43 protein-coding genes are annotated in these 47,053 nt (G+C 36.0%); 32 read left to right on the top strand and 11 right to left on the bottom strand.

The genetic code is table 11. From position 1 onward, the window contains the following. Window positions 1–330: 330 nt before the first annotated feature. The 13 genes from Q0507_RS05160 to Q0507_RS05100 all read left to right on the top strand — a co-directional run bounded on the left by Q0507_RS05160 (window position 331) and on the right by Q0507_RS05100 (window position 14,737). Complete coding sequence (locus tag Q0507_RS05160; protein ID WP_298713370.1) at window positions 331–978, top strand: hypothetical protein; 648 nt, start codon at window positions 331–333, stop codon at window positions 976–978. 83 nt (window positions 979–1,061) lie between these two features. After that, the gene (locus Q0507_RS05155; protein WP_298713367.1) at window positions 1,062–1,421 is read left to right on the top strand and encodes an MmcQ/YjbR family DNA-binding protein; all 360 of its coding nucleotides are present in this window, start codon (window positions 1,062–1,064) and stop codon (window positions 1,419–1,421) included. A 338-nt stretch (window positions 1,422–1,759) separates the two neighbouring features. Then, on the top strand, window positions 1,760–2,008 hold the full coding sequence (locus tag Q0507_RS05150) for a hypothetical protein (protein WP_298713364.1): 249 nt from the start codon (window positions 1,760–1,762) through the stop codon (window positions 2,006–2,008). Between the two features lie 295 nt (window positions 2,009–2,303). Further along, window positions 2,304–2,873, top strand: coding sequence for a restriction endonuclease subunit M (locus tag Q0507_RS05145; protein WP_298713361.1), 570 nt, complete (start codon window positions 2,304–2,306; stop codon window positions 2,871–2,873). A 1-nt stretch (window position 2,874) separates the two neighbouring features. Further along, a complete protein-coding gene (locus tag Q0507_RS05140) occupies window positions 2,875–6,102 on the top strand; it encodes a type I restriction endonuclease subunit R (RefSeq protein WP_298713358.1) in 3,228 nt (1,075 codons plus the stop codon). 29 nt (window positions 6,103–6,131) lie between these two features. After that, the gene (locus tag Q0507_RS05135) at window positions 6,132–7,355 is read left to right on the top strand and encodes a restriction endonuclease subunit S (RefSeq protein ID WP_298713355.1); all 1,224 of its coding nucleotides are present in this window, start codon (window positions 6,132–6,134) and stop codon (window positions 7,353–7,355) included. Between the two features lie 226 nt (window positions 7,356–7,581). Then, window positions 7,582–7,896: a hypothetical protein gene (locus tag Q0507_RS05130; RefSeq protein ID WP_298713353.1), complete on the top strand. Its 315-nt coding sequence runs from the start codon at window positions 7,582–7,584 to the stop codon at window positions 7,894–7,896. A gap of 1 nt (window position 7,897) precedes the next feature. Beyond that, window positions 7,898–8,746, top strand: coding sequence for a hypothetical protein (locus tag Q0507_RS05125; RefSeq protein WP_298713350.1), 849 nt, complete (start codon window positions 7,898–7,900; stop codon window positions 8,744–8,746). A 15-nt stretch (window positions 8,747–8,761) separates the two neighbouring features. Next, window positions 8,762–10,363 (top strand): type I restriction-modification system subunit M, encoded by a 1,602-nt coding sequence (locus tag Q0507_RS05120; protein ID WP_298713347.1) that lies wholly within the window; start codon window positions 8,762–8,764, stop codon window positions 10,361–10,363. Window positions 10,364–10,432: 69 nt separating this feature from the next. Continuing rightward, window positions 10,433–11,377: a nucleotidyltransferase domain-containing protein gene (locus Q0507_RS05115; RefSeq protein ID WP_298713344.1), complete on the top strand. Its 945-nt coding sequence runs from the start codon at window positions 10,433–10,435 to the stop codon at window positions 11,375–11,377. Next, window positions 11,367–11,921 carry a hypothetical protein gene (locus tag Q0507_RS05110; RefSeq protein WP_298713341.1) on the top strand — a complete coding sequence of 185 codons (555 nt, stop codon included), beginning with the start codon at window positions 11,367–11,369 and terminating at the stop codon, window positions 11,919–11,921. Before Q0507_RS05115 ends, Q0507_RS05110 begins: the two co-directional genes overlap by 11 nt. Before the next feature lie 733 nt (window positions 11,922–12,654). After that, window positions 12,655–13,872 (top strand): hypothetical protein, encoded by a 1,218-nt coding sequence (locus tag Q0507_RS05105; RefSeq protein WP_298713338.1) that lies wholly within the window; start codon window positions 12,655–12,657, stop codon window positions 13,870–13,872. Between the two features lie 94 nt (window positions 13,873–13,966). Then, window positions 13,967–14,737, top strand: coding sequence for a hypothetical protein (locus Q0507_RS05100; protein WP_298713335.1), 771 nt, complete (start codon window positions 13,967–13,969; stop codon window positions 14,735–14,737). A gap of 205 nt (window positions 14,738–14,942) precedes the next feature. Here the strand turns inward: Q0507_RS05100 and Q0507_RS05095 are convergent, their stop codons facing one another. Next, complete coding sequence (locus tag Q0507_RS05095) at window positions 14,943–16,154, bottom strand: OFA family MFS transporter (RefSeq protein ID WP_298713332.1); 1,212 nt, start codon at window positions 16,152–16,154, stop codon at window positions 14,943–14,945. Between the two features lie 628 nt (window positions 16,155–16,782). On the opposite strand from Q0507_RS05095, the gene Q0507_RS05090 reads away from it, so the two are divergent. Further along, window positions 16,783–17,379, top strand: coding sequence for a hypothetical protein (locus Q0507_RS05090; RefSeq protein ID WP_298713330.1), 597 nt, complete (start codon window positions 16,783–16,785; stop codon window positions 17,377–17,379). Between the two features lie 170 nt (window positions 17,380–17,549). Here the strand turns inward: Q0507_RS05090 and Q0507_RS05085 are convergent, their stop codons facing one another. Together Q0507_RS05085 and Q0507_RS05080 are read right to left on the bottom strand one after the other, a co-directional pair. Beyond that, window positions 17,550–17,693, bottom strand: coding sequence for a hypothetical protein (locus Q0507_RS05085; protein ID WP_298713328.1), 144 nt, complete (start codon window positions 17,691–17,693; stop codon window positions 17,550–17,552). 33 nt (window positions 17,694–17,726) lie between these two features. Continuing rightward, a complete protein-coding gene (locus tag Q0507_RS05080; RefSeq protein WP_298713325.1) occupies window positions 17,727–18,161 on the bottom strand; it encodes an acetate uptake transporter in 435 nt (144 codons plus the stop codon). Between the two features lie 617 nt (window positions 18,162–18,778). On the opposite strand from Q0507_RS05080, the gene Q0507_RS05075 reads away from it, so the two are divergent. Together Q0507_RS05075 and Q0507_RS05070 are read left to right on the top strand one after the other, a co-directional pair. Continuing rightward, window positions 18,779–21,046, top strand: a complete 2,268-nt coding sequence (locus tag Q0507_RS05075) for a YadA-like family protein (RefSeq protein ID WP_298713322.1) — start codon at window positions 18,779–18,781, stop codon at window positions 21,044–21,046. A gap of 81 nt (window positions 21,047–21,127) precedes the next feature. Then, complete coding sequence (locus Q0507_RS05070; protein ID WP_298713318.1) at window positions 21,128–21,973, top strand: hypothetical protein; 846 nt, start codon at window positions 21,128–21,130, stop codon at window positions 21,971–21,973. Between the two features lie 255 nt (window positions 21,974–22,228). Here the strand turns inward: Q0507_RS05070 and Q0507_RS05065 are convergent, their stop codons facing one another. The 3 genes from Q0507_RS05065 to Q0507_RS05055 all read right to left on the bottom strand — a co-directional run bounded on the left by Q0507_RS05065 (window position 22,229) and on the right by Q0507_RS05055 (window position 24,715). After that, window positions 22,229–23,248, bottom strand: coding sequence for a transposase (locus Q0507_RS05065; RefSeq protein WP_298713315.1), 1,020 nt, complete (start codon window positions 23,246–23,248; stop codon window positions 22,229–22,231). Between the two features lie 81 nt (window positions 23,249–23,329). Then, on the bottom strand, window positions 23,330–23,836 hold the full coding sequence (locus Q0507_RS05060) for a transposase (RefSeq protein ID WP_298713311.1): 507 nt from the start codon (window positions 23,834–23,836) through the stop codon (window positions 23,330–23,332). Window positions 23,837–23,974: 138 nt separating this feature from the next. Beyond that, the gene (locus Q0507_RS05055; RefSeq protein ID WP_298713308.1) at window positions 23,975–24,715 is read right to left on the bottom strand and encodes a gamma-glutamyl-gamma-aminobutyrate hydrolase family protein; all 741 of its coding nucleotides are present in this window, start codon (window positions 24,713–24,715) and stop codon (window positions 23,975–23,977) included. A gap of 209 nt (window positions 24,716–24,924) precedes the next feature. Here Q0507_RS05055 and Q0507_RS05050 point away from each other — a divergent pair, with 209 nt between their 5' ends. Continuing rightward, entirely contained in the window at window positions 24,925–25,986 is a 1,062-nt protein-coding gene (locus Q0507_RS05050) for an AEC family transporter (RefSeq protein ID WP_298713305.1), read from the top strand. A 145-nt stretch (window positions 25,987–26,131) separates the two neighbouring features. On the opposite strand, the gene Q0507_RS05045 is transcribed toward Q0507_RS05050, so the two are convergent. The 3 genes from Q0507_RS05045 to Q0507_RS05035 all read right to left on the bottom strand — a co-directional run bounded on the left by Q0507_RS05045 (window position 26,132) and on the right by Q0507_RS05035 (window position 29,844). Next, complete coding sequence (locus Q0507_RS05045; protein WP_298713302.1) at window positions 26,132–27,688, bottom strand: polysaccharide biosynthesis protein; 1,557 nt, start codon at window positions 27,686–27,688, stop codon at window positions 26,132–26,134. Window positions 27,689–27,691: 3 nt separating this feature from the next. After that, window positions 27,692–28,621 carry a class II fructose-1,6-bisphosphate aldolase gene (gene fba, locus Q0507_RS05040; protein ID WP_298713300.1) on the bottom strand — a complete coding sequence of 310 codons (930 nt, stop codon included), beginning with the start codon at window positions 28,619–28,621 and terminating at the stop codon, window positions 27,692–27,694. Window positions 28,622–28,869: 248 nt separating this feature from the next. Beyond that, complete coding sequence (locus tag Q0507_RS05035; protein WP_298713297.1) at window positions 28,870–29,844, bottom strand: RluA family pseudouridine synthase; 975 nt, start codon at window positions 29,842–29,844, stop codon at window positions 28,870–28,872. A gap of 224 nt (window positions 29,845–30,068) precedes the next feature. On the opposite strand from Q0507_RS05035, the gene Q0507_RS05030 reads away from it, so the two are divergent. The 12 genes from Q0507_RS05030 to Q0507_RS04975 all read left to right on the top strand — a co-directional run bounded on the left by Q0507_RS05030 (window position 30,069) and on the right by Q0507_RS04975 (window position 40,906). Beyond that, on the top strand, window positions 30,069–31,676 hold the full coding sequence (locus tag Q0507_RS05030; RefSeq protein WP_298713294.1) for a WG repeat-containing protein: 1,608 nt from the start codon (window positions 30,069–30,071) through the stop codon (window positions 31,674–31,676). A 376-nt stretch (window positions 31,677–32,052) separates the two neighbouring features. Further along, window positions 32,053–32,547 (top strand): YajQ family cyclic di-GMP-binding protein, encoded by a 495-nt coding sequence (locus Q0507_RS05025; RefSeq protein WP_265138844.1) that lies wholly within the window; start codon window positions 32,053–32,055, stop codon window positions 32,545–32,547. 70 nt (window positions 32,548–32,617) lie between these two features. Beyond that, window positions 32,618–33,736, top strand: coding sequence for a cobalt-precorrin-5B (C(1))-methyltransferase CbiD (gene cbiD, locus Q0507_RS05020; protein ID WP_298713291.1), 1,119 nt, complete (start codon window positions 32,618–32,620; stop codon window positions 33,734–33,736). After that, on the top strand, window positions 33,712–34,338 hold the full coding sequence (gene cbiE / locus Q0507_RS05015) for a precorrin-6y C5,15-methyltransferase (decarboxylating) subunit CbiE (RefSeq protein ID WP_298713289.1): 627 nt from the start codon (window positions 33,712–33,714) through the stop codon (window positions 34,336–34,338). Before cbiD ends, cbiE begins: the two co-directional genes overlap by 25 nt. After that, window positions 34,335–34,922, top strand: coding sequence for a precorrin-6Y C5,15-methyltransferase (decarboxylating) subunit CbiT (gene cbiT / locus Q0507_RS05010; RefSeq protein ID WP_298713287.1), 588 nt, complete (start codon window positions 34,335–34,337; stop codon window positions 34,920–34,922). Before cbiE ends, cbiT begins: the two co-directional genes overlap by 4 nt. 1 nt (window position 34,923) lies before the next feature. Beyond that, window positions 34,924–35,685 (top strand): precorrin-4 C(11)-methyltransferase, encoded by a 762-nt coding sequence (cobM, locus tag Q0507_RS05005; RefSeq protein WP_009351723.1) that lies wholly within the window; start codon window positions 34,924–34,926, stop codon window positions 35,683–35,685. A 4-nt stretch (window positions 35,686–35,689) separates the two neighbouring features. Then, window positions 35,690–36,835, top strand: coding sequence for a cobalt-precorrin 5A hydrolase (locus tag Q0507_RS05000; RefSeq protein WP_367268451.1), 1,146 nt, complete (start codon window positions 35,690–35,692; stop codon window positions 36,833–36,835). 29 nt (window positions 36,836–36,864) lie between these two features. Then, the gene (gene cobJ, locus Q0507_RS04995) at window positions 36,865–37,554 is read left to right on the top strand and encodes a precorrin-3B C(17)-methyltransferase (protein ID WP_298713373.1); all 690 of its coding nucleotides are present in this window, start codon (window positions 36,865–36,867) and stop codon (window positions 37,552–37,554) included. After that, the gene (cobK, locus tag Q0507_RS04990) at window positions 37,551–38,339 is read left to right on the top strand and encodes a precorrin-6A reductase (protein WP_298713283.1); all 789 of its coding nucleotides are present in this window, start codon (window positions 37,551–37,553) and stop codon (window positions 38,337–38,339) included. Before cobJ ends, cobK begins: the two co-directional genes overlap by 4 nt. Next, window positions 38,326–38,991 (top strand): precorrin-8X methylmutase, encoded by a 666-nt coding sequence (locus tag Q0507_RS04985; RefSeq protein ID WP_298713280.1) that lies wholly within the window; start codon window positions 38,326–38,328, stop codon window positions 38,989–38,991. The genes cobK and Q0507_RS04985 overlap by 14 nt, the downstream gene beginning before the upstream one ends. A 137-nt stretch (window positions 38,992–39,128) precedes the next feature. Further along, entirely contained in the window at window positions 39,129–40,124 is a 996-nt protein-coding gene (locus Q0507_RS04980) for an iron ABC transporter permease (protein ID WP_008601262.1), read from the top strand. Beyond that, window positions 40,124–40,906, top strand: a complete 783-nt coding sequence (locus Q0507_RS04975; RefSeq protein WP_298713271.1) for an ABC transporter ATP-binding protein — start codon at window positions 40,124–40,126, stop codon at window positions 40,904–40,906. The genes Q0507_RS04980 and Q0507_RS04975 overlap by 1 nt, the downstream gene beginning before the upstream one ends. A 68-nt stretch (window positions 40,907–40,974) precedes the next feature. Here the strand turns inward: Q0507_RS04975 and Q0507_RS04970 are convergent, their stop codons facing one another. Together Q0507_RS04970 and Q0507_RS04965 are read right to left on the bottom strand one after the other, a co-directional pair. Then, entirely contained in the window at window positions 40,975–41,916 is a 942-nt protein-coding gene (locus Q0507_RS04970) for an ABC transporter substrate-binding protein (protein ID WP_298713267.1), read from the bottom strand. Between the two features lie 51 nt (window positions 41,917–41,967). Beyond that, window positions 41,968–42,957, bottom strand: coding sequence for a sirohydrochlorin cobaltochelatase (locus Q0507_RS04965; RefSeq protein ID WP_298713264.1), 990 nt, complete (start codon window positions 42,955–42,957; stop codon window positions 41,968–41,970). Between the two features lie 505 nt (window positions 42,958–43,462). Between Q0507_RS04965 and Q0507_RS04960 the strand changes: the two genes are divergently transcribed. The 3 genes from Q0507_RS04960 to Q0507_RS04950 all read left to right on the top strand — a co-directional run bounded on the left by Q0507_RS04960 (window position 43,463) and on the right by Q0507_RS04950 (window position 46,906). Beyond that, window positions 43,463–44,380, top strand: a complete 918-nt coding sequence (locus tag Q0507_RS04960) for a DUF805 domain-containing protein (RefSeq protein WP_298713261.1) — start codon at window positions 43,463–43,465, stop codon at window positions 44,378–44,380. Window positions 44,381–44,436: 56 nt separating this feature from the next. Then, entirely contained in the window at window positions 44,437–45,348 is a 912-nt protein-coding gene (locus Q0507_RS04955; protein WP_298713258.1) for a DUF805 domain-containing protein, read from the top strand. A gap of 676 nt (window positions 45,349–46,024) precedes the next feature. Next, on the top strand, window positions 46,025–46,906 hold the full coding sequence (locus Q0507_RS04950; protein ID WP_008714159.1) for a sirohydrochlorin cobaltochelatase: 882 nt from the start codon (window positions 46,025–46,027) through the stop codon (window positions 46,904–46,906). Window positions 46,907–47,053: the final 147 nt, after the last annotated feature.

Below are 47,053 nucleotides of genomic sequence, written 5' to 3'. Positions count from 1 at the left end.
ATGATGCAGCAGCATTCGCTAAACTTGTTGAAGTAGCTAAAAACGCTTAATAGCAAAACAAGATACATAAAGGACTCTCTTTGGAGGGTCCTTTTTTGTATGGTAAAATAAAAGTTCTTGTGATTATTTGTATTATGTAAATTTTGTATTATACAATTAGTTTTATTACTTAAGGGAGAATAATGAATATCTATTTTAATTAATGAGAATTCAAAGGTTTAATTGAACATGATAACTATATTTTGAAAAAAGGATATTCTATTTAGTATGTAGAAATTAGACAATAAGGAATCTTTTTATGAGGTGCTTAATTAAAAGGGGGGACTCATAATGGGAATGTTAAAAAAACTATGTATCGCTACTGCTTTAGGAATTATGGTAGCAGGGGTTGGCTATGCAAGCGTTGTATCTGAAACTATAGTAGAGGGAAAACTACGTTTAACATATCCAGTCGTCTATACAGATAATAAAGTTGCACAAATCGCTATTTTTAATGACATTTGGAGCTATGTATTGAAAGCAAAAGAGGATTATTATAATGGTATAGCTTATGAGGTTTTTCAAGGTTATGAAGTTACTTATGAAGATGATCAGGTTATCTCTATTTTGCTAAATACAGGTAAGAATTATAAAGGTGCAGCTCATGGAACTTATAGCACTAGAGGCTTGGTGTATGATAAAAATACCGGTCAAAGGATTCCTTTATATAACTATGTAAGAATTGCTAATGCTCAACAGTTAGAAGATGGCATAAATGAAGATATATTAAACTTTTACACAAGTGCTAGTAAAAGAAAGACGTATTTACCAAAATATAAACATATAATGGATGTTACGGATAATTACTACTTACCTGGTAACGGCTATGTAAAACTTATATATCAACCATATGTATTGGGACCGTTTAATGATGGCGTTACATTTATTGAATTTAGTCCGGAGGCGATTGAGTATTTTAATCGTATGAATAATTGGTAGATAAATCAATATAACTAGGAGGACCATAGGGGGGATTCACAGATATACTAAATAAATTATTTTGAAAGCAGAGGTCGAATGTAATGAATCGTAATGAACTAATTCAATATATTCAGCAAGAATATATTTGTGATTTGGACAATCCATGGGAAAAATACCCTAACTATGTAGTAATTCGACGCAAAAATAATCAAAAGTGGTTCGCTTTGATTTTTAATATTAGAGGTGTTCGATTAGGACTTAATATAAATGAACCGATAGAGATAGTTAATCTGAAATGCGAACCTGATTTAATTCCTAACTTAATTCGTGAAAATGGGATCTATCCTGCATATCATATGAATAAACAACACTGGATATCGGTGGATATAGAACGATATGAGGATGAGGAAAAATTAAAGATGCTGGTGGATATGAGCTATGGATTGGTGGGACGGAAATAATATCTCTTTAAATTTCTGGGGTTATAATATAAAATGAAAATATAATGAATTAATGTTTGTGGAGAGGTATTGATATATGAAAAAATCAAAAAATGTAAGTTTATTTTTATTAGATGGTGAGGTTACAGGACGTACTAAATGTACTTTAGCTAATTAGACTGGTGTAGTTTATAAAATTCCACGTGCTTTACTAAACGAAAGTAAAGATATTCCCGCATTAAATCAAAGTTCAATATATATGCTCTTTGGTACAAATGATAATGATGAAGCAATGGTATACATAGGATAAGCGGGTTTAAGGAAAAATGATAAGGGCGTTCTTTTAAGATTGATGGAACATGATGCCAATTGGTCTACTCGGTAAAAAACTTTTTACACCTGTAAATAATGTAACTTCAGATATTAGCACAACAAGTGATAATTTATTATATTTGCGTCAGTGTGTAAATAATGAAGATGTATGGAGAACCGCAAAAGAGACTAATGAAGGATTCTTATTATTAACAGGGAGTAAAGTTTCACAGAAATCAGTACCTCATCTTTCTGAATCTTTACGTAATCGTAGAGACAGAGCACCTAAAGATTAGAATAATTGTTTACTTGAAGACGTCTTATTAAACAGTCCGTCAACAGCAGCGAATTTTCTCATTGGTCAAAATCAAATGGTTTGATAGCATGGAAGAATGAATCAGATGAAACATTAAAATCTATTCGTGAACAACAGATAAAGAATGAAAAAGCATAATTTTTAAAAATTACAAAATCATAATTGCTTTTATATGGATTACACTGTATACTTAAGTTAAAAGTTATACAGTGTAATTTTTTTACATGCAAAGATAAATATAAAATGAAAATTGTTTTTTAGGAAGAGGTGACATAGTGTATATTAAAGATATATTTCATAGTAATACAGGGGTATCACAATATCGATTGGAGGAAAGCACTAGTAAAGATGCAGTGTTATATACCTTGTATGGACAGAACGAATTGTATGAAGATTTAACTGGTGTACCTGGACCTAGGAGTGATAGGAAACAAATTCGTACAGAATATAAAGGCTCTACTCTTAAAGTAGGTGATTTAATATTTAGTACAATATCTGGCATGGCTACACTTGTTACTGCAGATCATGAAGGGTATCTTTTTACTCAAAACTATGTTCGGATGGAGCTTTTGAATACACCAATAGACAAAAAGTTTATGGCTTATTTGATTAATGAGAATCCTAAAATTAGAAAGCAGTTCAAACAAAACCTACAGGGAAGTCAGGTTGTAAGATATAGTCTAAGCTTATTAAAAGAAATACAGTTACCAAAACTACCATCAATTGAAACGCAACGTATTATGGGGGATATTTATTTTAAACAATTACGACTAAGATCATTAAAACAGCGTGTGGCAGATAACACATATCGTAAAGTAATTATTATGTTACAGGGAGTAAACTAATATGACAGAGCTAGAATTTGAAAATAAATTAATTGAGCAATTATCAACTGGGATTGTAACTAATACAGCTAACTCTAATCAAATAGGTGATACAATAGATGCTTATGGTAATATGAAGGTTTATAAAAGTAAACTTTGGAAATATGAGCCAACTATAAAAACAACAGAGGCACTTTGGGATAACTTTCGCAAGATTTTATATCAATTGAATCAAAATCAATTGACACAACCATTAAGTGATACAGAATTTAAACAAGTTCAAAAGGTAATTAATGAACTGTATACACCATATCAAGCAGGGCAGTTTCTATATGGTATCAATGGCGTATCCCAAGTAGAGGTTGACCTAGATGATGGCCGTCATGTATTTTTAACAGTATTTGATCAAAAACAAATTGGGGCAGGTAATACTGTCTATCAAGTAGTTAGTCAAATTAAGCGAGAGCCGCAAATTGCAGGTCGTCCAGAACGCCGTTTTGACACAACGCTACTTATTAATGGTTTACCTATTATTCAAGTTGAGGAAAAATCTGTTAAACATCATGTAGATGAAGCATTAAATCAAATGCATCAATATATTCAAGAGAAACAATACAGTGATATTTTCTCAACAGTTCAAATTCTAGTTGCAATGACGCCAAATAGAATTAAATATATGGCGAATACTACAGTGGATTTGTTTAATAAAGACTTTGCTTTTGAATGGCAAAATCCTAATGATAACAAGGTTGTTCGCAATTGGACCACCTTTGCAGATATGTTCCTTAGCATACCAATGGCACATCAAATGTCTACATTGTTTACTATTCTTGACGGTACTAAGAATAAACAAATGCTTAAGGTTATGCGTCCTTATCAAGTATATGCAACAAAAGCAGTTTTAAATGAATTAAAACGGGCTGATTTCGATTTGCCAATTAATAAATTAGGTTATGTCTGGCATACAACAGGATCAGGTAAAACGATTACTAGTTTCAAAACTGCCTGGTTGGCGAGTCGCATGCCAAATGTAGATAAGGTTGTATTTGTCGTTGACCGTATCGCATTAACGAAACAAACTGAATCAAATTATAAGGCATATGACCCTGAAGGTTCTATTGATATTGATGGTAAACAATTTGATACCGTTGGTGGAACAGAGAATACTTCATCGTTAAAGAAAAAATTAAATGAAAAAGGGTATGGCATCATTGTTACTTCTGTACAAAAACTAAATACTCTCATTAATCGTAAAGACTTTGTAGTGCCTAAGAAAAACTTTGTGTTTATTGTTGATGAGGCACATAGGTCTACCGGTGGTGAAAGCTTTGAGGACTTACAAAAAGTATTCAAAGGTGCTGCTTGGGTTGGCTATACAGGAACACCTATGTTTGATAAGGTGGTCGGTAAAAAAGGTACTAAGACACATGAGGTCTTTGGTAAGTTGTTACATGCATATACTATTCGCGAAGCTATTGCAGATAAAAATGTATTAGGTTTTAAAGTGGATTTTGAAACTACAATTGCAGAAGACAAAATGAAACTTGAATACTTACCGAAGTTCTATGAAAAGAAATATCCTAATTGGAATGGGCTCGATATTGAACGAAAGATTGCTAATCTTACTGATGATGATATGGATGATATGATAGAGCCTAGTTTTTATGATAATAATCAAGATCACGTAAAATTGGTTGTAGAAGATATCTTTAAAAACTGGAGAAATCGCTCTAATGATGGTGCTTATAATGCTATGCTTACTACACATGTAGGTGGGAATAGACCAAGCACACCAATGGCACTAATGTACTTTGAAGAATTTGACCGAGTGAATCAAGAACGCCAAAAGCAAGGGCTTCCTACGTTAAAAGTTGGTATTACTTTCAGCATGAGTACTAATAATAGTGATAACCAATTAACTACAAATGATGGTCTATTACGTGCTATGAAACATTACAATAAAATGTTTAGTACTAGTTTTGGCCTAGATGATGTATCAGGTTATACACAAGATTTAACAACACGTTTAAATCGTACAGCACAAGATGGACAATATTTAGATATAGTTATCGTTGTGGATCAATTATTGACTGGTTTTGATGCACCACAACTAAATACACTATATGTGGATCGTACATTAAAGGATGCAATGTTAATTCAGGCGTATTCTAGAACCAATCGTATTGCCGATAATCAAGGAAAGCCATGGGGCCGTATAGTCAATTACAGATGGCCAGCTAAAAACGAAGAACTCATGAACCGAGCGTTGAGCATTTATGCAAATAAACACTCTGCTGATGTACAAGACACATTAGTAGATACAAAAGTTTTAGTTGATAGTGGTGTTTTAGCCAAACCTTTCAAAGAACAATTTGAAGAAGTAAAACAAGTGGTAGATCGTCTTGCAGATATGACGGATAACTTTACAGAAGTTCCTGCTAGTGAAGCTAAGCAAGAAGAAATGTTTAATCTTATGCGTACATATAGTGCTGGAATGTCAAAGCTAAAACAATATGATCCAGATGGTGTTAATGGTGAAGGCATCGGGTTTGACTATGATAATCCAGATGAACTTGTTACATTGCTTGGGATGACACCTGAACAGGAAGAAATGTTAACCACATCTCTGTATAACGATTTAAAAGAACGTATTGCTGAAAATCATGATGTACCAGTTGCTCAAATTGAACTACGTATGATACATGTAAAGCAAATTAGTGTTAACTATGACTATCTCACTGAATTAATCGAAGAGTTAATGAATGCTGTTCATGAAAAACGTATGGATGCAGCTGCTGATTATCGTGATAAAATTAATGATTTTGCAATGGCTTTAGATGATCGCCATTATGCAAAACAAATTAATAATGCAGTTGATGCAATTTATAATGGTACGTACCCACCAGAAGGAAAAGAAATCAAATATCCTGTAAAGTTAACTAGTTTGGAAGTCATTGAAGATGTAAATACAATGATTATGAAAGATGATATTTTCGATTTTCGCTTAAAATGGGGAATTATTGATGTCATCAGTAATGACGAAATATTAGATCTGTTTTCTCGACATACCGCTGGTAAACAGGATTTAGATAGTACTGGTAGAATTAGTAAGCTAAAAAAAGATGCACGTGCAGAATATCAAACAAAAGCACAAGATGCGGATATTGTAAGCCTTAATAAAATTAAATATGGTAATGAACTTGTGGCAGCTTTATATAAATTTGCAGATTCTTATGTTAATGAAAGGTAGTGTTGTTATGATAAAAGAAAAGCGAGGTTATGATGAGTAAAGAAAAACGGAGAGTACCCAAATTACGATTTCCTGGGTTTACTGAAGATTGGAAACAGTGTAAGTTTAGTGAGTTATATGAGAAAATCTCTGAAAAAAACGATTTATCATATTCACTTAATAAAATTATCTCTGTAGCGAATATGTATTATAAAGTTGATGCAAAAGTTTCTAATGAAGAATATTTAAAGACTTATAATATATTCCGATATGGTGAGATCGCCTTTGAGGGAAATAAGAGTAAAGATTTTGCTTATGGCAGATTTGTAGAAAACACTATAGGTGATGGGATTATATCTCATGTTTTTGAAGTATTTAGACCTATTGCTAAATATGATATTTATTTTTGGAAATATTATATAAATTATGAACCAATAATGGGAAAAGTTCTTTCAAGATGCACAAAAAAAACTACAATGATGACAAACTTAGTTGCTAAAGACTTTTTGAAAGAAACAGTTTTAGTACCTAATTTAGCTGAACAAAAACAAATTGGGACATTATTAAATACTTTAGATAAATTTATTATTCTTCATCAGCGTAAGCTTGACCACTTAAATTTAAAGAAAAAAGCGTTGCTTCAGAAACTTTTTCCAAAAAATGGAGAACGATATCCTGAACTTCGTTTTCCTGGATTTACTGATGCTTGGGAACAGCGTAAGTTAGGCGATATAGCTACATTCTCAAAAGGCAATGGTTATTCCAAATCAGATTTAGTACCTTCTGGAAGTCCAATTATCCTGTATGGTCGTCTTTATACAAATTATGAAACTACTATTAAGAATGTAGATACATTTGTTGAATTAAAAGATAAATCAGTTATTAGTCAAGGTGGTGAAGTAATAGTTCCAGCATCAGGTGAAACTGCAGAAGATATTTCTCGTGCTTCAGTTGTTGAAAATCAAGGAATTGTTATTGGTGGTGATTTGAATGTAATAAAAGTGAAGGAGTTATTGCATCCAACATTTTTAGCACTTACTATCTCAAATGGAGAACAACAAAAAGAGTTGAGCAAACGAGCTCAAGGAAAGTCAGTAGTTCATTTACATAATTCTGATTTACAAGAAGTTAATTTAATATTTCCGCTATTTAATGAACAAAAAGAGATTTCTATTCTTTTTGAGAAGTTAGACAATATTATTACCCTTCATCAGCGTAAGTTAAAACACTTACAGATTCAAAAGAAATCCTTATTACAACAATTGTTTGTTTGATGTATGGAGAGCATATATGTATCGTTTTTTTCTAAGCCTAAGTTCTTTTTCAGCAGGGGGAATATTATATTTATTTAATAATCCATTTCATTTGCTGATTGAATATTATTGGTTAATGATAGTAGTGGTAATAATTATATTGTCGGTATTTGCTTTATGTTTAGTTTTTTTTTATTGTCGCAATTGTGATGAATGTGACACATTAATAATCCAAGAGATTCAACCCATGGAACAAGATATTATACCAATTTATATAGGTTTATTTGTTATCATGCTTAATATTGGTGCCCTATCGATTTTTCTACAATACTTACTAATTTTTATCTTGTTTGTTATTTGGTGGAGATTTTTAGAACAATCGTATTATTTCAATATTTTTTGGTTGATTAAATATAGACTATATAAAGTTAAGGATTTAAATGGAAATGTATATAGTGTTTATACAAAAAGAGGCGATATTAAGCTTATAGATTTTAATCATGAGGAGAAACTAAAATTAGTTCGTATTAGTAATTTTTCATTTATAGAAGTAGAGGTATAGTATGATATTAGCAAAATGTAAACGGGAGTATAAGATATTAAAGTTAAAGAAATCAGATATTTCTCAATTATATCAGTCTCCTATAACAGAGCAGACACAGTTAATAGAGTTTAACACAGAAGCAAAATGTGAATTGGATGAATGGTTATTTATTGATCTTTTAGATCATAAAGAAGAGATAATTGACCATTTTTTAAATCTTTTTAAATCAACTGCTAATTTAAATACATTTGATGATGATAGTTTTAGCGCTATAGATTTTTTAATAACTAAACCTAAAGAGTCTAATGAGTTGTTTTTAAAAAAGATTACTAAAGCTAAGAGAATTGAAAATATTTCTATTTTACAAATAAAAGGTAGACAACTAGGTTCAAGTGCCTTAAAAGTAATCAATATTCCTAATGGTATCGAGTTAGATGGTAATATTGATGCTTATTATGATGGTAATAATAGATTATATTTTAAAAACTTTAATAAAATACATAATATTTTTAAAGGGATAGATATATTTTATCGTGAAGCTAATGAAGAAGAAGTAGCGTCCTTCAAAAACAGTGCTTGTTTGGAGTTATCAGATTATACAAGAGATATTGGGATTAGAAATTTGAAAATGATTGCATTTATAAAGGATAATCCTAAAATTAAACTGGATCAACCCGAGTATATTCAACAAATGATTGATCAGGCATCTAACTTTGATGCCATTACTCTTAGAGTTGAAAATAATAAATTTATAATTAACAATGAGAGTGATCTGTCACAGTTTTTAAAACTAGCATTAGGTCGTTTTTATATCAATCCACTTACAGATGATAAAATGCTTGCAAATACTGCAAAGACTATATTTTAATAAAGGAGATTTTGTATGGCAGAATCAAAAGCACAGAATATTTCAAGCCAATTGTGGGCTATTGCCAACGATTTGCGTGGCACAATGGATGCAAGTTCTTTCAAAGATTACATTCTTCCATTTTTATTCTATAAATATCTTTCCATTCATCAAGAAGAGTACTTAGTTAATAATGACTTGGTTGATATTTCAGATGGCAAATCTGTTAATGAGGCATATAAGGAACTTGTCGAAGACGCAGGTTTAGAGGCTTGTTTAATTGATATTGCAGGTACATTAGGATATGCTATTAATCCTGAGGATACATGGGCTTCTTTAACTGAAAGTATTCATAATGGGTCCGTTATTCCGAGTGATTATCAAAGATTATTTGAAAACTTTAATAAGAATGCTGAAATTAATAAAGAAGCTGCAGCAGATTTCAGAGGTATTTTTAACTATATTAACCTTGGTGACTCTGGGCTTGGATCAACAACAGCAGGTAGAACTAAGACTTTAAATGCAGTTGTTACTAAAATTGATGAAATCGAGTATAAAGATGAAAATGGTAAAGATATACTTGGTGAAATCTATGAGTATTTAATTGGTAAATTTGCAGCTAATGCTGGTAAAAAAGGTGGGGAGTTTTATACACCTCATGAAGTTAGTCAAATTTTGGCTAAAATTGTTACTGGTAATATACAATCTCAAACTGATACTTTCACAGTCTATGACCCAACAATGGGTTCTGGCTCATTACTATTGACGGTTCGTAATGAATTGCCTGATGGATCTCGTCAAGGTGCGGTTAGCTTTTACGGGCAAGAGCTAAATACGGTAACATATAACTTGGCTCGAATGAATTTGATGATGCATGGTGTTACATATAATAATATGACACTAAATAATGCTGATACTCTTGAAAGTGATTGGCCAGATGGTCCAGACCGTGATGGGATTGATAGACCACGTTCCTTTGATGCAGTTGTTGCAAATCCTCCATATTCTGCTAAATGGGATAATAATGAAAGTAAATTTAAAGATCCACGCTTTAGTGAATATGGTAAATTAGCACCAGCTTCTAAAGCAGATTATGCTTTCATATTGCATAGCTTATATCACCTAAATAATGAAGGTACAATGGCAATTGTTTTGCCTCATGGAGTTCTATTCCGTGGTGCGGCAGAAGGTAAGATTCGCCAAACTATTATAGAAAAGAATTACCTTGATTCGGTGATTGGTTTGCCTGCGAATTTGTTCTATGGCACAAGCATTCCTACAACAATTCTTGTATTTAAGAAAAACCGTATGACACGCGATGTATTATTTATTGATGCTAGCAATGAATTTGAAAAAGGTAAAAATCAAAATAATTTAAGCGATGAAAATATTAGTAAAATTATTGAAACATATCGAAACAGACAAGACGTTGATAAATATGCACATGTGGCATCTCTCGAAGAAATCAAAGAAAATGACTATAACCTAAATATTCCTCGATATGTAGACACATTTGAGGAAGAAGAAGAACTTGATCTTGATGAAATCAATCGTATGATTGAACAAGATAATCAAGAAATTGCACAACTTGAAAAAGAAATAGCCAAACAATTAGCCCTATTAGGCGTCAAAATGTAAGGAAAAGAGGTAAAAAAGACCGAATAGGACTTTTCTACCTCTTTATGTATATTATATTGGGAGAGATTTATGAGATATACTGAAGAGCAATTAAAATTATTTACCAAGCCTCTTAGTGAAACCGAAAAAGAATCATGTGAAAGAGCATTACGGATGATTAAAGATGTCTTTAAAAAACATAACTTTGTTGAAAGTTCATCTCAATTTTTGAATCGTGAGGATGGGATTAGTACAACATTACTACAGGGAGAAAATCTACGGATTTCTCTCTTTATTCAGGGCTCCTATGCAAATAATACTAATGTAAAATCTAACAGTGATATAGATATTGCTGTGGTTCTAGAGTCAACTTTTGTTGGAAACTTTTCTATGTTGAGTACTGCTAGGAATTTAGGTTTTATTGAGGTTGATTTTAATTTTCAATGTTATAAGAATCAAATAGTTGAAATGCTAAAAACATTTTTTGGTGAAGAAGTAGAGGTTGGAGCGAAATCAATAAAGGTTAGAGGTAATACTTCTAGGGTAAAAGCTGATATTGTACCATTACAACGTTTTCGTGATTATGCAAATCCTTTAAGTACAAATTCTAATGTTTATACAAAAGGTGTGATACTATATGACTCTAATAACAATCCTATTATAAATTATCCTGAAGCTCATATTGAAAAAGGAAGATATAAAAATATAATTACAAATTCTTATTACAAGAAGTTAGTAAGAATTTGTAAAAGCATTTTGCTACAAATGAAAAATGATAATATTAGAGAGGCAGAGGGAATTTCTTCCTTCCTAGTAGAATCATTATTATTCAATATTCAAAATCATATATTTACTTCTGGAGAGACATATCAGTTAAAGCTAGCTGCAGTAATAAATTATTTGCTTTCTGAAGGTGAAAATATTAAATCTTGGAAAGAAGCTAATGATATAAAATTTCTATTTGAGCAATCAAGTTGTGGCGTAAAAGATACTCTGTTATTTTTAGAAAGAATGAAGGTATATTGTGGATATTAAAAATCAATATAATTATATTATAAAAAGCATATGTTATTTTATATTAGGTATATCAAGTATTGAAATAATAATATATTCTATATTGGGATTGAATATTGACTTTATAAGAGTTATTGAAATAGCTATATCGATATCGACAGTATTATTTTTTTTATATGAAAAGTGGTTGTGGCGTTATGATCCATTTAATAATACTCCTGTACTAGTTAATAATTATAATGGAGTCATAAGGTATAATCATTCCAAAGGTGTTGGTGAGAAGACTATTAATGTAAGAATACAACAATCATTATTATGTATAGCCGTCAATATTATAACTGATGAAATTAGTAGTTCGGCTACATCTGCTAGTATAGTTACTGAGTGTAGTGAAAAAATATTATATTATACATATATAACTAATCCTAAAACAGATGTAGTAAATAGAAACCCTATTAACCGTGGGTGTGTTAGATTAGTTATCAAAAATAAAAATAGTTTAAAAGGACAATATTGGACCGCTTCAGGTACTTATGGAGATATTGAACTTTTTATAAAACTATAATATTTTTAGGTATGTAAATAGAAGGTATATATGTGTAATCATAAAGTAATGATAAGTGATGCAGGTATAGTTGTTAATAATGATATGGTTACTTGTCAGATAGAGCAATATGATAAATTAACAAAAAAGAAATCAAGGGAAACGTTTGTTTCGTCCGTGGTGAAAAAGTTTCATCATATTGTAATTCACATACCATTCCAGCGTTTATGTTAAAATATATAAATTTACGTTGATTAATTAAATACTTTTAAATGAAAATACTTGATTTCTTTCCCTGTTTAGATATGATATAATTTATATCAAAGTGAGGCATAAATGGTTTGGTCGCCAGACTTCGCTTCTAGAATTTAATGTTGAAGAAACGGTCTGACTTCTCAGTCGGGCCTTTTTTCATAGCCTAATGCCGTGAAAAGCTAGCTTTAGCTAGATGTCAATTCATTTAGCTGCCATAATAATGGTCGCTACAAGTATGTCAAAGGAAATCATTAATGACAACACTTTGAATGTACTCATATTGATCACCGCCAATCCTCGAGTTGATTAGCAAAGGCTGGACCCATTTAAGGCCTCAAGTTCAATATAGGGGTATTAATAATTAAAGTAAATAGATAAGAGGTTTCTAATAGTCACCTAAGTGACCAATAGGAACCTTTTTCGTTTTGTAATTGTATTCATAATTGTGTTCTTAGTATGTTAAAATACAGTTAAATTATAGTTTTATGGAGAGAAGTATATGTTAAAACAATTATTATTAAGTGCAATTATCTTGAGTTCTGTAAGTGTTACTAGTTATGCAATTAATGTAAATCTTCCTGGTGCAGATCCAAGTATTTCGCGTGATGCATATGTACAGGCGGTATATACGACTGATAAAATTGAATCTGCTTATGATGAGAAATTTAAAAAGGAGGCAGATTCATTTTTCGCTTATTCTAAAGCGCGCTTTAATCAAGAGTTTGGTGTAGTAGTAGATGACGATGCAGTCGAAGCCTTAAAAAATGAGTTCTATACTATTGAGCGCCGTAAGTTTGATGGTAATACAGTAGTGAATCTACATAATAAAGAGGGCTGCTTATCAGTCACATTCCCATTTAGTGCAGTACAAAAAGAGGCATTAAGTGATTTTCCAGATGCAACGGCTAGTTATTTATTTCAGTCTCCTTTGATTGCTGCAGGTATTATTGAACGTAAAATGTCAGGTTTTCCTGATAAAACAGATGTGGTTTTTAAATATGATGGTCTTAGTAAAAGTTATTGGAGAAAGACAACTCTTAGTGGCGCTGTAGATATGGACATTATTGCTTTAAATTTTGAGTTGAGCAAGCACCCTAAGCAAGCATATAATGTTATTCTGTATCCTCGTGCAACGGAGAGTGTCACATCAAGTGATATTAATAGAATAATGGCAAATTATATATTGCCTTCAATCCATTCTCTTCAAGATTTAGATAACTATAGCCGAGTAGAAAATTATAAGAACTATTATTTTAGAGTCCCTAAAACAGCCGTTAAAGAAAATAACCCTAATGTTAAGCTAAATGGTGTAACTTTTACAGTTGATAAAGATTTAAGTCAACAAATTTTGATTGAGCCTGCAAGTAAATTGGAAAAGGGTATATTTAGTTCATTTGACGAAATTCATCTGTTACATAAAATTGATAATAAGACTGCAGAGTTCTTTGGATTTCCTGGATCTCCAAAGATTACCAAAGGTAGCCATTCCTTTGTTTGGAATGATGGTGTGCCAGGTTTATTACTAGATCTTGAATTAGATAATCGACAAGGTATATTGATGTTTATTACTTATGATGAAAGTTTTAAGTACCAAAATTCAATTCAATATCCCTTAGATAATGGTGCATATACTAAGGCACAGTTACGAAAATTAATTACAGATGCAACATTATCTGATACTGGTAATATGTATCAAGAGGATGGTTGGTTTATCTAATTTTTATTTTTATCTCTTGAATTGCAATAAGTAATCAATTCAATAATTAAGGGGCTAATAATTAGTTTTTCTTTTAGTGAAAGCGGTGTCCTAGATGAATGTAAATCATGCGTTATTAATATTTAAATCTGCACTAGAATATGCTGATTTTAAGGGGATTAATAATTTGTTAGCAGACAATTGTCAGTATATTAATGTTGAGAGGAATATATTAAAAAATGGAAAGGTAGAAGTATATGATTTTCTAAATTCAATGGCAAAAAGGACCAGAGATGAAAATGTAGCCGTGTATGCACATATGATGACACTTGGGGGGAAAACCAAAGCAAAAGAGTTTTTTTATGAAGGTCAAAGAGGGCTCGCTATTGCATACAATGAAATAGACAATTATGCTATAGGTATGTTTATTGAGTTAGATTCAAATAATTTTATTAACAAAATTATTGTTAGTGATGAAATTCCGAGTTTTAGACTTGATAAACATCGTGCTGAACATAATTCCCCTCCTATAGATTACATTTTTTATAAGACGCCTGTTGATTTTTTGGATTGGCTTACGGCCATTAGTATTTGGTTAGAAACTGGATATGTAGATGAGTATTCTTTTTATGATTCACTTGCTGATGAGTGCTGTGTACATTTTCAAAGAAAAAATCAAGAACCTATCTTGTTGTTAGGTAAGGAAAAAATTATAAATGACTTTAATAAGATAATGAATTTATTTTTCTATACTATGCCACATATAATTCGTGATAAGAATAATAAATCCTTTATAATGTATGGACCTATGATGATTGAAATCGGCCGTAGTTTAGCGGGACCAGCAAATTTTATACATATTTATATTGACGATACTGGAGATTAGTTTGCATATTATTTCTTGCATTGGTTTATTATGCTTTAAAACAGGGAAAGAAATCTTTCGATTTCTTTCCCTGTTTAGATATGATATAATTTATATCAAAGTGAGTCATAAATGGTTTGGACGCCAGCTCTCGCTTCTCGAAAATGTATTTGAAGTAACGGTCTGACATCATGTCAGGCCGTTTCTTCATGTTTAAATGGAGTTATTAGTTGTGTAATTCTCGTTTGCCGTATAATTTTAGGGCTATAGCAATAATTGTATTTATTACAAACAGAACGGCAAAGCATTCTAAAGCAGTAGTATAGCCATATCCTGCTTCGTGAAAGTATGATACGAGCATAGGGCCCACGATGCCAGCCAATCCCCAAGCAGTTAGAATACGACCATGAATGGTAGAAAGTTGTCGTATACCGTAGAGATCCGCAAGATATGCTGGCATACAGGAAAATCCACCGCCATAGCATGTGATAATGAGAAGGATTAAAACTTGAAATGTTAGTGCGCTATTTGTTTGGGCGAGTAAATGGAATGTGACGATTTCTATAATAAAGAATAGTATGTAAGTTTGTGCTCGTCCAAGGTAATCGGAAATAGTAGACCATGCGATACGCCCCCCGCCATTGAAGATACCGATGATACCAACTAGCGATGCAGCTGCTGCAGGTGTCATACCAATGGTTTCTTGTGCCATAGGGGACGCTAAGGATAATAGGCCTATACCACAGGTAATATTAACAAAGAAGATCCACCAAAGGGCACTGAATTGCCAAGTTTTCATGGCATCATTGGCTAGCATGCCATGGTTATGAACGTACATGGTGGATTTATCTTTAGTAGTTCGAGTTAGGTGTTTTTGTTGAGGTGCTTTCAAATAGAGAGAAGAGGCGCCCATAACTACGAGATAGATTATACCGAGGATAATGAAATTATCTACCAATCCAACCTGAGCTACGAGGTATTGCATAAGAGGCCCCGCAATGAGTGAAGCAAATCCAAAACCCATAATGGCTAAGCCGGTAGCAAATCCTGGGCGATTTGGAAAGTACTTTACGAGCGTAGACACTGGTGTTATATAACCAATGCCTAGTCCAATACCACCAATGATGCCGTAAAAGAGGTAGAGTAAGGTAAGATTATGTATGCTAAGTGCATAGGCCGTACCGAATAATCCGGTTACCCAGAATAACATAGCGAGAAGGCCACTTTTTTTAGGTCCTATTTTTTCTGCAAAAGATCCAAGAAAACCTGCAGATAGTCCGAGCATTAAAATGGCTAAAGAGAATGTCCATGTTGTTTGCGATAAGGTAAAACCCATATCTGCCATGATTGGACGTGTAAGTACGCTCCATGCGTATACGCTACCAATGGATATGTGTAGACCAATGGCTGCTAATGCAATAAACCAACGATTTCTCATAAGAAAACTCCTTTCGTATAAATGAGATACTCAAATATAGATAAAGAAGCCTTTGTTACGAGAAGTCAATAAAAAAGACCATCTGAACAAAAGCTTGCCCAGACGGTCGGCTATCACACGATGTGTGTGCTACTGTGCATGTAGTCAATTCTACGCATCCGTCAGCCCAGTAGGAATATATCATAAATATAGCAATTGATAATATATTTTGTCGGTGATCTAAGTCACTATCATATGTACCGTGAAGGTTTATAAATGAAAACAGAGAAAGGAATCATATGATTCCTTTCTCTGTTTTTATATGATATAATTTATATCAAAATGCGGCATAAATGGTTTGGACGCCAGCTCTCGCTTCTCGAAAATGTATTTGAAGAAACGGTCTGACTTCACAGTCGGGCCTTTTTTCATGCGGCCACACACCACCAATCTCTAGAGGATTAGCAAAGGCTGGACCCATTTAGAGGCCTCAAGTTCAATATAGCGGTGTTGATAATTAAAGTAAATAGATAAGAGGTTCCTAATAGTCACTTAGGTGACCAATAGGAACCTCTTTCGTTTTGTAATCGTTTTCATAAAATATGTTAAAATACAGTTAATACTACTGTTCAATAGGGGGGACGTATTTATGAAACATTGTATTACATTACTAAGTCTCGGTCTATGTTTAGCTGTACCGATGTCTTCAGAAGCTATGGATATAAAGCCTCTTTTGCGTGTTGAGAATGTACATAATGGTCAATTTAATGAGGCGCTAGAATCTTTCACAGAAACAAAGTTTTATGGCCCTTATCAATTTCGAGTATTAAAGGATGCTGTTGAAACGCAGGGCGAAACAAAGGACATTGATGGTAGGGTGTTTAGAACCTCTGATGGGGTATTAATGCATGTAAAGGCTAGGTCCGTTGATAATGGCAGTACATCCTTAGATAAAGAGGTTAAGAAAATTATTAAAGATAGAACGATTCCAGAACCTACAGTTAAGATGGTATTACCTGTTAGGTATGATGTAATAGAGGTCAACAATGATGGCGTGCGTAGTTTATTTATGGAATTTATGTATGGGTGGCCATTAGAGTATCGAACGGATATGGTATTAGTTACAGATTATGAAGATACTAGATACTACTATAATTTACAGTTTTATCGACATAAGTTACCTAAAGGTATTCGTATTGAACAGTTGCGCCAAATGATTATGGATGCGCAGTTCAGTCATAAATAAGCTATAATCCTTCAGATCCCAATATTTGTTCAGCCTATTATATTCAGTGGGCCTACAATATTTAGCTAAATAGGTATAGTAAAAGCAAATAGTAAAGAGGTTCCCAATAGTCAACTAGTGACCATTGGAAACCTCTTTTATTGTGTTTGTATTATATAGTTTTGCAACTATTACAAGATGTTTTTACCCAAAGGAAATACAGTTTTACCGAATACTTTGTTTACAAGTACCGCACCGGAACCGTAGAAGCCCAAGAGGGAGATGAATAATTCAGACCATGCTGCAAGAGCAAAGAAGCCTGTGCGACCACCCAAGAATAGATCTGTTGAAAGACCAAAGAATAGGAATCAAATAAGAACCATAATAGCCAATACAACTTTGTTTGTTTTCAAAGACACGATGGTACCGAAAATAGAGAAGATCAAGAAGCCCACAAAAGCGAATGCTAATTGCGTTACATCGAAACCTTTTTGAATTTCAGGACCGAAGGCACCCATTTGAATCAACCAAACACCAGCCATAGCAGACCAGAATAAACCGTACGCACCGAATACAACGGAGCCGAATGGATTGTTCTTCTTGAAATCAAAATAACTTGCGATTAATTGGGCTAATGAACCTAATAACACTGCCCAAGGTATAATAACGGATGTTGTTGGACCAGACCAGCCTACGCGGGACGTGGATACCACAAAACATACTACAGCGAGACCAAGTAGACCAAGACCAGTAGGCTCCGCTACATTTTCGCTCATTTCAACTTTTCTTACTTCGTTTTCCATTTGTTCCTCATTTTTCCGTCAACTAACTACAACTACACAGCCAAATCTTCACATGATTACAAATATTGTCATCTCATATTAAGTACTGTGTGTACTGAATTGACAGCTAACCATTGTGGAAAGTACTGCCTCATAAATGTAATATATATCACATTTTTTAAGGCAATAGAGCGAGTCATAGATGTATGCCTAAAACGCATATAAAGAAATACGTTAAAAGCATATAAAAAGCGTAGAAATAATGAGAAATAATATTTTAATCTTATATATTTCTACGCTTTTATTAGATTTTGTATCTAATGTATATGAATTTGTTATAGATTAAGGAGGACAATGCTATCTAGGATATCATTTAACGCTTGTCGATGTATTTGGAGCATAGGATTTAGGTACTTCCTAGTTGAGTTCAATTATAAAATTATATTCACATAATCATTTATTAGTTTTAGTGATAAATAGTGTATTGATATATGATGTACGCTGAGAAAATCAAAAGGCTTATCGCATAATTTTTAACATTTTGACAAGCCCTATGTAATAGGCGTACCCTTTACTTAGAAACGTTTGTTATTATGTGATGTATTTTTTTGTGTTGTTATGTAAAAGGGGTGTAGAACATGGAAAAGAAAATGGCTCAACAGCCAAGCAGATATAAAGCTCTCTTGACTGCTGTTTTAGTAACAAGTACGTGCGGTTGTTTATGGGGTAGCCCTGTTTATGGCGAGACTCCTGTTACTGATGGTAATGGCAATGAGTATTTAGCTAGTGATAATACCAATATTACCGGTAAAAAGAATACGGTCACCAGTGGGAAAAATGCTACTATCGTAGGCGATAATAATACGATCAGTAAGACCTTTCCTAATGAGAAAGGGAAACCAGTCAACTCCATGGGCAGCGAAGATGTTCGAATCGTGGGCTCTAATAATACCGTTCAAGGTAGCCGCAGACAGCATGTTATTGGCGACAATAACACATTAATTGCCCGTGATAAGGGAACTGTTACAGATTATAAGCATAAAACAGGGCGGGAGCCAAATACGTCTGATTTGACAATTGGTCGAGGCAATTTCCTTCGTGGTAATGACACCTATCGAAATGAATGGGATTCATTGACCGTTATTGGGAACAATAACAAAGCTGAATATAGTGTAGAGTCTGCTGGAGGTCCTGCTGCAGGTATTGTTATCGGGGATAATCAAAATCTTGATACCATAAGAGATTCTGTTGTTATAGGCAGTATGTCTCCGGCGGAACAGGCCGAAAAATCAGAAAGTGATCCGAGGGATAAAAAGTATACAGTCGGTAGAAGTAGTACTATCATTGGATATCACTCAGCCAATTCTTCAGGAGGCAGTGTAGTCATTGGTAATCACTCAAAGGCAAATAGTATTTTCCAAACCCTAACCGGTCATGGTTCCGTTATAGAAGGCGGAACGGAAATGAGTCGTTCATCGGGATCATTTTCGTCATCCTATGGTAGTTTTAATAGTATTGAAAGCACTTCAACTGAAAATGATGAAGCCGACAGTATCGGTAATACGATAACCGGTAGTTTGAATAGAGCCTCCGGATCAACCGGAACCATGATTGTAGGTTCTGGTAATGAAGTAACGAATTCTAAGGCTTCTGTGATACCTCTTCCAGGACTAGGGACTACTTTAGGGAACTTTCATCTTGAAAGCGCTGAAATAGCTGGCATGGATAAGATAAATGGAAATCATGAGGGAACCGTAGAGGCTGGTCGTAAAAACATGAAGGCCTATATGGCGGATCATGCCGGTGCCGTATCTATTTTAGGCAATAGTAATAGCGTTGATTATACTATGCGTTCCCAAATATCGGGTACTAATAATGCGTTAAAAGGCCAAGAAGGGCACATGAATGTTTATAATACCATGAGTGGATATGGCAATGAAGGTAATAACATCAGCCGAACTACAATAGTTGGGACAGGTAATAGTCTAAAAAATGGCGAAGACAATGTGGTTATCGGCGACTTTCATAAGCTTGAGGGCGGCAAACATAATGTCGTACTAGGCTCTATGGCATCAGAGGTAAAAGAAGTAACAAAGACCCTTAAAAATACTTGGGATGGTAGTGAAACTAAATATACTGTTAAGGAAATAGTTCCTACGAAACGCAATACGGTTAATATTGAAAATGCTGTTATGCTCGGATATAATACGGATGTTAAACATAATGGTGGTGTAGCATTGGGTAGTGATTCGGTAGCCTATAGAGATAAAGGGGTTGCTGGCTATGATCCTTCTAGAAATGCTACTTCTACAGAAGGTTCTCCAACTTGGAAGTCTACTGCTGCAGCCCTTTCCGTAGGGGATTCAACAGGGGCTACTGTTTTGACGCGTCAAATTACAAATGTTGCAGCCGGTACTGAAGATACAGATGCGGTCAATGTGGCTCAATTAAAACGAATTGCCACAGAATCTGCATCTACTATGGAGCATCGATTCAATCAAGTGGATACTCATATTAATCAGGTGGATAGTCGAGTTAAGCGTGTAGGGGCAGGCGCGGCAGCACTAGCTGCATTACATCCACAAGAGTTTGATCCATATGATAAATGGAATATTGCTGCCGGGTATGGCAATTATCGTGGTGCTAATGCCATGGCGCTTGGTGTTTTCTATCGCCCTAATAGTAAAGCTTTATTCTCTGTTGGTGGAAGCTTCGGCGGAGGCGAAGATCTCCTTAATCTAGGTGTTAGTCTGAAATTTGGTAAAAGTAATCCTTATGCGGAGTATTCCAAGGCAGGGCTTATTAAGGTCATTAACGACCAAGATGAAAAGCTTAAGCAACAAGACGAAAAAATTAACACCATGCAAGAACAAATTAATAAAATGATGGCTAAATTAGATCTTTAATATAGCTTTCTATATTTATACACAGCCGACTATGTTACAATAATGTAATGTAGTTGGCTGTTGTATTATGCGAGGTAACTTATGACTGAAATACAAGCTCTTTTATTAATCAAAGCTATTCTAGAAGCCGCTGATATTCACGGCATCGAATCTATCTTGGCTGACGATTGTGAATATATGTCTACGGGCCGAGGTATTATCGGGCGCAATCGCAATGAAACAATCGAGTTTTTGTCTTCTATGGCTGAGTCCATCAAGGCGGACAATGTTCCTGTTACTTGTAAGGTGATGCATATTACCGATGTATACGACGAGGATGCTTTGTTCCATGAAGGTCGTCACGGTTTGACGGTTTCTTATGAAAGTGGAGATAACTATGTGTACATGATCTTTGTAGATGTAAATGAAGATGGGCTTGTAGACCGCATCGTATCCAGTCAGGAAAATTATAGCATTGAGTATGATGATCTTCATTTTGGAGCTGATGAAAATGCATATGCTTTCACCACTCCACCTACAACTGTGAAAGATTGGATTACAGCACTCAGCATGTGGCTTGAAACTGCAAATGTAGATGTAGACGATTTTTACCAATATATCGATGATGATACGCGTGTAGTATTTCAAAAAGGTGATGCTGAATCGATTACTCTTGAAAGCGGCATTGATGTAGAGGACTACTTTGATCAGTTAATGAATCAGCATTTTGATGCGGTGCCTCATATTATACGTGATGAAGAGGATAATCTGATTTTGACGTATGGACCTATGAGTCTCATTGCGACGCTTAATGAAGATGGTGCGTTGGCTCTTATTAGTATCTATATAGATACACGGGATGAAGATGAAGCAACTGATGACGTAGGCTATATCGAAGAGGATCTTGCAGAAGATTTTAGCAAAGATATCTCTAATGATGATTTTTAAATTAGTAACAAGCTTTCATTCAAATTAATATTTTGATGCGAATATATTGATACAAATATATTAGTACTAATATATTTCTGCAATACAAAGAAGGGGCTGTAACAGAATGCGGTTTTACCGCATTCTAGTTGCAGTCTTTTTAAAATATACGAAACACCAAGAAAATTAGATTTGTACAATCTTATGTTTTCTTGGTGTTTTTTGTTTTTAGACGCACTTAAATAGGCCTTTAGGCCTAGTGAAAATTTTCTTGGTTTAAGCAGTTTCTTTTGCCGTAAATAATGTTGTATTAACTCGTCCTGCTTGTATTCTGTTATGTAATTTTGCTAGATTGAATCCCATGGACAATAGATATAACATTTTATTTACGTTTCCATTACCACGGTGTAAAAATCGTCTAAACCCAAGATCTTGTTTTAACACACCAAATGCGCCCTCAACTTGAATGGAACGGTTAATTCGTAATTGAATGCCTGTATCACTAATCAGTCTATCTTGGTTTTCTGCCAATACAGCATCATATGCAGGTGCAATTTCAACTCGTTTTACTGGATTAACTGAGGTTAGTTTCATATACCGTTGGCATTCCTTCTTGTATCCACATCGGTTACAAGACGCACAAATATATACCTTTCGCTCAGATACAAATCCTGTTTTGTTTTTCGCCTTACGCGTGAAGGCATATTTTAATTTACGTCCTTTTGCACATATAAAGGCATCTTCTTCAGGTATATACTTCATATTACGAGCTTTGCTAATATCCTTGGTCCAAGTCCTAGTTTTCGCTTTTTCGTAATATTGAGGCTTTATACAAGATAGGTAATGGTTGTTCTTTAACCAAGTTAAGTTCTCATGGCTATCATAACCAGCATCAGCTACCACATATGCGAATCGGCGGCTATGGATCTGTTCTAATTGCTGTACAAATGGAATTAAGGTATTCGTATCGTTGGGCTTAGGGAATACACCAACTCCCATAATATATTCAGAATGAACAGCTAATTGTACATTGTAGGCAGGTTTAAGCTGTCCATTACGCATATGGTCTTCCTTCATACGCATAAAGGTAGCATCATAATCTGTTTTAGAATAACTGTTGCGTTCACCCATAATATACAACTGCTGTTCATATTCTTTACGCTTCTCATATAAAGCTTCTGCTCGCTCATACAACCGTTGTAATGGTGTTTTATGCTTACCTTTTCCTTGTACAAGTTCCATATGTTGTACTTCAATTTCTTTAGCGAGGAAGGTATATATACACTCATCATTCATACAATGGGTATCTAACCCTAATTCATTCCAGATGTCTTGTTTTAATATAGATAATTTAGATGGTAGTGTATCTAATTTTCTTTATACTGCTTTTCGCCACACGAAGGTGTACTTGTTGGCATTAGCCTCTAATTTAGTTCCATCAATAAAGACTTCATTGAATGTTAAGGTATCACGTCTTCCAATAGCTTCCACTAACTGTGAAAACAGATTCATTACTATATCTAGTGTACAACGTGCAAAAAATCGTTGGAATGTCATATGACTTGGAGCTGTATATCCTTGAAGAAGCCACATATAATTAATGTTTTCTTCGCATTGTTGTTGTATCATACGTGTAGAATACACGCCGTTGGACATAGCATAGACAAAAATTTTGAACAGAATGTGTGGCGGAACTTTAGATTTTCTCCCTTTAGGAGAATACAAATGCTGTAACTCTTTATAGTCTAATTCCTCCAATACAGCATCAAGTAACCGCACAGGCGCTGATTCTTTTATCAACATGCCATAATCCAATGGTAAAACTAGTTGGCGAGGCATTACTAGTTTGGTATAATTAGGTTCATTGGTATGGTTTTGGTTCATAATTTAATTATACCAATGAAGAGGGCCCTTCGGGGTCCTTTTTTCTTAGAAATATAGAAAAAGCTATTAGTTGATCATCTAAAATCAACTAATAGCTTTTTTAGTTTAAGGGGCTGTTTTGTTACAGCCCCTTTACGATTATTTATCTAAGTTTTTTTGTGCTGCCGTGATGAATGCATCAAATAAGCGTGTTGCGTTTTGATCTTTAGGAGTCATCATTTCTGGGTGGAATTGACAAGCCACCATCCAAGGATAGGATGCATCCTCTAAGCCTTCTACGGTACCATCTTTTGCGCGGGCTACAACTTGTAGGTTTTTACCTACAGTTTTGACACTTTGGTGGTGATGGGAGTTTGTAACCCACGTAGAGCGGCCTATAGCTCTAGCCAAGTTTGTTTCAAAGTCGATGTTTACTGTATGTGTGCCCAATTCTGGTGTTTGGTTTTGAGCATGTTTCAAGGTACAGTTTTCATCATAGCTCAAGTCTTGATACAAGGAGCCACCGCGATATACGTTTAAGACTTGCATGCCCCGACAAATACCGAAGATCGGAATTTGTCTTTCTTCAGCCGCTTTCAACAAGGCGAAATCAAACTGATCTCGTTCTGGCCATACTTCACCAAGCTTTTGTAAAGGTTCCTCTCCATAATGGAGTGGATATACATCATGACCACCAGATAGTAATAAACCATCTAGATGAGCTACTGTATCTTGGATGATTTCAAGATTTGTAGTAAATGGAATAATAATAGGGATGCCACCGGCTTCTTCAATAGAGCGAGTGTAATCTAGGTTTACATAGGAACGTGGAAGATCTACATCAGAGCCAGTGTTGCCCAGTAAGATACTACCGGAGATACCGATATATGGTTTTTTCATATTGTCACCTCACGTGCGGAATAGATTGTATATTTACTCTTTTAGTATAATTGATTTTCTAAATGATTTGTACTATTAATTAATATGTGTCTTATTGTATGCATATATATTGTGTGCGTAAATATGCTGGCCTATTCTTAAAGCTGTTTTCTAAAATAGATTAAAACATGGTATGATAGACTACGAATAAACTGTATGGGAGGTTAACTATGGTTTTTCTAACATCCTTACAGAGTATCATACCCATTGTGCTACTCATTTCGTTAGGATATATATTAAAAGGGCGGGGCATGTTTAATCCCACCTTTAGTGGTAACTTATCGCGATTTATTATGTCGGTTGCATTACCGGCGGGCGTATTTGTATCTGTTTTACACCATTTACATACTTCGGATTTATGGGATTTACGCTACGGGTTATTAGTGGTAATGCTAACCTACGTAATAGCCTATATCGTGGCTTTTATCATGATGAAAATGTTGAAAGTCCCTAAAGGGCGGCGTGGCATTTTTATTAATATGGTCGTTAATGATAACTGCTTGTTTATAGGGTTGCCAGTGCAAATTGCACTCTTTGGGCAAGAAGCACTACCTTATTTCTTGTTATATTACATTGGTAATACTATATCTGTATGGCTAGTAGGGGTATTTTTAATCGAGCTAGATCCATTGCCTAATGTAGGTGACAGGTTTAATTGTGAAAGTTTGGACAATATGCAGCAGAGTGGAGTATCTGATACAACTCAGACGCTACGTGTTAATGCTCTTAATTTAGAAAAGCCTAAGTTTGATTGGAAGAAATTATTACCACCGCCATTATTAGGCTTCTTCGTAGCTTTGCTATTTTTGTTCTTTGAAATTCCATTGGCACCTATATTACATAACACATTAAATTATTTAGGTGATATGGTGACACCATTATCTTTGATTTATATTGGTATTGTCCTTCATGATGCGGGCTTAAAAAGTATGAGCCTCAATAAAGACTCCATTGGTGGCATCGTAGGGCGCTTTGTGATTTCACCGATTATCATGTTCTGTGTGATTATGGCCTTACAATATGGTGCAGGCATAGTACTAGAACCAATTGCCATCATTACCTTTGTTGTCCAATCAGCAGGTCCAGTCATTGCCGTATTGCCAATCGTAGCGAACGAAGCAAAATCTGATTTACCTTTTGCTACTGGCCTTGTCATGATTAGTACGATACTATTTGTCGTAGTCATACCAATCATTATGGAACTTCTTACTATGATAGGTATAAAGGCATAAAAGCATAATGACATAAGAAATAAGATATAAAAGAATAACAGTATTTTAAAAATATTAAAGTATAAGCATATAAGATTATAAATGCATAACGATATATATTTTTCATAAAAGAAAGGACTGACTCTAAGGAGTCAGTCCTTTTATGTTATCTAAAGAATCTACCCACCAGTGGTATGCTAGCACCGTCGTTTTTATCAAGTCCTTTTAGAAGAACCATAATAATTACATATAGTACTAAGCCTTCGATACCTGTAAGTAAGAAGTTTGCCCACATTGGTAATGAAGTAGATAGAGCTTGGTAGCTCAAGTAGATGAGCACACCCATGATACCGGCGCTGACCACATTTTTCCAAAGAATGGAGAAATCGAGGAAGTAGCCTGTATATTTTTTGATGGAAATCAAGTTAAGTAAGGCTGCAAAGCCGATGTCTGCCACGGTTGCCCAAGCAGCACCGCCGATGCCAAGTTCTGGGATTGCCGTTAAGTTCCAGTTCAAAATTACCTTGATAATGATGGCGATGGCCATATTTACCACTGGAATTCTAGGTTTACCAAGACCTTGCAAGATGCCTGTCGTTACTTGGTGAATTCCGAGGAAGAAGATGGCAAAGGCCACAATTTGTGTTGCCATTTCAGCCTTTGGCGCGTTGTAGATCAATGTAACCGTTGGCGCCGCTAACACATAAAGCATTACTGTAAACGGTACCGTACCCATAAAGGATAGGCGCATGGCACCTGCTGTACGGTTGTAGATACCTTCATGATCGTGTTTAGCAAAGGCATGAGAGATAGAAGGTACGATGCTTGTCGCAAGGGCTGCCGTAATAATCGTAGCCAAATTAATAAGCGGCACCGCCATACCTGTTAAGTAACCGAAAAGCTCTGTGGCCTCATTCAGTGAGAAACCAGCCACCAATAAACGACGTGGCACAATGATCAAATCGAGGTTTGCCGTCAACGGTAACATGATACTAGCTAAGGATATTGGTAAGGCGAGCCAGATAAGGCGAGTTAAGATCTCTTTAGAGGATTCCCGTTGACCTTTGAAGCTTTCACCTGTAGCAGGAGCCTTAGGCAATTTGTAGTAATAATATAATAAGACTAGGAAGGCGCCGAATGCACCGATACCAGCACCTAAGCTCGCACCGCCAGCCGCCTCAGGCAAGCCGTATGGTAACAAGATGGATGCGGCACCTAGCATCACCACAACCCGCAATAATTGCTCTACAATTTGGCTCATCGCCGTTGGCGTCATCAATTCATAACCTTGAATATAACCGCGGAAGCAGGAAATCCAAGTAACGAAGAAGATGGCTGGCGCTAGCGCAATGAGGGAGTAGTAGGCACGACTTTCCTGAATGATGCCACTTGAGATCAGCCAATCAGCGCCAAAGAACATGGCTAAACTGGCTATGAGCCCCGTAATGGTGAGCATCGTAAAGGAAATGTTAAATACTCGTTTAGCCCCCGTATAGTCGTTGAGAGCTAACCGTTCTGCCGTCAAAATAGAGATGGCGATTGGCACACCTGCGCTTGAAACTTGTAATAGCAATAAATAGATCGGGAAGGCCATCTGATAGATACCGATACCTTCACCGCCTAAAATACGGGATAGTAGAATCCAGTTAATACTACCGATGGCTTTCACCACGAAGCCGGCTATGGTGAGGATTAATGTTCCTTTTAAAAATCCGCTAGCCATAGATTATAGAGTGTTGGAAGAACCTAACACGTTTTTGATTTTGTGAGCTACCATGCCTTTAATAGCATCACGAGCAGGTCCTAAGTATTTACGAGGGTCAAATTCGGATGGATTTTGAGCCAAGTATTCACGTACAGATGCAGTCATAGCAAGACGAAGGTCTGTGTCGATGTTAATTTTACATACGGACATTTGAGCTGCTTGACGAAGCATTGCTTCAGGTACACCTTGTGCACCAGGGATGTTGCCACCAAATTCGTTACATTTAGCTACGAATTCAGGCAATACAGAGGAAGCGCCGTGCAATACGATTGGGAAGTTAGGCAATAATTCGCCCACTTTTTTCAAACGATCGAAGTCAAGGTAAGGGTCGCCTTTGAATTTATAAGCGCCGTGGCTAGTACCGATAGCGATTGCTAAAGAGTCTACGCCAGTAAGGTGTACGAATTCAGCAGCTTGTTCTGGATCTGTGAAGCGTGCGTCCGCATCAGATACGTTTACATCATCTTCAACGCCAGCCAAACGGCCCAATTCTGCTTCTACTACAACGCCGTGAGCGTGAGCGTATTCAACAACTTGTTTAGTAATTTTTACGTTTTCGTCGAAATCATGGTGAGAAGCATCAATCATAACGGAAGTGAAACCGCCATCTACGCAGTCTTTACAGATTTCGAAGGAATCGCCGTGGTCAAGGTGAAGCGCGATTGGTAAATTGCTGTCTTCAAGAGCTGCTTCCACAAGTTTCACAAGGTAAATATGTTTAGCATATTTACGAGCACCTGCAGAAACTTGCAAGATAAGAGGGGATTGTTCCTCTTTAGCGGCATCTACGATCCCTTGTACGATTTCCATGTTGTTTACGTTGAAAGCACCAATAGCATAGCCACCTTCGTAGGCTTTTTTAAACATTTCTGTAGTAGTAACTAATGGCATGTTGTCCTCCTTGGCTCTAGAGCCTGTCATATCATGTTATTAATACTGTGACTGCAGTATTTTTAGCAAATAAAAACTAGATGAATAACTAGTGTTATTGCAATCATATATCAATCAAACTAAGTATATCAAGAAACACTATAAAGGGCCAATATTTTTTGTATAACTTATGCATAAAATTCGTCTTGTTTTGTGACCCATATGGGTTATTTCTGTGTAGTAGCATTTATTTAGGGAGTTATATCAGCTCAATCGTTTAGCAATACTTTCATATCCTCTGGCATTTCTGCATGCAGTTCGAGCCATTCATTAGTTACGGGATGGTAAAAGCTTACGCGCGCTGCATGCAGTGCTTGGCGCTGAATATATTCTAAATGACCACCGTATAAGTCATCGCCCGCAAGGGGATAGCCTAGTTGAGATAAATGAACTCGAATTTGATGGGTGCGTCCTGTGTGTAATAAGCACCGTACATGGGTAAACTGATTATAAGCTCTAAGAGCGTTGTTAGTTGAACATACATTACTATTATTTTTCATTGTAATCACATCATTAGAATTAATCTTAGCACTACTGATTTTGCTTGTATTTTGACTGATTATAGTTATATCTGTGTGAGCCGGCTTTCCTTGGACTGTACAACAACGCTCAATGATACTGCCTGGCTTACGACCTATAGGCCAGTTAATACTTAAAGGCACAGCTGGGAGTTGTCCCTCTACAATAGCATCATAGCATTTGTAAAAATGAGTGTGCTTTTTATTAAACGCATGTTGTACTACGGATGTCTTAGCAATGATGACAATACCAGATGTATCCTTATCTAATCGGTGTACGGGATGGAAATCATAATGCTGATGAGTTTCTTGGTAGTAATGAAGTACGCCATTTGCTAGCGTATGATCTCGTACAGTAGAAGTGGGATGCATGAGAATCCCTGCCGCCTTATTAATGACTAAGATATACTCGTCCTCATATATGATATCTAAACTCATAGGGCTTAGGCTAAACTCTTGCTCTGGAGTTAACTTCATAACGAGATGATCGCCACCGTGAATGAGCGTATTCCAAGTAGCAAATTTACCATTAACTGTTATGATGCCATCATTTCGTAAACGCCGTCGCATACGCTGGGAAATATGCTGTTGTTTTATAATATGATTTATAGACTGTGTGTGTACATTAGAGTCTACTATCAAGTCGATTATCGTTGCTGTTTTCATACGTATTATTATAGCAAATAAAATAAAAATGAAGAATTTTTCATAATTCGTTGTATTTGTGAAGGTCGATATAGTATAATTTGAATTGCTGAATTTTATACATTATTTATGTGTGAACTTTTTACTATAATACTGTGTGTTTAGTTCTAACAGTATATTTTATGAACTATATATGTATGTTAATGACTGTATGGTTATAGCTTATTCTATAAAAGGAGAGGTTTATGAATATTAACAAGAAATCTTTATTAGTCGCATGTGTGTTAGCGGCTATGTCCACAACTACTTTCGCAGCATCTAGTACAACATCTACTAGTAGCACAACGGTAACAAACCACGATACACCAACATCTACTAGTACACGTGTAACCCGTGAGCAACATACAACGACTACATCTTCTACAACGATTTCTACAACGGAGAAATCCTCTACTAAATCTAGTAGTACATCTGTATCTGTAGGAGCTGGACGATTATCCGACCAAGTAGTAGTACCAATTATTAATCCTCAACAACAACCTCCTAAGGCAATCAAAGCGCTACAAACTGTAGTTGAAAATGATGGATATATTAAGCTTGGACAATTGGCTATGGTTAAACAAAATGGCAAATGGGGTTTGGTTGGTACAGATGGTAAAGTATTATTAGAACCGCAATTTAAAGAAATGTCACCCTCTATTTCGGCAGACGGTACTTTCTTTGTTAGAAGACCAAAAGTTATGGAGCAAATTAAAGGCGATGGTACAGCTGTAGTTGCTACTAGTGAAGAAGCCTATGCGAACTATACTACTGATTTAAAGCTTAGAGAGACTATAGCTGATGCAGCTCTTAATGGTAATGGGGAAAAAAATAATACAACATATGCTAGTGATTCCTATACATCATTCTCTGTAAAAGGCAAATGGGGATTTAATGATGCTTCTGGCAAAACTGTAATTGAACCACAATTTAAAGAGATTTATACTAAGTTTAGTGAGGACCGTGCATTTGTGAAAAATGCAAAAGGTAAAACTGTTGCTATTGATGGCTCTGGCAATACTATTTTTGAAGCACCTACAAATGATCTAAATGAATACAAAAATGGTCTAGCAGAATACAGACGTCATATCAGTAAATTTAACTTTGGAGGTTTACTTGGTTTAGCTGTTGGTATTGGTTTGAGTAATCACGGAGGATTCTATTATGGTGATGCATGGAACCCAGTATATGATGGTGTAAAACGTGGTTATCTTGATCGTAATGGCAATATCATTATTGATAGTAAAAATGATGCAGTATGGCCTATGACAGAATACGGTACATTAGTAAAAAATCAAGGTAAACTTGGTTTTATGAATCGCCAAGGTCAGTACGTAATCCAACCTGGTAATTATGATGCAGGTGTAATGGATACTAGTAGCAGTTTACTTGTATTAAAAAATAAAGATAATGAAAAATTAGGTATTTTTAATGTTGTAACTGGCAAGCAAGTAGTCCCATTTGTATATGATTCTATTAGCTTTGTTAGCCCAACACGAATGTCTGTTGTGAAAGGTGAAAGTACACAATTAATTGATATGACTAGTGGTCAAGTTTTATTTACTACACTAAAAGATATGTCTATTAATGTTTTTGGTGGTCCATATGCATGGGTTCATAAAGGATCTGCCGAATATCAATTAATTGATGAAAATGGTAAGGTTTTATTCCGAGATAAAGATAAAGCAATAAGTGATGTGGGTATGTTTAGACATGGTTATGCACCTGTTAAATCTAAAGGTAAATGGGGTGTTATGAATCCTAATGGTGAATGGATTGTTAAACCAATTTATGATGCAGTAGAAATTTTATAATATTAACCGGCTTTTGAATTTCTATGAGTTGTAACTATTGGTCATAGCTAAAAAATATAAGATAATAGAGTTATACAGGAACTAGCAATGTACATGTATCATGTGTGTTGCTAGTTTTTTATATTATTTGTCTTGTGTATTGCACTGCATAACCATATTAGAGAACCTTCACTATACTTACAAAAGCTTCATTAATACATAGCTAATAATTATAATTAAAAAAATCGATTTACCTAGAAAATATGCCTGTTATAAGGTATAATTATAGAGATGTATTCCAATTTGGTGTAGTTTATACTTTCACTTGGAATATGAGGATGATGAAAGTAATGCTATGAACCCCATGCCCAACGGGTTCAGGTGTAGGAGGTATAAAATGGCTAAAGATTGTTCCTTTGACGTTGTGTCCGAAGTGGATATGCAGGAAGTAGATAATGCGGTAAACCAAGCGAAAAAAGAGATCGGTACGCGCTATGATTTCCGTGGTTCTAAAGCGGAAATTAGTCTTGAAGGTGACACTATCAAAATCATCGGTGATGATGAATACAAATTGAATGCCATTATCGATGTATTAAAAGGCAAGATGGTTAAACGTAATGTAGCGATTAAAAATCTTGACTACGGCAAAATTGAACCAGCTGCTGGTGCAACAGTTCGCCAAATCATTACTATTAAAAAAGGCATTACTAAAGAAAATGCTAAAGAAGTAGTAAAAGCAATTAAAAACATGAAAATTAAGGTACAAGCATCTATCCAAGAGGACCAAGTGCGCGTATCTGGTAAGGATAAAGATGATTTGCAAGCAGTAATTCAAATGTTAAAACAATTGGATATACCTGTAGAATTGCAATTTGTTAACTTCCGTTCTTAATACTATATGTCCATAGGGTAGGTTAGTTAGACTCGTTTGAATCTCTAATACTATCAGTGTAGGAGGCCTTATGAAAGTGGAGGACATGAAGGGTGGCTATACCACAGGTTCATGTGCTACGGCAGGTATGAAAGCTGGTTTATTGGCCCTCTTAGATAAGAATATTGTGGACCAAGTGGTCATTGAGAATCCTCAAGGTCAATATATTGAGGTTCCTATTAAAGCGATAGAGGTTATATCCGATATAGAGGCAAAGGTGACCGTCATGAAAGACGGCGGTGACGATCCTGATGTAACTCATGGCAATGATGTGGAAACGACAGTGACCCTTGATAATACTGGTGAACTGCGATTCCGAGCGGGCTTTGGTGTAGGGACCGTAACGAAACCAGGCCTTGCTATGCCACCAGGAGAACCGGCTATCAATCCAGGACCCCGTACGATGATGAATATCGTCTTTGAAGAGCTATGTGTGCGTGGACAAGGGGTAACCGTTACTGTTAGCGTACCAAACGGTATGGTATTGGCTAAAAAGACATTGAATCACACGCTAGGCATCGAAGGTGGTATTTCTATCATTGGTACTACAGGAATCGTTAAGCCTATGAGTGAAGAAGGGTTCAAGAACTCGTTGGTGCCTCAATTGAAAGTCATGAAGGCCAATGGATGTGAAACAGCTGTTCTCGTGCCGGGCCGTATTGGCCAAGATTTAGCGGAGCAAGTACTAGGTATTCATAAGAACCAAATGGCAGAAACTAGTAACTTTATCGGCTTTATGCTAGAACAAGCCGTACAGATTGGCTTTAAGCGCATCTTGATTATCGGTCATATCGGTAAGTTAATAAAACTGGCAAATGGTAGTTTCCACACCCATAACCGCATGAGTGATGGCCGTATGGAAAGTATCGTGGCTTATGCTGCCTTAGAAGGGGCATCCCAAGCGGTGTGTGAAGAGTTATTTAATTGCCAAACTACTGAGTCTACGTTCCCTATTTTGGAGCGAGAAGGACTGACTGGTGTTTACCAACGTGTTGTAGATCGTGCCTCTCTACGGAGTGAGCGATATATTGCTAATGAAGCAGAGGTAGGCATCATTATAACGACCTTAAAAGGCGAGATTTTGGCAATGGATAAGCATGCAAAAGAGATAGGAGAGCTTGAACAATGGCACATACCTTGTATATCGTAGGCATTGGTCCAGGTAATCCTGATTATGTGGTGCCTAGAGGCCTAAATTTAATTAAACATGCTACAGTATTGGTGGGCAGTGAACGTTCTTTAGAGGACTTTCAAGAACCTGGCCAAATTACATATCCTGTAACGGGTAAGCTCAGCGTATTAGCGGAGCAAATTGAGCGTGAGCTCAACGACTATGACGTTGTAGTTATGGTTAGTGGTGATACAGGCTATTACAGCTTGTTGCCGTACTTAAAGAAAAAATTTACTGCTAACCCTATTGAGGTGGTGCCTGGCATTAGCTCTATGACCTTTGCCTTTGCCCGTCTTAATGAGGTGTGGCATGATGCGGATTTAATGAGCTTTCACGGTCGCCAACCGGCACCAGAGAAACTCGTATATGAAGCAGGTAAAAAGATGGGATTCTTAACGGATCCTGAATATAATCCAGCGCATATTGCGCGTATTTTAATAGATGCAGGCTGGCCCAAAGAAACGAGAGCAGCAGCCCTTGAGCGCTTGAGCTATGATGATGAAAAAATCGTAGACTCCACGTTAGAGGTATTAACTGAGCTCGAAGGCTTTGGTCATTCTGTAATGGTGGTACTAGGATGAGACATTTTTTCGGAATTCCTGATGACGAATTTATCCGCGGCGATGTGCCGATGACAAAATGCGAGATTCGTAAAGCTGTTATGAACGAGGCGCGCATCGAGGAGGATAGCATCGTCCTTGACGTAGGTGCAGGTACGGGCTCTATTTCTATTGAAGCAGCCTTGGCAGCACCTAAAGGGCATGTATATGCGATTGAGCGCTTTGATAAAGGCATCGACCTTATCAATGAGAACATGAAGAAGTTCAATGTAAATAATATGACTGTAATCAAATCCAAAGCTCCTGAAGGCATGGAAGAATTGCCGGAGCTTGATGCGGTTATCATTGGCGGTAGTGCTGGTGGTATGACTGGCATCATGGACGAGGCGCAACGTCTTTTAAAAGTAGGCGGACGTTTAGTTGTAACTGCTGTAACAATGGAAACTGGTTATACAATCCTTAAAGAGTTGAAAGGTCGTCCTTTCACGTATGAAGGGTACCAAATGTCCATCAGCCGTTACCGCAAGGCTGGTCCTTATCATTTGTTAGACCCATTGAGTCCGATTTTCATCGTATCTGCAACGCGTATCGCAGAAGGAGAGTAATATGGTTGACGTACATATCGTAGGCGCAGGCCCTGGGGATCCCGAGTTAATTACTCGTAAAGGGTATCGTTTAGTGCAAGAGGCAGACGTTGTTATTTACGCTGGCTCCTTGGTAAACCCTGCTATTTTAGAGGCTTGTAAACCAAGCTGTGAAATCCATAATAGTGCTACTATGAACCTTGATGAGGTATTGGCTGTTATGAAAGCTTCTGTTGAGGCTGGTAAAAGTGTAGTTCGCCTTCACACAGGTGACCCTGCTATTTACGGTGCTATTCAAGAGCAAATGGATGCACTGGCTGGTATGGGTATCTCTTATGAAGTCGTGCCGGGCGTAAGTTCTTTCCTTGCTACAGCAGCGGCTTTGAAACAAGAATATACACTACCTAATGTATCTCAAACAGTGATTATTACGCGCATGGAAGGTCGCACACCGATGCCTCCAAAGGAAAAATTGCGCATGTTAGCATCTCACGAAGCAACAATGTGTATTTTCCTTAGCGTTCAAATGTTAGATAAGGTTGTAGCTGAACTCATAGAGGGTGGTTATGACAAAACAACTCCAGTGGCTATCGTGGTAAAAGCGTCTTGGCCTGACCAACGCATTATCCGTGGCACATTGGAAACCATTGCGGACATCGTAGCTAAAGAAGGCGTATTGCGCCAAGCTATGATTGTAGTAAGCCATGTATTAGATAGCGAATACGAATTATCTAAACTCTATGACAAAGGCTTCGCTCATATGTACCGCAGTGCTAAGGACTAGTATGATGAAAGAACTAGAAATTGCTGCATCAATGACGGGAGCTAAGAAAAATAGAACGGCTATTCTCTCCGTTTCCGAACGAGGTGCGAAGCTAGGTCAACGTATCAAGTCTTTGGTGGCACCTCATGCGGATTGCTTTGAAAAGGAAAACCGTCCCTCTGGTAGAGAGGCTATCTATTTTGATTCCCTCAAAAATCATATTGGACAGATTTTCAAGGATTACGACCAAGTACTATGTATTATGGCACTCGGTATCGTAGTGCGCATGATTGCACCATATATTGAGCATAAATCCAAGGATCCTGCTGTAGTTGTAATGGACGAAGTAGGACACCATGTGATTAGCTTGTTATCTGGTCACCTGGGGGGCGCCAACGAATGGACGCAGTCCATTTCACTGGCCATCGATGCGGACCCGGTCATTACGACTGCTACGGATGTAAATGGATTGCCAGCGCCTGATGTCTTGGCGCGCCATGAGCATCTGTTAGTAGATGATTTTCAAACCTTAATCAATGTGAACTCTGTCATCGTTGGGGGAGAGCGCGTTGATTATTATATCGATGAGAGCTTACCGAATGCAGAGCATCTAAAGGAGTCTGCTGAAGCTCATATTGGCGATCATGGTACGGTTCATGTTGTTTCTTTGGAGCAACTTGAATCTATTCCATGTAAAAATGATGGTGCTGAAGAGGGTTTTTCTCGTGTGGTGATTACCGATAAGGTAATCACTGAATATAGTCATCAATTGATTTTACGCCCTCGTACATATACGATGGGGATTGGTTGTCGGAGAGATACGCCAAAGGAATTAATTCTTGACGCAATTCAGCAGTCTTTGGCAGAGCATAGGCTTTCACCAAAGAGTATTGTAACGGCCGCATCGGTCATCGTTAAACAAGATGAAGTAGGCCTCTTAGAGGCTATGCAAATTATGGGGTGGCCTATCGTGTTCTATACACAGGACGAGATGGCACCACTCATTGAAGAAGAAGAATTAAAAGAATCTAATTTTGTAAAAGGAACTATAGGAGTAGGAAACGTATGCGAGACAACGGCATTACTAGCGGCCAAGAGCCGAACACTAATACAGCACAAAACAATTTATCCCAAAACAACGGTAGCCATTGCACAGGTAACATCAAAGTAATTGGCATAGGCCCTGGCGATGAAGAGTTTATGACGCCTCAAGCACGCGAAGCTATCTTAGCGGCTGACCGTGTTGTAGGTTATTTGACTTACCTTGACTTGATTAAAGACCTTATCGAAGGTAAAGAAACTGTAGGTACTGCAATGATGCAAGAAGTAGATCGTTGCCAACAAGCCGTTGATTTGGCGGTAGAAGGTCATCAAGTAGTTGTGGTATCCTCTGGCGACTCTGGTGTATATGGCATGGCGGGGCTTGTGTTGGAGCTTGCTAATAAAGTGCCAGCTGAAAAACGTCCTTCCGTAGACATCGTACCTGGTCTTAGTGCTGTAAACGTAGCGGCTTCTGTTTTAGGCGCTCCGTTGATGCATGATTTTGCTGTAATTTCCCTTAGCGATTTGATGACTCCATGGGATTTAATTAAAAAACGTGCTGATCTTTGTGCACAAGGGGACATGGTTATTTCTTTATATAACCCACGCAGTAAAAAACGTGTCACACACTTAGATGAAGTTCGTGAAATCGTTCTTAAATACCGCGACCCTAAAACACCTGTTGGCATTGTGCAAAAAGCAGGTCGTTCAGGTCAACAAATGGTAATCTCCGACCTTGAAAACTTCACAAAAGAAGAAGTAGATATGCAAACACTTGTTATCATCGGTAACAGTCAAACATATGTTGAAAATGGTCGCATGATTACACCTCGAGGCTACAAATTATGATTTGGGTCATCGCCGGTACTTTGGATGGTCGTACCTTAGCAGTAGATATTCAAGAACGGACAGGTGAAGATGTACTTGTTACTGTTGTGAGCCAATATGGAGCAGAGCTTGCTGCTCATAAAGGCATTATCGTACATACGGGTCGTCTTGACCAAGAGGCTATGCAGAACTTAATTAAGGAGCATGATGTGCGCCTATTAATCGATGCAAGCCATCCGTACGCAGCAGTTGTTACGGCAACTGCCCAAGATGCAGCAAAGGCAGTAGGGATACCTTTCGTTCGCTTTGAACGTAAAGAGGTTCCGTTGCCAGAATATGATAAATTACATATCGTAGTGGATGAAGTAGAAGCAGCGAATTTGGCAGGCAAATTAGCAAAGGAAAACAATAACCATGTGTATTTGACTACTGGTAGTAAAACAATGCACATCTTTGCTAAGTCTGAAGCCTTGCGAGATTGCGAAGTTTGGACGCGCATTTTGCCTACGGCGGAGGTTTTACAAATGATGGAAGACCTCAATGTAAGTCCAAAACGCATTGTTGCTGTACAAGGTCCATTTTCTTACGATATGAACCGCATCATGTTCCACGATACAAAGGCTAGCGTTGTAGTTATGAAAAACTCTGGTCTTGTAGGTGGTGCTGATACAAAATTACAAGCAGCTATGGATCTTGGTATCCATGTTATTGTTATCGATCGTCCGCGTGTTAAACTTGAAAGTCACGTGGTATCGTCAAATGATGAATTTTTTAAATTATGGGAGGACACTAATGGATTACGTTAAAAATCCTAAAGCTATTGAAGATAAAAGCATGGAAATCATTTACGATTATGTAAAGGGTTTAGGTTTAACAGATGATGAAGTGCGCGTAGTATCTCGTACAGTACATGCGTCTGGTGATGTCGAATATGCTCAACTCGTAAAAATGAGCCCTGATGCTGTTCAAAAAGGTATTGAAGCATTGGATAATGGTGCAGATATTTATACAGATGTAGAAATGGTTCGTACAGGTATTTCTAAGCCAGCTCTTAAAATTCGCGGTAATGAAGTGCACTGCTTAATTAAAGATGAAAATGTAGCTAAAATGGCTAAAGAATTAGGTGTAACTCGCTCCATCGCAGCTATGCGTACCTTTGGCAAACAATTAGAAGGACAAATCGTTGCTATCGGTAATGCACCCACTGCATTGTATGAAGTATTGCGCCTTGCTCTTGAAGAAGGCATTAAACCAGCTCTTATTATTGGGATCCCTGTAGGCTTCGTAGGTGCTGCAGAATCTAAAGACTATTTGATGGAAGTATCCCCAGTTCCTTACATCACTGTAAAAGGCAACAAAGGTGGTAGTCCAATCGCTGCTTCCGTATGCAATGCATTGCTTTACACAGACGTAAAACGCAATGACATGCTCTTCGTAGAAGGCAAAGAATCTAAATAATACAAAACCCGAATCGTATATGTAGTTTTGCGATTCGGGTTTTACTGTATATATTTTTCACAATAATTAGCTGAACATGGCCAATTATAATGTATTAGATCTCTTAAAATGTAGTTAATTTTTGAGAGGGGGTTCATATGGCATCAAGTAATGAACGAAAATTATTTCGTGTATCAGTGATTTGTATCTTAATCATCGCCGTTATTATGAGCATGATTATATCTCTTATTTGGGGATCAACACCCGTATCATTAGCTGAGATTTGGCATACATTATGGTCTAGTGAGCTAACTGATACATCTTCACAAATTATTTGGAATATTCGATTGCCTCGCAATATTGTAGCTGCGTTAGTGGGGGCTTGTCTAGCTGTATCTGGTGCGATTTTGCAAGCAGTTATGAAAAACCCCCTAGCGGATCCACAAATTGTAGGGGTATCCTCTGGTGCAGGACTAGCTGGTGTTATCATATTTATTTTATTTCCTGGGTATGATCATATAGTTCCTTTAGTGGCTTTTTTAGGTGCTATGGCTGCAGCCCTCATGGTCTATGCACTAGCCTGGAAAAATGGAGTGCGACCTAGTCGTATTATCTTAGCTGGTGTTGCGGTCGCAGCCTTTTTAGGCTCAGGTATTTCAGCACTACTTGTATTCTTCGGTGATCGTGTACAAGGGGCATTGCTTTGGATGGTAGGGGGACTCGCTGCACGCAGTTGGCCTCAGGTAGAAGTGCTGTTTCCATATGCTATAATTGGTCTTATTTTTGCCTGTTTAGGAGCTAAACGACTTACCATTTTAAGCTTAGGTGATGAAACTGCAAAGGGGTTAGGCCTTAAGGTTGAACAAACACGGTTTATTATGACTGCAGTGGCTGCTCTTTTAGCGGCTGGTGCTGTAAGTATAGCTGGGCTTATCGGATTTGTAGGTTTGGTTATTCCCCATATGTTACGTCTTATAATCGGTAATGACTATGCATATTTACTGCCTGGATCCGCATTATTAGGCGCTCTAGTTCTTGTTGTTAGTGATACAATAGGACGTGTTATGTGGAGCCCTATAGAGGTACCAGTGGGCATTATTATGGCATTCTTTGGAGCGCCGTTCTTCTTGTATCTATTGAGGAGGGATAACTAATGAATACCGCTATTGATGTAAAACAGTTATCCGTAACTCTTGGCAATCGTCATATTCTACATGACATTAATGTATCAGTTCCTATCGGTAAAATTACGACATTAATAGGGCCTAATGGCTGTGGTAAAAGTACGCTTTTACGATCTATGATCGGATATATTCATAGCCCTCATGAATGTATTACCATATTTGATAAACCGTTACAATCATATTCTCAAAACAATCTGGCACGGCAAATGGCATTTTTGCCACAAGTACCGAATATGCCAAAGGATATGACTGTAGAAGAATTGGTATATTGTGGACGGTATCCATACCAAACATGGTGGAAAAACACGGCTAAAGAAGATCGTGAGATTGTTGACTATGCGTTACATATCACGAAAACGAATCATTTGCGAGAACAATTAATCCCATCCCTATCTGGTGGTGAACGGCAACGCGTTTGGATTGCTATGGCGCTAGCACAGCAACCAAAATTATTAGTCTTAGACGAACCAACAACATATTTAGATATTAATCACCAATTAGAAATTATGGAGTTATTGAAACGATTAAATAAGGAACAAGATTTAACCGTTCTCATGGTACTTCACGAACTAACACAGGCGGTTCAATATTCACATTATATGGCTGTTATAAAAGAAGGCCATTTAGTAACATCAGGAGAGACAAGTAAAATTATATCGGATGAGTTGTTTAGAGATGTATTCTCTGTAGATGTACAACTTGATACATTTGATAATAAAAAATATGTGCGCGTAAAAGGATTAGTTGAGTAGCTTGATACTAATAGAAAAAGAGGGCATTCCCTATTTGGGGGATGCCCTCTTTCGCATGATATAATATGTTAGAATGTAACATTAATACCGTATGCTTCTTTAACTAAACGTGCCATAGCTTCAGGTGTTTGTAGTCCTGGGTTTAATAGGAATAGTTTAGATGGTAAGTATATTACGCGGTTATTTTGTACGGCTTTTAAATTAGCCCATGCAGGATTATCTGTCATAGCTTGTTTCATAGCTTTTGTAATTTCTTCTTCTTTACCCATTGTAACAACAAAGATAATATCAGGGTTATCTGCAGTCAATGTTTCAAGAGAGTAAGGGACAGTTTTATCCTTAGTTGTGCCTTCTAAGTGGGAGGCAACAACGTTTGTCATACCCAGTTCTTTTACCATAGATGCAGTAACTGCTTCATCAGTTTCGGCAGTTACACCTTTTCCTGTGGCACGTAATACGGCAACACGTGCAGGCTGTTGATTCTTAACAGCATCTTTTACCTTGGTAATATTGCTTTCATAGGTATTAATAACAGATTTAGCCTTATCTTGATGATTGGTTAACTCGCCAAGGAATGTTAACATTGGTACATTATCTTTAATACCATCGTAATCAAAAAGTACGGTTGGAATATTATTAGCTTGTAATTGGGATTCATATTTTTTATGTTGATTTACTAAACCCAATACCACATCTGGCTTCAAGCCTAATAGTTGTTCCATGTTGATGTTTGCAGTTTGACCAAGAGCGGGTAGAGCTTCTAATTCTGGGGCTAATTTATCCGTTGTATTGGCACGGCTAATGGCTTTACCATCGACAGCATAAAGCATAGATAAAACAGAATTAGATAATACAGCAATTTTTTGTGGATCCTTTGGTACAGTATAAGTTTGACCATTAAAGGTCAATTCCTTCGTAGTAGCAGAAGAGCTGGATGTGGTTTTACCACACCCAGCTATTGCTAGTACAACCATGACCAAAGCGAGACTACAAAGTAGTAGTTTTTTCATGATGTACTCCTATGTACGTTATATAACGATACTAGTTAAATTATGGATTGATTATTTTTGTAAAGCGCCCCAAGATTCGTTTGCACGTTCAACAAACAAGTTACGGATATTTTGGTTTTCACCTAAACCATGAAGGTAAGTATCTACTTTGAAGCCTTCTTTTTCAAGGATAGATTTATGGGAATCTGGTTCATCACCAGCCATGTCATTGTTAGCATGGTCGCCTGCAACCATCATGAATGGCATCAATGTAACGTGCTTAATACCATGTAATTTTAATTGAGGGATAACTTGTTCAAGATTTGGAGTACCTTCTACAGTGTAGACAAATACATTTTTCAAGCCAAGAGTATGGATGCGGTCTTGAATTACAGAATAGTAAGCATTTGCAGGATCTGGAGTACCATGAGCCATGATAAGAACAGCATCTTCTTTGCCTACTTTAGGGAATTGAGATTGTACAGCCTTAATTGTTTGAATAACTTCATCAGTTTGGTCTTCTTGACCCATCCAGTACATAAGTGGAGTACCTAATGTCATTTTTTTGAAGTTGTTTTTGTAAAGGTTATAAACAGCTACATCATAGTTATATTCCATCCCAGGAATAACATCCAAAGATGTTAAAGCTATACGAGAGTAGCCTTCAGCTTTTAATTGATCTAATGCTTCTTCCGGAGTAGGATATTTAATGCCTTCTTTTTGCTGGATACGGTCACGAATGATATGGCTTGTGAAAGCAGTTACAACTTTAGTGTTTGGATGTGCTGTTTTAATAGCGTCTACAGTTGCATCAATAGTTTTAGCGCGAGTTTCTTTGTAAGTTGTACCAAAGCTCATAACAACGATAGCATCTTTGTTTTGAAGATTTTGAAGCTCTTTAGTTTCATGTGTGCGAACACCAATAGTAGATGCCTCTTTTAATGCAGGTGTAGGATCTTTTACTTCTTCATTTAATTGATATGCAGCATTAGATACAACAGGTGCACCAAAGGATACCGCAAGACCTAGAATAGCGGATGCTAAAGCTAATTGTTTTTTCATTTCTATACTCCTATTTATAACTATAACTACACTAATATGCAATCATTCACATAGTTCTAATATAATGAGAACTATGGATTCATCGCATATATAACCTTAAATTAATCGTAGCAAAGGGGATAAGGGGTGTCAATAAACCCTATACCCCTAGAAGTATAGAGAAAATAAGAAAGTATTAATAAATTAATGTGATGAATATAGTATGATAGTACATTTTATAATTATATTCTTTTTGGTTATAAGGATATGAATATGTGAATATATAAGTGATTTTATTTGATCTTTATTTAGGCATATTTTGATGGGGCCCCATAACATTACTACAAATATATTAAAAATGATGCCCTATACTTGTTTGCTCCTCGTTCCTGATGTCGCTACACAAGTACAGGGCATCATTTTTATTACTGTAGTTATGTAGGCGTCCCATCAAAATATGATATATAATAAATATAAATATAAAATTTTAGTAAAATAAAATTATCATATAAAAGAGAGAAGGACTATGTTTGTTTTTTTTGAGAGAGAACAAATTCTTTTAAAACAAAATGTATATGATTTATTACATAATACTAGGATAGGTAGAAAAGGATTTGTTTTTATATTAATTGGATTATTCTTTACCTATTTGGTGAGTAATGCCATTATTAATAATATATCGGTAGAGTATATACTTATGTATTATGTAAGATATATGTTTAAGATATTTGGATTGGGACTAACATTAGAATTAAGTAGACGTAGACTACATGATAATGGATATTCTGGAAAATTGTTATGGATATGGGGAATCATCGCCAGTATCATATATACTTATTATGTTTATAACATATATTCTACAGAGGGATTATTTTTGAGTTTTTTTGAACAGATATTTCTCATAGAAATATTGATTATTTTTATTCCAGCAGCATTGTTATTCTTTTTGCCCTCGGAACAATGTTTAAATAAATATGGCGATAACAATGTGCAGATGACTTCTTCTATATATGCAATTGGATATATAGAGACAAAATTCACTTTAAGTAATGAAAAAGGAATTTTAGAATATTTGAGAGATATTTATTTATATCGATCATTTAAAGTAAGTGGTCGAGCAAAGATTATTGAGGCTTTCATAGGTGTAGGGGCACTAGGCACAATAATGGGCTTAAATGTAAATGTTTTGGCACTGCTTCTCATGATAAAAAGTGAAATGGGAATAGCTATTTTAGAGCCTATATCATGGGTGATATTTTATATACTTTATATCTATACACTATTCTCTGTATTTACCTTACTTATTCGACGCCTTCATGATAGTTTGTACAGTGCATTTTGGATATTATTATTAGTAGTTCCTTTCGCCAATGTGTTTATCTTTTATAGACTCTTTATAAAAGGTAGTTGGGATGTTAATAGTATCCAAGAAATTGGTAAATAAATTTATTCACTCAGAGTCTAGAGCGGTGTAGGTGAGGTTTATTGATGCGATAATTAATGAATGAGTGGGCTTTATTTCAGTCTAACATATATAGTTTTAAATATAATTGGCGTCTAGATCGTCTGTCTTATTTCTTTTCACTTTTTATTGTTTTTATAATGTTTGTTATTATGCCTGGTATGATAATAGATAAGTTTAATATCTATAGTGATGACTATATACGGTTGGTTGGAGTAATTGATTATATTGTTGTTATTTTAGCTTTGGCTATTGTCTCTTTACAACGTATTATGGATATAGGACGTTTGTGGCTGTACATTGTGGTATGGATAGGAATTATACTATATTTTCTCTATAATCCAATTGATATCTCAGAAAACGTTATTACTGTTACACGTAATGTGGATTCGATTGAAACTATATTAAATATAAATATAGACTTTATATTCGGTATTCTTTCTACATTACTATTCTTATCTGGAACGCATACATGTAATAAATATGGAGAGGCCAATGGTGTAATTAAAACTAATTGGGGGTATATACATTACCCTTTCCTGGAAAATTGGAATAAATTTAAGGAAGAGTTTTCTTTTTATAAAGTTATACCAATTATTGAGGAAAGTGGATCTTTACAATTATTTAATATATCAAAGCGAGTAAGTCGTGGAGAAATACTATATTACTATATAGGCTATCAATTAATTGTTATATTATTTATCTTATTGATGATCATGATTTCTAGTATTGTACCAAAAAATGAATTTATATCTATTCTATTAGAATATGTATTTGATGTAGCCTATATATGGGTGATTATATATATTGTAAGACTTGGAATCATGAGATTACATGATTCTGGTAGTAGTGCATTATGGTTGTTGGGCTTATTGTTACCATATATAAATATGTATGTAATTTATTTATTATTTGGTAAAGGATCTTGGCGATTTGTAAAAGCGTTTTAAATATACTTTTAATTAGATAGGAAATAATGTATAATATAAAATTTATTAATTTTAGGTATTAGCATATGGCTAATGTATGATGTTTTTCTTATGTATAAAGCAAAGAAAAAATCACAAGTCATAATAGAGTCTATATTGCTTGCTTTATTAATTGTTGGATACTTAATTAATAAATTATATGAACTTAATTATTTTGTATTAGATACATATTTTTATTTAGACTTGGTATTAGTAGTTATTATGTATTTTGGTGTATTATGGTTACATAGATATAGATATAAAAATAATGATGACGAAAGAAAAAAGAAAAGTATAATTAGTTCAATTTTAACAATACATGCAATCATATTTTTATATGGGTTAGTAATTGTTTGGGTTATATTCTTCTAGATTTTAATGGCTTATTAAACTTTAATAAAATGGTGTTGAACATATTGGGGTTCAGCATCATTTTATTGCTTTTGGGGCTTAAGTGTTTTGTTTTTCTGTAGGGTTATTCATCTGCGCTATTTGATTTTGTAGCAATTCAATATTAAATTGATTATTATAATTGTTGATTTTGATATTTTTTCTCATTGACTTCTATAGATTAATCTTGTACTATTATTACATAGTAGTTGATAACAATTTTCAGTTGTGAAAGTTGTTTCATGTATGAGTAATATGGAGGTCACATATGAAAGGCATAATTATTGCATCCTTTGGATCAATTTACCAAGATGCTGTGGAGAAATCCATTGGCAGTATAGAGAAAAAAGTACGTTCCATGTATAGTGATATGGAGGTGCGTCGCGTATTCTTATCTGATGCATTAGTAGAAAAGTGGAATGAGAAATACGAAGATAAGATTTCTTCTTTCACAGAGGCTATGCAAGATTTCGCTCGAATGGGAATCGATGAGGTGTACATTCAACCTATTACATTGGTGGCAGATCAGTGTTACCAACAAATGCGCAAACAAGCATTAAAGTTTTTACATAGCAATGAATATGGTTTTAGCCAGGTGAATATCGGTAAACCATTGCTTACTTCTTTAGGTGTAAAAAATTATGCCGATGATTATGAAGCAACATTAGAAAGTATTGTTCGTCACGTTAATACAAAAGCACTTAATAAATCTGTTGTGCTCATGGCGAATGGTCAAAATCAATTAGAGTTTAGTACATTGCAATTAAAAGCGATGTATGGCGCAGCACCAAACGTAGTAGTATTTACTACAAATGGCTTCCCTACTTTTAAACAAGCGCTTACTTTCTTGGATCGTATGGGGCATAAAGATTTGTTAGTTGTACCATTGGCTCTTATTGGTTCTACTCATTTAATGGATTACCTTGGCGGTGAACGCTCCGATTCCATTTATGCCTTACTCGCTGAAGAAGGCTATAATGTAGATATCTGGAATGAAGGTCTTGGGGAAAACCCATATGTACAAGATTTATTCTTGAAACATTTAGGTCAAGCTATCCGTATGTCTGATCGGAAGCGGCCCATGCCTCGTGAATCTGTAAAACCTGTTATGACAAACTCTCGCTTAGAAGCGCAAGGTTTGATTTCTTAGTACTTGCTATTACATAATTAGACATAAATTACTCCACTCCTTCACTTAGTAAAAATCCTCCTTGTTGGATACCCAATGAGGAGAATTTTTACTTGTACGCCGAATAGGCATGACTAAACCCCCAGTTAAACTGGGGGTCAGTAAAAA

The organism is uncultured Veillonella sp., from assembly GCF_938010505.1.
GTDB lineage: Bacteria > Bacillota > Negativicutes > Veillonellales > Veillonellaceae > Veillonella.
The sequence above is the reverse complement of the archived record's forward strand: the minus strand, read 5'-3'. Positions and strand labels throughout refer to the sequence as shown.

Bases quoted from the DNA above. Each gene is read 5' to 3' on its own strand.
- Q0507_RS05160 (WP_298713370.1), top strand. From the start codon at position 331: ATGGGAATGTTAAAAAAACTATGTATCGCTACTGCTTTAGGAATTATG.
- Q0507_RS05155 (WP_298713367.1), top strand. From the start codon at position 1,062: ATGAATCGTAATGAACTAATTCAATATATTCAGCAAGAATATATTTGT.
- Q0507_RS05150 (WP_298713364.1), top strand. From the start codon at position 1,760: ATGATGCCAATTGGTCTACTCGGTAAAAAACTTTTTACACCTGTAAAT.
- Q0507_RS05140 (WP_298713358.1), top strand. From the start codon at position 2,875: ATGACAGAGCTAGAATTTGAAAATAAATTAATTGAGCAATTATCAACT.
- Q0507_RS05135 (WP_298713355.1), top strand. From the start codon at position 6,132: ATGATGAGTAAAGAAAAACGGAGAGTACCCAAATTACGATTTCCTGGG.
- Q0507_RS05130 (WP_298713353.1), top strand. From the start codon at position 7,582: ATGGAACAAGATATTATACCAATTTATATAGGTTTATTTGTTATCATG.
- Q0507_RS05125 (WP_298713350.1), top strand. From the start codon at position 7,898: ATGATATTAGCAAAATGTAAACGGGAGTATAAGATATTAAAGTTAAAG.
- Q0507_RS05120 (WP_298713347.1), top strand. From the start codon at position 8,762: ATGGCAGAATCAAAAGCACAGAATATTTCAAGCCAATTGTGGGCTATT.
- Q0507_RS05115 (WP_298713344.1), top strand. From the start codon at position 10,433: ATGAGATATACTGAAGAGCAATTAAAATTATTTACCAAGCCTCTTAGT.
- Q0507_RS05105 (WP_298713338.1), top strand. From the start codon at position 12,655: ATGTTAAAACAATTATTATTAAGTGCAATTATCTTGAGTTCTGTAAGT.
- Q0507_RS05100 (WP_298713335.1), top strand. From the start codon at position 13,967: ATGAATGTAAATCATGCGTTATTAATATTTAAATCTGCACTAGAATAT.
- Q0507_RS05095 (WP_298713332.1), bottom strand. From the start codon at position 16,154: ATGAGAAATCGTTGGTTTATTGCATTAGCAGCCATTGGTCTACACATA.
- Q0507_RS05090 (WP_298713330.1), top strand. From the start codon at position 16,783: ATGAAACATTGTATTACATTACTAAGTCTCGGTCTATGTTTAGCTGTA.
- Q0507_RS05080 (WP_298713325.1), bottom strand. From the start codon at position 18,161: ATGGAAAACGAAGTAAGAAAAGTTGAAATGAGCGAAAATGTAGCGGAG.
- Q0507_RS05075 (WP_298713322.1), top strand. From the start codon at position 18,779: ATGGAAAAGAAAATGGCTCAACAGCCAAGCAGATATAAAGCTCTCTTG.
- Q0507_RS05070 (WP_298713318.1), top strand. From the start codon at position 21,128: ATGACTGAAATACAAGCTCTTTTATTAATCAAAGCTATTCTAGAAGCC.
- Q0507_RS05065 (WP_298713315.1), bottom strand. From the start codon at position 23,248: ATGAATGATGAGTGTATATATACCTTCCTCGCTAAAGAAATTGAAGTA.
- Q0507_RS05060 (WP_298713311.1), bottom strand. From the start codon at position 23,836: ATGAACCAAAACCATACCAATGAACCTAATTATACCAAACTAGTAATG.
- Q0507_RS05055 (WP_298713308.1), bottom strand. From the start codon at position 24,715: ATGAAAAAACCATATATCGGTATCTCCGGTAGTATCTTACTGGGCAAC.
- Q0507_RS05050 (WP_298713305.1), top strand. From the start codon at position 24,925: ATGGTTTTTCTAACATCCTTACAGAGTATCATACCCATTGTGCTACTC.
- Q0507_RS05045 (WP_298713302.1), bottom strand. From the start codon at position 27,688: ATGGCTAGCGGATTTTTAAAAGGAACATTAATCCTCACCATAGCCGGC.
- fba (WP_298713300.1), bottom strand. From the start codon at position 28,621: ATGCCATTAGTTACTACTACAGAAATGTTTAAAAAAGCCTACGAAGGT.
- Q0507_RS05035 (WP_298713297.1), bottom strand. From the start codon at position 29,844: ATGAAAACAGCAACGATAATCGACTTGATAGTAGACTCTAATGTACAC.
- Q0507_RS05030 (WP_298713294.1), top strand. From the start codon at position 30,069: ATGAATATTAACAAGAAATCTTTATTAGTCGCATGTGTGTTAGCGGCT.
- Q0507_RS05025 (WP_265138844.1), top strand. From the start codon at position 32,053: ATGGCTAAAGATTGTTCCTTTGACGTTGTGTCCGAAGTGGATATGCAG.
- cbiD (WP_298713291.1), top strand. From the start codon at position 32,618: ATGAAAGTGGAGGACATGAAGGGTGGCTATACCACAGGTTCATGTGCT.
- cbiE (WP_298713289.1), top strand. From the start codon at position 33,712: ATGGCACATACCTTGTATATCGTAGGCATTGGTCCAGGTAATCCTGAT.
- cbiT (WP_298713287.1), top strand. From the start codon at position 34,335: ATGAGACATTTTTTCGGAATTCCTGATGACGAATTTATCCGCGGCGAT.
- cobM (WP_009351723.1), top strand. From the start codon at position 34,924: ATGGTTGACGTACATATCGTAGGCGCAGGCCCTGGGGATCCCGAGTTA.
- Q0507_RS05000 (WP_367268451.1), top strand. From the start codon at position 35,690: ATGAAAGAACTAGAAATTGCTGCATCAATGACGGGAGCTAAGAAAAAT.
- cobJ (WP_298713373.1), top strand. From the start codon at position 36,865: ATGACGCCTCAAGCACGCGAAGCTATCTTAGCGGCTGACCGTGTTGTA.
- cobK (WP_298713283.1), top strand. From the start codon at position 37,551: ATGATTTGGGTCATCGCCGGTACTTTGGATGGTCGTACCTTAGCAGTA.
- Q0507_RS04985 (WP_298713280.1), top strand. From the start codon at position 38,326: ATGGATTACGTTAAAAATCCTAAAGCTATTGAAGATAAAAGCATGGAA.
- Q0507_RS04980 (WP_008601262.1), top strand. From the start codon at position 39,129: ATGGCATCAAGTAATGAACGAAAATTATTTCGTGTATCAGTGATTTGT.
- Q0507_RS04975 (WP_298713271.1), top strand. From the start codon at position 40,124: ATGAATACCGCTATTGATGTAAAACAGTTATCCGTAACTCTTGGCAAT.
- Q0507_RS04970 (WP_298713267.1), bottom strand. From the start codon at position 41,916: ATGAAAAAACTACTACTTTGTAGTCTCGCTTTGGTCATGGTTGTACTA.
- Q0507_RS04965 (WP_298713264.1), bottom strand. From the start codon at position 42,957: ATGAAAAAACAATTAGCTTTAGCATCCGCTATTCTAGGTCTTGCGGTA.
- Q0507_RS04960 (WP_298713261.1), top strand. From the start codon at position 43,463: ATGTTTGTTTTTTTTGAGAGAGAACAAATTCTTTTAAAACAAAATGTA.
- Q0507_RS04955 (WP_298713258.1), top strand. From the start codon at position 44,437: ATGAATGAGTGGGCTTTATTTCAGTCTAACATATATAGTTTTAAATAT.
- Q0507_RS04950 (WP_008714159.1), top strand. From the start codon at position 46,025: ATGAAAGGCATAATTATTGCATCCTTTGGATCAATTTACCAAGATGCT.